The 57432-nt window shown below is 63.8% G+C and carries 48 protein-coding genes, 2 tRNA genes and 1 pseudogene (1 of these 51 running past the window's edge); 27 read left to right on the top strand and 24 right to left on the bottom strand.

Annotated features, from left to right (window positions below):
- From rpoB to WH265_RS19875, 8 genes are all read left to right on the top strand, one after another.
- Positions 1-2354, top strand: partial view of a DNA-directed RNA polymerase subunit beta gene (gene rpoB, locus WH265_RS19840; RefSeq protein WP_312990044.1) — the 3' portion only. The gene continues 1759 nt to the left of window position 1, outside the view; 2354 of the gene's 4113 nt are visible here — the last part of the coding sequence; the start codon falls outside the window, past its left edge; its stop codon occupies positions 2352-2354.
- Positions 2355-2373: 19 nt separating this feature from the next.
- Positions 2374-6603 carry a DNA-directed RNA polymerase subunit beta' gene (gene rpoC / locus WH265_RS19845; protein WP_021025384.1) on the top strand — a complete coding sequence of 1410 codons (4230 nt, stop codon included), beginning with the start codon at positions 2374-2376 and terminating at the stop codon, positions 6601-6603.
- A 270-nt stretch (positions 6604-6873) separates the two neighbouring features.
- Entirely contained in the window at positions 6874-8283 is a 1410-nt protein-coding gene (rsmB, locus tag WH265_RS19850; RefSeq protein WP_339559405.1) for a 16S rRNA (cytosine(967)-C(5))-methyltransferase RsmB, read from the top strand.
- A 10-nt stretch (positions 8284-8293) separates the two neighbouring features.
- Complete coding sequence (locus tag WH265_RS19855; RefSeq protein ID WP_158400413.1) at positions 8294-8890, top strand: DUF4390 domain-containing protein; 597 nt, start codon at positions 8294-8296, stop codon at positions 8888-8890.
- Positions 8891-8910: 20 nt separating this feature from the next.
- The gene (locus WH265_RS19860; protein WP_339521085.1) at positions 8911-11178 is read left to right on the top strand and encodes a sensor histidine kinase; all 2268 of its coding nucleotides are present in this window, start codon (positions 8911-8913) and stop codon (positions 11176-11178) included.
- A gap of 39 nt (positions 11179-11217) precedes the next feature.
- A complete protein-coding gene (locus tag WH265_RS19865; protein WP_021024637.1) occupies positions 11218-11910 on the top strand; it encodes a response regulator in 693 nt (230 codons plus the stop codon).
- A 52-nt stretch (positions 11911-11962) separates the two neighbouring features.
- Positions 11963-12038 (top strand) — tRNA-Phe (locus tag WH265_RS19870).
- 128 nt (positions 12039-12166) lie between these two features.
- A tRNA-Phe gene (locus tag WH265_RS19875) sits at positions 12167-12242 on the top strand.
- 54 nt (positions 12243-12296) lie between these two features.
- Here WH265_RS19875 and WH265_RS19880 read toward each other — a convergent pair.
- The 3 genes from WH265_RS19880 to WH265_RS19890 all read right to left on the bottom strand — a co-directional run bounded on the left by WH265_RS19880 (position 12297) and on the right by WH265_RS19890 (position 13756).
- Positions 12297-12785, bottom strand: coding sequence for an NUDIX hydrolase (locus tag WH265_RS19880; protein WP_339559406.1), 489 nt, complete (start codon positions 12783-12785; stop codon positions 12297-12299).
- A gap of 24 nt (positions 12786-12809) precedes the next feature.
- The gene (locus tag WH265_RS19885) at positions 12810-13166 is read right to left on the bottom strand and encodes a helix-turn-helix domain-containing protein (protein WP_339559407.1); all 357 of its coding nucleotides are present in this window, start codon (positions 13164-13166) and stop codon (positions 12810-12812) included.
- Between the two features lie 230 nt (positions 13167-13396).
- Entirely contained in the window at positions 13397-13756 is a 360-nt protein-coding gene (locus tag WH265_RS19890) for a helix-turn-helix domain-containing protein (protein ID WP_339559408.1), read from the bottom strand.
- A 186-nt stretch (positions 13757-13942) separates the two neighbouring features.
- Between WH265_RS19890 and WH265_RS19895 the strand changes: the two genes are divergently transcribed.
- The 4 genes from WH265_RS19895 to WH265_RS19910 all read left to right on the top strand — a co-directional run bounded on the left by WH265_RS19895 (position 13943) and on the right by WH265_RS19910 (position 17338).
- Entirely contained in the window at positions 13943-14239 is a 297-nt protein-coding gene (locus tag WH265_RS19895; protein WP_339559409.1) for a hypothetical protein, read from the top strand.
- A gap of 107 nt (positions 14240-14346) precedes the next feature.
- Positions 14347-14898: a DNA-directed RNA polymerase subunit alpha C-terminal domain-containing protein gene (locus WH265_RS19900; protein ID WP_312989957.1), complete on the top strand. Its 552-nt coding sequence runs from the start codon at positions 14347-14349 to the stop codon at positions 14896-14898.
- A gap of 91 nt (positions 14899-14989) precedes the next feature.
- Positions 14990-15364: a hypothetical protein gene (locus WH265_RS19905; RefSeq protein WP_339536040.1), complete on the top strand. Its 375-nt coding sequence runs from the start codon at positions 14990-14992 to the stop codon at positions 15362-15364.
- A gap of 1011 nt (positions 15365-16375) precedes the next feature.
- Positions 16376-17338, top strand: coding sequence for a DUF7933 domain-containing protein (locus WH265_RS19910; RefSeq protein ID WP_339521038.1), 963 nt, complete (start codon positions 16376-16378; stop codon positions 17336-17338).
- 140 nt (positions 17339-17478) lie between these two features.
- On the opposite strand, the gene WH265_RS19915 is transcribed toward WH265_RS19910, so the two are convergent.
- Together WH265_RS19915 and panC are read right to left on the bottom strand one after the other, a co-directional pair.
- Positions 17479-19488 (bottom strand): DUF5979 domain-containing protein, encoded by a 2010-nt coding sequence (locus WH265_RS19915; RefSeq protein WP_339559410.1) that lies wholly within the window; start codon positions 19486-19488, stop codon positions 17479-17481.
- A 443-nt stretch (positions 19489-19931) separates the two neighbouring features.
- Positions 19932-20780 (bottom strand): pantoate--beta-alanine ligase, encoded by an 849-nt coding sequence (gene panC / locus WH265_RS19920; RefSeq protein ID WP_339559411.1) that lies wholly within the window; start codon positions 20778-20780, stop codon positions 19932-19934.
- Positions 20781-21110: 330 nt separating this feature from the next.
- On the opposite strand from panC, the gene WH265_RS19925 reads away from it, so the two are divergent.
- On the top strand, positions 21111-22376 hold the full coding sequence (locus WH265_RS19925; RefSeq protein WP_312989951.1) for an Hsp70 family protein: 1266 nt from the start codon (positions 21111-21113) through the stop codon (positions 22374-22376).
- Between the two features lie 21 nt (positions 22377-22397).
- On the opposite strand, the gene rsmI is transcribed toward WH265_RS19925, so the two are convergent.
- Entirely contained in the window at positions 22398-23330 is a 933-nt protein-coding gene (gene rsmI / locus WH265_RS19930) for a 16S rRNA (cytidine(1402)-2'-O)-methyltransferase (protein ID WP_339559412.1), read from the bottom strand.
- On the opposite strand from rsmI, the gene WH265_RS19935 reads away from it, so the two are divergent.
- From WH265_RS19935 to WH265_RS19945, 3 genes and pseudogenes are all read left to right on the top strand, one after another.
- Complete coding sequence (locus WH265_RS19935) at positions 23321-23767, top strand: YraN family protein (RefSeq protein WP_116927666.1); 447 nt, start codon at positions 23321-23323, stop codon at positions 23765-23767. The two genes, rsmI and WH265_RS19935, sit on opposite strands and share 10 nt — an antisense overlap.
- Before the next feature lie 188 nt (positions 23768-23955).
- On the top strand, positions 23956-24555 hold the full coding sequence (locus tag WH265_RS19940) for an SIS domain-containing protein (protein WP_021027358.1): 600 nt from the start codon (positions 23956-23958) through the stop codon (positions 24553-24555).
- Positions 24555-25214 (top strand): annotated as a pseudogene (locus WH265_RS19945) (BON domain-containing protein); the annotation flags it as partial. The gene WH265_RS19940 and the pseudogene WH265_RS19945, both read left to right, overlap by 1 nt.
- Before the next feature lie 218 nt (positions 25215-25432).
- On the opposite strand, the gene WH265_RS19950 reads toward WH265_RS19945, so the two are convergent.
- The 4 genes from WH265_RS19950 to WH265_RS19965 form a co-directional block, all read right to left on the bottom strand.
- Entirely contained in the window at positions 25433-26359 is a 927-nt protein-coding gene (locus WH265_RS19950) for an NAD(P)-dependent oxidoreductase (protein ID WP_339536052.1), read from the bottom strand.
- Between the two features lie 76 nt (positions 26360-26435).
- Positions 26436-27572, bottom strand: coding sequence for a PilT/PilU family type 4a pilus ATPase (locus WH265_RS19955; protein ID WP_021027361.1), 1137 nt, complete (start codon positions 27570-27572; stop codon positions 26436-26438).
- Between the two features lie 73 nt (positions 27573-27645).
- On the bottom strand, positions 27646-28254 hold the full coding sequence (locus tag WH265_RS19960) for a cyclic nucleotide-binding domain-containing protein (protein ID WP_339559413.1): 609 nt from the start codon (positions 28252-28254) through the stop codon (positions 27646-27648).
- A gap of 107 nt (positions 28255-28361) precedes the next feature.
- Positions 28362-29405 carry a type IV pilus twitching motility protein PilT gene (locus tag WH265_RS19965; RefSeq protein WP_021027363.1) on the bottom strand — a complete coding sequence of 348 codons (1044 nt, stop codon included), beginning with the start codon at positions 29403-29405 and terminating at the stop codon, positions 28362-28364.
- An 83-nt stretch (positions 29406-29488) separates the two neighbouring features.
- On the opposite strand from WH265_RS19965, the gene WH265_RS19970 reads away from it, so the two are divergent.
- The 3 genes from WH265_RS19970 to WH265_RS19980 all read left to right on the top strand — a co-directional run bounded on the left by WH265_RS19970 (position 29489) and on the right by WH265_RS19980 (position 31958).
- Positions 29489-30217 carry a YggS family pyridoxal phosphate-dependent enzyme gene (locus WH265_RS19970; protein WP_339559414.1) on the top strand — a complete coding sequence of 243 codons (729 nt, stop codon included), beginning with the start codon at positions 29489-29491 and terminating at the stop codon, positions 30215-30217.
- Positions 30218-30322: 105 nt separating this feature from the next.
- Positions 30323-31459 carry a pyridoxal-phosphate-dependent aminotransferase family protein gene (locus WH265_RS19975; protein ID WP_312989947.1) on the top strand — a complete coding sequence of 379 codons (1137 nt, stop codon included), beginning with the start codon at positions 30323-30325 and terminating at the stop codon, positions 31457-31459.
- 82 nt (positions 31460-31541) lie between these two features.
- Positions 31542-31958, top strand: a complete 417-nt coding sequence (locus tag WH265_RS19980) for an FKBP-type peptidyl-prolyl cis-trans isomerase (protein WP_339559415.1) — start codon at positions 31542-31544, stop codon at positions 31956-31958.
- 85 nt (positions 31959-32043) lie between these two features.
- Here the strand turns inward: WH265_RS19980 and norR are convergent, their stop codons facing one another.
- Complete coding sequence (norR, locus tag WH265_RS19985) at positions 32044-33660, bottom strand: nitric oxide reductase transcriptional regulator NorR (RefSeq protein ID WP_339559416.1); 1617 nt, start codon at positions 33658-33660, stop codon at positions 32044-32046.
- A 141-nt stretch (positions 33661-33801) separates the two neighbouring features.
- Here norR and hmpA point away from each other — a divergent pair, with 141 nt between their 5' ends.
- Complete coding sequence (gene hmpA, locus WH265_RS19990) at positions 33802-34977, top strand: NO-inducible flavohemoprotein (protein WP_339559417.1); 1176 nt, start codon at positions 33802-33804, stop codon at positions 34975-34977.
- A 134-nt stretch (positions 34978-35111) separates the two neighbouring features.
- On the opposite strand, the gene WH265_RS19995 is transcribed toward hmpA, so the two are convergent.
- Positions 35112-35363 (bottom strand): DUF3297 family protein, encoded by a 252-nt coding sequence (locus WH265_RS19995; RefSeq protein ID WP_133858265.1) that lies wholly within the window; start codon positions 35361-35363, stop codon positions 35112-35114.
- Positions 35364-35534: 171 nt separating this feature from the next.
- Between WH265_RS19995 and WH265_RS20000 the strand changes: the two genes are divergently transcribed.
- The 4 genes from WH265_RS20000 (at position 35535) to WH265_RS20015 (ending at position 42775) form a co-directional block, all read left to right on the top strand.
- Entirely contained in the window at positions 35535-36860 is a 1326-nt protein-coding gene (locus tag WH265_RS20000; RefSeq protein WP_339559418.1) for a DUF445 domain-containing protein, read from the top strand.
- A 344-nt stretch (positions 36861-37204) separates the two neighbouring features.
- A complete protein-coding gene (locus WH265_RS20005) occupies positions 37205-39274 on the top strand; it encodes a ligand-gated channel protein (RefSeq protein ID WP_339559419.1) in 2070 nt (689 codons plus the stop codon).
- A gap of 395 nt (positions 39275-39669) precedes the next feature.
- Positions 39670-41724, top strand: a complete 2055-nt coding sequence (locus tag WH265_RS20010; RefSeq protein WP_339559420.1) for a ligand-gated channel protein — start codon at positions 39670-39672, stop codon at positions 41722-41724.
- Between the two features lie 70 nt (positions 41725-41794).
- Positions 41795-42775: a siderophore ABC transporter substrate-binding protein gene (locus tag WH265_RS20015; RefSeq protein WP_339559421.1), complete on the top strand. Its 981-nt coding sequence runs from the start codon at positions 41795-41797 to the stop codon at positions 42773-42775.
- Between the two features lie 123 nt (positions 42776-42898).
- Here the strand turns inward: WH265_RS20015 and WH265_RS20020 are convergent, their stop codons facing one another.
- Positions 42899-43297, bottom strand: a complete 399-nt coding sequence (locus WH265_RS20020) for a rhodanese-like domain-containing protein (protein WP_312989871.1) — start codon at positions 43295-43297, stop codon at positions 42899-42901.
- A gap of 92 nt (positions 43298-43389) precedes the next feature.
- Here WH265_RS20020 and ftrA point away from each other — a divergent pair, with 92 nt between their 5' ends.
- Positions 43390-44355, top strand: coding sequence for a transcriptional regulator FtrA (ftrA, locus tag WH265_RS20025; protein ID WP_339559422.1), 966 nt, complete (start codon positions 43390-43392; stop codon positions 44353-44355).
- 43 nt (positions 44356-44398) lie between these two features.
- Here the strand turns inward: ftrA and WH265_RS20030 are convergent, their stop codons facing one another.
- The 8 genes from WH265_RS20030 to WH265_RS20065 all read right to left on the bottom strand — a co-directional run bounded on the left by WH265_RS20030 (position 44399) and on the right by WH265_RS20065 (position 51746).
- Entirely contained in the window at positions 44399-45625 is a 1227-nt protein-coding gene (locus WH265_RS20030; protein ID WP_339559423.1) for a CaiB/BaiF CoA transferase family protein, read from the bottom strand.
- A gap of 8 nt (positions 45626-45633) precedes the next feature.
- On the bottom strand, positions 45634-46413 hold the full coding sequence (locus WH265_RS20035) for an enoyl-CoA hydratase-related protein (protein ID WP_339559424.1): 780 nt from the start codon (positions 46411-46413) through the stop codon (positions 45634-45636).
- 192 nt (positions 46414-46605) lie between these two features.
- The gene (locus WH265_RS20040; protein WP_021025977.1) at positions 46606-47400 is read right to left on the bottom strand and encodes a MetQ/NlpA family ABC transporter substrate-binding protein; all 795 of its coding nucleotides are present in this window, start codon (positions 47398-47400) and stop codon (positions 46606-46608) included.
- 109 nt (positions 47401-47509) lie between these two features.
- Entirely contained in the window at positions 47510-47947 is a 438-nt protein-coding gene (locus WH265_RS20045) for a hypothetical protein (RefSeq protein WP_339536072.1), read from the bottom strand.
- A gap of 69 nt (positions 47948-48016) precedes the next feature.
- Complete coding sequence (locus WH265_RS20050) at positions 48017-48601, bottom strand: DJ-1/PfpI family protein (RefSeq protein WP_339559425.1); 585 nt, start codon at positions 48599-48601, stop codon at positions 48017-48019.
- Positions 48602-48815: 214 nt separating this feature from the next.
- On the bottom strand, positions 48816-49541 hold the full coding sequence (locus WH265_RS20055) for an OmpW/AlkL family protein (protein ID WP_027010678.1): 726 nt from the start codon (positions 49539-49541) through the stop codon (positions 48816-48818).
- Between the two features lie 323 nt (positions 49542-49864).
- Complete coding sequence (locus WH265_RS20060) at positions 49865-50767, bottom strand: tripartite tricarboxylate transporter substrate binding protein (RefSeq protein ID WP_339559426.1); 903 nt, start codon at positions 50765-50767, stop codon at positions 49865-49867.
- Between the two features lie 94 nt (positions 50768-50861).
- A complete protein-coding gene (locus tag WH265_RS20065; protein ID WP_339559449.1) occupies positions 50862-51746 on the bottom strand; it encodes a LysR family transcriptional regulator in 885 nt (294 codons plus the stop codon).
- On the opposite strand from WH265_RS20065, the gene WH265_RS20070 reads away from it, so the two are divergent.
- Together WH265_RS20070 and WH265_RS20075 are read left to right on the top strand one after the other, a co-directional pair.
- Positions 51627-51905: a hypothetical protein gene (locus tag WH265_RS20070; RefSeq protein ID WP_339559452.1), complete on the top strand. Its 279-nt coding sequence runs from the start codon at positions 51627-51629 to the stop codon at positions 51903-51905. The two genes, WH265_RS20065 and WH265_RS20070, sit on opposite strands and share 120 nt — an antisense overlap.
- Before the next feature lie 24 nt (positions 51906-51929).
- Positions 51930-53300: a hypothetical protein gene (locus tag WH265_RS20075; protein WP_339559427.1), complete on the top strand. Its 1371-nt coding sequence runs from the start codon at positions 51930-51932 to the stop codon at positions 53298-53300.
- 241 nt (positions 53301-53541) lie between these two features.
- Here WH265_RS20075 and WH265_RS20080 read toward each other — a convergent pair whose 3' ends face one another.
- The 3 genes from WH265_RS20080 to WH265_RS20090 all read right to left on the bottom strand — a co-directional run bounded on the left by WH265_RS20080 (position 53542) and on the right by WH265_RS20090 (position 57396).
- On the bottom strand, positions 53542-54048 hold the full coding sequence (locus WH265_RS20080) for a hypothetical protein (protein ID WP_339559428.1): 507 nt from the start codon (positions 54046-54048) through the stop codon (positions 53542-53544).
- Between the two features lie 90 nt (positions 54049-54138).
- Positions 54139-54822: a TetR family transcriptional regulator gene (locus tag WH265_RS20085; RefSeq protein ID WP_339559429.1), complete on the bottom strand. Its 684-nt coding sequence runs from the start codon at positions 54820-54822 to the stop codon at positions 54139-54141.
- A 135-nt stretch (positions 54823-54957) separates the two neighbouring features.
- The gene (locus WH265_RS20090) at positions 54958-57396 is read right to left on the bottom strand and encodes a membrane-bound PQQ-dependent dehydrogenase, glucose/quinate/shikimate family (RefSeq protein ID WP_339559430.1); all 2439 of its coding nucleotides are present in this window, start codon (positions 57394-57396) and stop codon (positions 54958-54960) included.
- Positions 57397-57432: the final 36 nt, after the last annotated feature.

The raw sequence follows: 57432 nt of genomic DNA on the forward strand, positions 1-57432 counted from the left end.
CGCGTCTGAACGAGTACGGTTTCATCGAAACCCCTTACCGTCGCGTGATCGATGGCAAGGTGACCGACCAGATGGACTACCTCTCGGCCATCGAAGAAGGCAAGTACGTGATCGCGCAGGCCAATGCCGAGCTCGACGCCGAAGGCCGCCTGACCGGTGACCTGGTCTCTGCCCGTGAAAACGGTGAATCGACCCTGCTGTCCGCCGAGCGCGTGCAGTACATGGACGTGTCGCCCGCACAGATCGTGTCGGTGGCTGCGTCGCTGATTCCGTTCCTCGAGCACGATGACGCGAACCGCGCATTGATGGGTGCCAACATGTCGCGCCAGGCCGTGCCTGTGCTGCGCCCTGAAAAGCCCATGGTCGGTACCGGTATCGAGCGCGTTGCTGCGGTCGACTCGGGCACCGTCGTGACGGCTACCCGTGGCGGTATCGTCGATTACGTGGACGCGACCCGTATCGTGATCCGTGTGAACGACGAAGAAGCCGTGGCCGGTGAAGTGGGTGTGGACATCTACAACCTCATCAAGTACCAGCGTTCCAACCAGAACACCAACATCCACCAGCGTCCTGTGGTTCGCCGCGGCGACAAGCTGGCCAAGGGTGACGTGATTGCCGACGGTGCATCGACCGACCTGGGCGAAATCGCCATTGGTCAGAACATGCTGATCGCCTTCATGACCTGGAACGGCTACAACTTCGAAGACTCGATCCTGATCTCCGAACGCGTGGTCGCGGAAGACCGCTACACCTCGATCCACATCGAGGAGCTGGTGGTGATGGCCCGTGACACCAAGCTGGGTGCCGAGGAAATCACGCGCGACATCCCGAACCTGTCCGAGCAGCAACTCAACCGTCTGGACGAGTCCGGCATCATCTACGTGGGTGCAGAAGTGCAGCCCGGCGATGTGCTGGTGGGCAAGGTCACGCCAAAGGGCGAGACCACGCTGACCCCAGAAGAGAAGCTGCTGCGCGCCATCTTCGGTGAGAAGGCGTCCGACGTGAAGGACACCTCGCTGCGCGTGGACCAGGGCTCGCAAGGTACCGTGATCGATGTGCAGGTCTTCACCCGTGAAGGCATCACGCGCGACAAGCGCGCCCAGCAGATCATCGACGACGAACTCAAGCGTTTCCGTCTGGACCTGAACGACCAGCTGCGTATTGTGGAAGCCGATGCGTTCGACCGTATCGCCAAGCTGCTCAACGGCCGCGTGGCCAATGGCGGCCCACAAAAGCTGGCCAAGGGCACCAAGATCGACAAGGCCTATCTGGACGGCGTGGAGAAGTTCCACTGGTTCGATATCCGCCCTGCCGAAGACGACGTCGCCGCCCAGCTGGAGTCCATCAAGAACTCCATCGAGCAGCAGCGCCACAACTTTGACCTGGCTTTTGAAGAAAAGCGCAAGAAGTTGACCCAAGGCGACGAGCTGCCCGCTGGCGTGCTCAAGATGGTCAAGGTCTACCTGGCTGTCAAGCGCCGTCTGCAGCCTGGCGACAAGATGGCCGGCCGTCACGGTAACAAGGGTGTGGTCTCCAAGATCGTGCCGGTGGAAGACATGCCTTTCATGGCTGATGGCACCACCGCCGACATCGTGCTGAACCCGCTGGGCGTGCCTTCGCGCATGAACATCGGTCAGGTGCTCGAAGTCCACCTGGGCTGGGCCGGCAAGGGCCTGGGCCAGCGTATCGGTGACATGCTGCAGGCCGAAGCCCGTGCCGCTGAAGTGCGCTCCTTCCTCGAAGAGGTGTACAACAGCCGCGGTCGCAAGGAAGACCTCAAGCAACTGTCCGATGACCAGATCATGTTCATGGCGGAGAACCTGAAGAACGGCGTGCCTTTCGCAACGCCGGTGTTCGACGGTGCTTCCGAGCAGGAAATCAAGGACATGCTCAAGCTGGCGTACCCGGATGACATCCAGGCACGCAAGGGTCTGACCGAGCCACGCACGCAGGCCTACCTGTATGACGGCCGCACCGGTGAGCGCTTCGAGCGTCCCACCACCATCGGCTACATGCACTACCTCAAGCTGCACCACTTGGTCGATGACAAGATGCACGCCCGCTCCACCGGTCCTTACTCGCTGGTGACGCAACAACCTCTGGGCGGTAAGGCCCAGTTCGGTGGTCAGCGTTTCGGTGAAATGGAAGTGTGGGCGCTGGAAGCCTATGGCGCCGCTTATGTGCTGCAGGAAATGCTGACCGTGAAGTCCGATGACGTGGTGGGCCGTACCAAGGTGTACGAATCCATCGTCAAGGGCGAACACGCTATCGAAGCCGGCATGCCGGAGTCGTTCAATGTGCTGGTCAAGGAAATCCGTTCCCTGGGCCTGGACATCGAACTGGAACGTTCTTAATTGAAGGGGGAAAGAGTCTATGAAATCGCTACTCGACCTGTTCAAACAATTCACGCCTGATGAGCATTTCGATGCCATCAAAATCGGCCTGGCTTCGCCCGAAAAGATCCGTTCGTGGTCTTTCGGCGAAGTGAAGAAGCCCGAGACCATCAACTACCGTACCTTCAAGCCCGAGCGCGATGGTCTGTTCTGCGCCAAGATCTTTGGCCCGATCAAGGACTACGAATGCCTGTGCGGCAAGTACAAGCGCTTGAAGCACCGCGGTGTGATCTGCGAGAAGTGCGGCGTTGAAGTCACGCAGACCAAGGTGCGCCGCGAGCGCATGGGTCACATCGACCTGGCCGCGCCTTGCGCCCATATCTGGTTCCTCAAGTCCCTGCCTTCGCGCCTGGGCCTGGTGCTGGACATGACCCTGCGCGACATCGAGCGCGTGCTGTACTTCGAAGCCTATGTGGTGACCGACCCCGGCATGACCCCGCTGAAGAAGTTCAGCATCATGTCGGAAGACGAGTACGACAAGAACGTCGAAGAGTACGGTGATGAATTCGTGGCCAAGATGGGCGCCGAAGGCATCAAGGACCTGCTCGAAGGCATCGAGATCGACTCGGAAATCGAGCGCCTGCGCAACGACCTGACCGGCTCCGAAGTCAAGGTCAAGAAGAACGCCAAGCGCCTGAAGTTGCTCGAAGCGTTCAAGAAGTCCGGCATCAAGCCCGGTTGGATGGTGATGGAAGTGCTGCCCGTGCTGCCTCCCGATCTGCGTCCTCTGGTGCCGCTGGACGGCGGCCGCTTTGCGACCTCCGACCTGAACGACCTGTACCGCCGCGTCATCAACCGTAACTCGCGTCTGCGCCGCCTGCTGGAGCTCAAGGCCCCAGAGATCATTGCCCGCAATGAAAAGCGCATGCTGCAAGAAGCGGTCGACTCGCTGCTGGACAACGGCCGCCGTGGCAAGGCCATGACCGGCGCGAACAAGCGTGCCCTCAAGTCGCTGGCCGACATGATCAAGGGTAAGAGCGGTCGTTTCCGTCAGAACTTGCTGGGTAAGCGCGTCGACTACTCCGGTCGTTCCGTGATTACCGTGGGCCCAACGCTCAAGCTGCACCAGTGCGGTCTGCCCAAGCTGATGGCGCTGGAGCTGTTCAAGCCTTTCATCTTCGCGCAGCTCGAAGCGCGTGGCATCGCCACGACCATCAAGGCCGCCAAGAAGGAAGTCGAAACCGGCACCCCCGTGGTGTGGGACATCCTGGAAGAGGTGATCCGCGAGCATCCGATCATGCTCAACCGTGCGCCTACGCTGCACCGTCTGGGTATCCAGGCGTTCGAGCCTATCCTGATCGAAGGCAAGGCCCTGCAACTGCACCCGCTGGTTTGCGCGGCATTCAACGCTGACTTCGACGGTGACCAGATGGCTGTTCACGTGCCGCTGTCGGTGGAAGCACAGATGGAAGCCCGCACCTTGATGCTGGCCTCCAACAACGTGCTGTTCCCCGCTTCGGGCGAACCCTCGATCGTTCCTTCTCAGGACGTGGTGCTGGGCTTGTACCAGGCCACCCGCGAGCGGATCAACGGCAAGGGCGAAGGCATGGTGTTCTCCGACATCGGCGAAGTGCAACGCGCACTGGATGCCGAGCAGGTCGAGCGCGCCACCAAGATCAGCGTGCGTCTGACCGAGTGGAACAAGAACAAGGCCTCGGGTGAGTTCGAGCCTACGACCAAGCTGGTGGAAACCACCGTGGGCCGCGCGCTGCTGTCCGAGATTCTGCCCAAGGGTATGCCTTTCTCTTCGATCAACAAGACGTTGAAGAAGAAGGAAATCTCCAAGCTGATCAACATCTCGTTCCGCAAGTGTGGCTTGAAGGAAACCGTGGTGTTCGCCGACAAGCTGCTGCAAAACGGCTTCCGTCTGGCAACCCGCTCCGGTATCTCGATCGCCATTGGCGACATGCTGGTGCCACCGCAAAAGGCCGAGATCATTGCCCGCTCCGAATCCGAAGTGAAGGAAATCGAGCAGCAGTACGTCTCCGGTCTGGTCACGGCTGGCGAGCGCTACAACAAGGTGGTGGACATCTGGGGCAAGGCCGGTGACGAAGTCTCCAAGGTCATGATGGCCCAGCTGGCCAAGGAAAAGGTCATTGACCGCCATGGCAACGAAGTCGATCAGGAATCGTTCAACGCGATTTACATGATGGCCGACTCCGGCGCCCGTGGCTCGGCCGCGCAGATCCGCCAGCTGGCAGGTATGCGTGGTCTGATGGCCAAGCCTGACGGCTCGATCATTGAGACGCCTATTACCGCGAACTTCCGCGAAGGCCTCAACGTGTTGCAGTACTTCATCTCCACCCACGGCGCCCGTAAGGGTCTGGCCGACACGGCGCTGAAGACGGCTAACTCCGGTTACCTGACGCGTCGTCTGGTGGACGTGACGCAGGACTTGGTGATCACCGAGCTCGACTGCGGCACGCACAACGGCACCCTGATGCGCGCTGTGGTCGAAGGTGGTGAAGTGATCGAATCGCTGCGCGACCGTATCCTCGGCCGTACCGCTGCGGACGAAGTGCTGCACCCTGAGACCCGCGCTGTGCTGGCCAAGGCCGGCGACCTGCTGGACGAAGACCTGATCGAAGATCTGGAAGCGGCTGGCGTGGACGAAGTAAAGGTGCGCACGGCACTGACCTGCGAAACCCGCTTTGGTCTGTGCGCTACCTGCTACGGCCGCGACCTGGGCCGTGGCGGCATGATCAACCTCGGCGAAGCCGTCGGTGTGATCGCTGCACAGTCGATCGGTGAGCCTGGCACGCAGCTGACCATGCGTACGTTCCACATCGGTGGTGCGGCTTCGCGTGCGGCTGTGGCCTCCAGCGTGGAAGCCAAGTCCAACGGTATCGTGGGCTTCAACCCACAGATGCGCTATGTGACCAACAACAAGGGCGAACTGGTCGTGATTTCCCGCTCCGGCGAAATCGTGATCCAGGACGAGTACGGCCGCGAGCGCGAGCGTCACAAGATGCCTTACGGCGCTATCTTGTCGATCAAGCCTGATCAACAGATCAAGGCAGGTACCGTGCTGGCCAACTGGGATCCGCTGACCCGACCCATCATTACCGAATACGCCGGTCAGGTGAAGTTCGAGAATGTGGAAGAAGGTCTGACCGTGGCCAAGCAGGTCGACGAAGTGACCGGTCTGTCCACCCTGGTGGTGATCGATCCGAAGCACCGTGGCTCTGCCAAGGTCGTGCGTCCGCAGGTCAAGCTGGCAGATGCCAACGGCCAGGAAGTCAAGATTCCTGGTACCGACCACGCGGTGACGATCGGCTTCCAGGTCGGCGCTCTGCTGCAGGTGCGTGATGGCCAGGAAGTGGGCCCCGGCGAAGTGCTGGCCCGTATTCCAATGGAAGGCCAGAAGACCCGCGACATTACCGGTGGTCTGCCACGTGTGGCCGAACTGTTCGAAGCCCGTACGCCGAAGGACAAGGGTGCGCTGGCCGAGATGACCGGTACCGTGTCCTACGGTAAGGAAACCAAGGGCAAGGTGCGCCTGCAGATCACCGATCTGGAAGGCAAGGTCTGGGAAGAGCTGGTTCCAAAGGAACGCAACATCCTGGTGCACGAAGGCCAGGTGGTCAACAAGGGCGAGCTGATCGTCGACGGCCCAGCCGATCCGCAGGACATCCTGCGCCTGCTGGGTATCGAAGAGCTGTCGCGCTACATCGTCGACGAAGTGCAGGACGTGTACCGCTTGCAAGGCGTGAAGATCAACGACAAGCACATCGAGGTGATCGTTCGCCAGATGCTGCGCCGCGTGGTCATCGAAGCCCCAGGTGATACCTCCTACATCCAGGGTGAGCAGGTCGAGCGCTCCGAAGTGCTCAACACCAACGAAGCTGCACAGCGCGATGGCAAGATCCCAGCGGTCTACTCCAACGTGTTGCTGGGTATTACCAAGGCTTCGCTGTCCACCGACTCCTTCATCTCGGCCGCTTCCTTCCAGGAAACGACCCGCGTGCTGACCGAGGCTGCCATCATGGGCAAGCGCGACGAGCTGCGTGGCCTGAAGGAAAACGTCATCGTGGGTCGTCTGATCCCCGCGGGTACCGGTCTGGCTTACCACCAGGCACGCAAGGCCAAGGACGAGATGGACGAGGCCGAGCGCCGCGCCATCGCCGATGCAGAAGCGGCCGATCTGGCCGGTGTGTCGGAAGAAGCGGTGGCCGCTGCCGATAGCGCTGCAGACCCTGCTGCTGACTAAGCCGCCAATCCCTGACCGGTGCAAGCCGGTCAGGTTGGGATGAGCAAGACCCGTAATTTCGCGCCGCGGAATTACGGGTTTTTTAATGTCCCGCAGGATGGAGATGGCTCTGTGCCAAGCTTCCTTCCGGTTCCACCTTTGGAGCCGGGCAGGGCGCTTTGCACAGCGTCTTTACCAGGCAGGCTCTGCACGCGCAGAGGCCTCCTGGGGCATATCGATTAGTATTCCTTTTGATCCGCAGAGGCCCCCAGGCCTTTGCACTCCTTTGGCATGAACCTCCCTTCCCGTCCACGACAACCCTCCCGGGCCGCCACAGCGCCCACCACCAACCAGGGCCCCAGCCTGTCCGCCCAGCTGCTGGCGGTGGCGCGCGCCTTGCAGGACGTGCGCCAGGGCCAATCTGCCCGCGCCGTGTTGGGCGGGGTGGAGCCCGCGCTGCGCGCCGGCGTGCAGGCCCTGTTGATGGATGTGCTGCGCGTGCTGGGCACCGCAGAGGCGCTGCGTGCCGAGCTGGCCCCGCGCAAGCCCGCCAGCGCGGTCGATGCCTTGCTGTGCACGGCGCTGGCCTTGCTGCTGCCCGAGGTGCCGCGCTACGACGCCTTCACCGTGGTGAACCAGGCGGTGGATGCGGCCAAGAAGCGCTCGGCCACCAAGTCGCAATCGGCCTTCATCAACGGCTGCCTGCGCAGCTTTTTGCGTGAGCGCGATGACCTGCTGCGCGCTGTGGCCCAGGAGCCGGTGGCGCAGTACAACCACCCGCAGTGGTGGCTGGGGCGCCTGCAGCAGGACTATCCGCAGGATTGGCAAGCCATTGTGGCGGCCAACAATGCGCAGGCGCCGATGGCCTTGCGCGTGAACCTGCAGCGCTGCAGCCGCGCCGATTATTTGGCGCTGCTGGATGAAGCGGGCATCGAGGCCGTCGTCGGCGTGGGCGAGGCCGGCCTGGTGCTGACGCGTGGCGTGCCGGTGGACCAGCTGCCGCAGTTTGCGCAGGGCTGGGTCTCGGTGCAGGACAGCGCCGCGCAGATGGCCGCGCCGCTGCTGCTCGATGGCTTGCAGCCGCACGATGGCCGCGCGCTGCATGTGCTCGATGCCTGCGCCGCGCCCGGCGGCAAGACCGCGCATCTGTTGGAAGCCGCCACGCCCCAGCGCCCCATCGACATGGTGGCGCTGGAGATCGATGCCAAGCGTGCCGAACGCATTGGCGATACCTTGGCGCGGCTGTCGCTGCAGGCCGATGTGGTGGTGGCCAGCGGCAGCGAAGTGGCCAGCTGGCTGCCGGCGGTGCAAGCGCGCCACGGAATGCAGCAATTTGATGCAATTTTGTTGGATGCGCCTTGCTCGGCCTCGGGCATCGTGCGCCGCCAGCCCGATGTGCGCTGGCTGCGCCGCGCCACCGACATCGCGCAGCTCGCCGCCATCCAGCGCCAGCTGCTCGAAGCCCTGTGGCCCCTGGTCGTGCCCGGTGGCCGGCTGCTGTACTGCACCTGTTCGGTCTTCCATGAGGAGGGCGAGGGCCAGGTGGCGCAGTTCCTCAGCCGCCACGCCGATGCCCAACGCCTGCCTGCGCCAGGGCATTTGTTGCCACAGTTGCGCGAGGCCGGTCACAATAGCCTGGGCAGCCTGGCGTGCGACCATGACGGTTTTTACTACGCGCTGCTGCACAAGCCGCTTCGTTGAGCCCGTCCGTATGCGATTGATCCACCATTTCCTCCTTGCGCTGATGCTGTGCTGTGCCGCAGCGGCACCGGCCATGGCGTCGGAGAATGAGAAAAAGGTCGAGCTGCAGCTGGTGCGCAATGCCGATGGTGCCTTTGCCACGGTGGCGCTGCAGTTTGCGCTGCCCGACCAGATCGAAGATGCCCTCAATAAAGGCGTGGCGCTGTACTTTGTGCAGGAGGCCGAGATCATCTCCGAGCGCTGGTACTGGCGCGACAAGACCGTCAAGAAAACCGCCCGCTACCTGCGCGTGAGCTACCAGCCGCTGACCCGGCGCTGGCGCCTGCATGTCTCGAGCATGCCGCTGACCGATGCCGGTGCGGTGACTTCGCTGGGCCAGAGCTTTGACAGCCTCGAAGAAGTGATGCTCGTGGTCAAGCGCGTGCGCAACTGGAAGATCGCCAGCGCCGATGAGCTCGCAAGCGATGGGGACTACCTGGTCAAGTTCAGCTTCCGGCTCGATAGCAGCCAGCTGCCGCGCATCTTCCAGTTCGCGCCGTTCAGCAATGGCGGCCTGAACCTGCAGCTCAGAAGCCAGCTGCCGCTGCCCGAGGCGAGTGCGCAGTGAAAATCGAAAAATCATCGTCGATGCGCGTGGCCTACACGCCCAGCCGTGCGCGCTGGTCGGTGATCGTGGGCCTGTCGGCGATGATCGGCATCGGCCTGGTGCTGCTCTTCCTGCTGTCTTTCGCCACCAACAACCGCGTGCTCTACGAGCGCTACTACGGCGTGCTGCTGGGCGTGAACATCGGCGTGGCCTGTGTGCTCAGCATGGTGGTGCTGTGGGGTGTAGCCATCCTGGTGCGGCGCCTTGTGGCCCGGCGCTTTGGCAGCAAGCTGCTGCTCAAGCTGGCCGCCACCTTTGCGCTGGTGGGCGTGCTGCCCGGCGTGGTGATCTATTTCGTCTCCTACCAGTTCGTCTCGCGCTCGATCGAGAGCTGGTTCGATGTCAAGGTCGAAGGCGCGCTGGACGCCGGGGTCAACCTTGCGCGCATCACGCTCGATACCACCTCCACGGCGATGGCCGAGCGCACCCGCACGGCCAGCAGCCAGCTGTCCCAGATATCGGATGCCGCATCCGGCCTCGTGCTCGAACGCATCAAGGACCAGCTCGGCGCCGATGACGTGGTGCTGTGGTCGGCCAGCTCCCAGGCCATTGCCAGCACCGGCCAGTCGCGCTTTGTGCTCAACCCCGACAAGCCCTCGGCCGCCTTGCTGCGCACCGCCACCCAGCAGCAGCGCGCCTATCAGATCGATGGCCTCGAAGAGGTGTCCGACATCAACGGCGCCATCACCGGCGACCCGTCCAAGGTGCGCGTCAAAACCCTGGTGCAGGTCGCCAATGGCGATGTGGGGGTGATCCCCGATGGCCGCTTTTTGCAGGCCACCATGCCGCTGCCAGCGGCCTTGGTGGTCAACGCCCTCAAGGTGCAGGAGGCCAACCGCGAATACCAGGAGCGCGCGCTGGCACGGGACGGCCTGCGCCGCATGTACATCGGCACGCTCACCTTGAGCCTGTTCCTGGCCGTCTTTGGCGCCGTGGTGCTGGCCGCCTTGCTGGGCAACCAGCTGGTGCGCCCGCTTTTGGTGCTGGCCGAGGGCGTGCGCGAGGTGGCATCGGGCAATCTGCGACCCAAACCGGTGCTGCCCAGCAAGGACGAGTTAAGCGGCCTGACCCGCTCCTTTGCCGAGATGACCCAGCAGTTGCTCGACGCGCGCCGTGCCGTCGAGCGCGGCATGCGCCAGACCGATGAGGCGCGCCAGAGCCTGCAGACCATTCTGGACAACCTCACCGCCGGCGTCATCGTGCTTGATGGAGAGGGCGTCATCCACTCCAGCAACCCCGGGGCCACCCGCATTCTGCGTGCGCCGCTGGCCGCGTTTGAAGGCCGCCCGCTGCGCGATCTGCCCGGGCTGCAGGCCTTTGCGCAAGAGGTGGACCGCCAGTTTGCCCGCCTGCACGATGTGACCGACGAGCACTACCTGGACCACTGGCAGCAGCCCTATGAGCTCCATGGCGACAGCCAGCTGCCCAACCAGAACAGCATCAACCTGGTGGCGCGCGGCGCCACCTTGCCCGACAACCGCCGCCTGCTGGTGTTCGACGACATCTCCGAGATCGTCTCGGCGCAGCGCGCCCAGGCCTGGGGCGAGGTGGCCAGGCGCCTGGCCCATGAGATCAAGAACCCGCTGACACCGATCCAGCTGTCGGCCGAGCGGCTGGAGATCAAGCTGGGAAACAAGCTCGAAGGCCAGGACCAGGCGATTTTGAAAAAGTCTGTCACCACCATCGTCGACCAGGTCGATGCGATGAAACGCCTGGTCAACGAGTTCCGCGACTATGCCCGCCTGCCGGCCGCCGAGCTGCAGGCCGTGGACCTCAATGCACTGGTGATGGACGTGCTGCATTTATATGGCGCGGAAAATGCTGTGATACCGGTGGAGGCAGAGCTGGACAGTGCGGCCCCACGTATCATGGGCGATGCGCAGCAGTTGCGGCAGGTCATCCATAACTTGCTGCAAAATGCGCAGGATGCAACGCAACAGGCCTGGGTGGGCCAGGAGGCATCAGCACCGGCGGTGCGGATCTCCACCCGGTTCAGTGGCAACAGCAAACGCGTGCGTTTGACAATTGCTGACTGCGGTTGCGGTTTTCCAGAACATATATTACAAAAGGCATTTGAGCCCTACGTGACGACCAAGCCCCGAGGTACCGGCTTGGGCTTGGCCGTCGTCAAGAAAATTGCGGACGAGCATGGCGCTCGCGTAGAAATCTCTAATCGAGTCGAGGGGGAAAAAATCTTAGGTGCCCAAGTGTCGTTATCATTCTCTATCGAAAAAGAGTTGATGATTTGAAATAACTCTCACACCTGCTGCACTGGATTTTCAAAAAATATGGCAAATATTCTGGTTGTCGATGACGAATTGGGAATTCGGGATCTCCTGTCGGAGATCTTGAACGATGAAGGCCACAGCGTGGACGTTGCGGAGAACGCCACACAGGCGCGCTTGGCCCGCAACGAAAGCGGCTACGACCTGGTGCTGCTCGACATCTGGATGCCCGACACCGATGGTGTGTCGCTGCTCAAAGAGTGGTCGATGACCGGCCTGCTCACGATGCCCGTGATCATGATGAGTGGCCACGCCACCATTGATACCGCCGTCGAAGCAACGCGCATTGGCGCGTTCTCTTTTTTGGAAAAGCCCATCACGATGCAAAAGCTGCTCAAGGCAGTCGAGCAGGGCTTGCAGCGCAATGTGCCCGCACCCGCTGCAGCGCCAGCGGCTGCCGTACCGGGCAAGGCAGTGCCATCCTTCAGCCCCAGCGGCTACAGCGCCCCGGTGGTTGCCACGGTTGCCACCGCAGCTGCAGCGGACGCCGCGCCCAATGCCCACCAGGGCTTTGACCTGGACCGGCCGCTGCGCGAGGCACGGGACGGCTTCGAGAAGGCCTACTTCGAGTTTCACCTGGCGCGCGAAGGCGGCTCGATGACCCGCGTGGCCGAGAAGACCGGCCTGGAGCGCACCCACCTCTACCGCAAGCTGCGCCAGCTGGGCGTGGACCTGAGCCGCAATAAAAAGAACTGATTTCAGTTTTTTGAAAAAGCGCCCTTTTTTTCGGGCTATAATTCAACTCGTGGGCCCGGTAGCTCAGTTGGTAGAGCAGCGGATTGAAAATCCGCGTGTCCGTGGTTCGATTCCGCGCCAGGCCACCAAAACAACAAGCCTCTGCATCAGTGATGGTGCAGAGGCTTTCTTGTATCTGCCCCTGCATCGCATGTGCGGCAATTCCCCCAAATTTCCGAACGGGCGCGCGGCACAGGCTATAATGCTAGCTTGTGTTGGCCCGGTAGCTCAGTTGGTAGAGCAGCGGATTGAAAATCCGCGTGTCCGTGGTTCGATTCCGCGCCAGGCCACCAAACGCATTCCCAAGCCCATCCTCAGTGATGGGCTTTTTTGCGTCTGGCGCGGGCTCAGCGGTTGGGCGGCGCCGCGCCGGCAGCCCTGTCAAGCAGCAGCTGCTTGAGCCCTGCCGGGAAGAGCGCCGGGCCACCCGGCATGTCCAGCGCCGCCACATCAAACCAACGCGCCGTGCACAGGGTGCCGTTGTTTTCGCGAAAGCGGATCTGGTCCAGGTGCGCAAAGGGCGCTGCATCAAACACGACATTGGCGATAAACAGCACCTCATGGCCTACCGCCCCGTGGTGCGTGTAGAGGTTCTCCATCACGATGGGCGGTCCCTGGACCTGCACCGCCACGCCCAGCTCCTCGTGGAACTCGCGTTGCAGCGCTGCCTGCCAGCGCTCGCCAAACTCGACGCCGCCGCCAAGGGGGCGCACCCCTGTCAGGCGGCCCGCATCATCCAAGACCTCGGTCGCCAGCAATTGGCCATTGCGCCAGTGCAGGCCAATGGCTTTGACTTTGATGTGCTGGGGTGGGCGCCATGGGGTGGTTGCCGTCATGCTTGCTTCTATAAAAGTAGGGTGTTAGTGGTGGCCGCTGCGTGCGCGCATACGCTCACACAGTTGCTGTATGACTCCAGTCACCAGCGCGTGGTCGGCTGGCTCCAACTCAGCAAGCCATGCACTGATCTGCATGGCTTGCTGATCAGGGGTGGCTGCGTGTTCGCTGACCAAGTCACTGATATGCACCTGCAGCGCTGCCGCGAGGCTCTCTAGCGTTTGCAGCGAGGGCGTTGATTTTCCGCATTCGAGGCGGTCAATGGCCTCGGGCTCGACCTGCAGGCGGTATGCCAAATCTGCTTGCGACCAGTTGCGTGATTGTCTGAGTTCTGCAATGCGATTTCCAACTCGCTTGCCGATGGGCTCTCTCTTTTTCGCCATATTCGTTCAACTCCCATTCGCCCCACCTTCAAGCGCAAGAAGAGAAGGGCAGGGCACGAGTTTCAGGAGTTCTTCAAATGCTGTCGTCACGAAATACGTGACAACAAACAGGCGCGTTGGTGGCACAGTCCGGTGGAGTCAATGGGCGCTGCGTTCTGCTGCTGAACTCAGGTTTTTGTCTACTGCGCAATGCGAGGGGGCCGCGATGTCGATGATGGATACGCCCTCCATCAACCACCAGGTGAACGCAGCCGCTCACAAAGCTGCTGCATGATGCCGGTGACAAAGGCGCGGTCCGCCGGTTCCAGCTCGGACAGCCAGGCGCTGATCCGCATGGCCTGGTCATCGGGGGCGGTGGAGCTGTGGGCGAGCAGATCGGCGATGCCCACGCGCAGTACCGAGGCAAGGCTTTCGAGCGTATGCAGTGAGGGCACCGAGGCCCCGCGTTCAAAGCGGCTGATGGTCTCGGGCTCCACCTGCAGACGCTCTGCCAGCTGCGCCTGCGTCCATTGGCGCGACTTGCGCAGCTGGGCAATGCGCTGGCCCAGCAGTTGGGCCAAGGGCTTCTCGGCAAGCTTCTTATTGATCATATCTGTCTAGTTCAAATCCAACAGTTATGGTTGTGTGCCGGTGCGGAATGGGCCAGAATGCAATATGTGGAATCCAATGCAATTTCGCTATATGTGTTGCCGTCCCCGAGCGCTGCCAGGGGATGGGCAGGCACGGTTTCAGAGCATCCTGGCATGCACATCACCTAATGAAAGGAACTTCGCGCCATGGAGCAGGCACAACCGCACAAGCGCCACCGCCCAGCGAGCGACAAGACGGCTGGGCGCAAGGCCGTGATGCAGACCAGCTTCACCGCAGCAAGGCCGGCTGCCAAGCCAGCGGCCGCGGCGCAGCGCCGGTTTGGCGCGATACAGATTGGCATTTGCGTGCTGTTCTTTGTGGAAGGTCTTTGGGGCCTGTACCTGGTGGGCTGGCCGGCGCTGAGCCTGTGCGTTCTGGGGGCGATATACATGGTCAAGGTGGCCAGGCGCCGTAGGGCGCCGCAAGGCAGCGGTAAGCGCTAAGCCCACCACGCCTTCCGAATGAGGCTGTTGTTGGCGCTGGGCATCGCCAACAACAGCGATGGCGGCAGGAAAAAAAGCATGCGGACATGCTGCTCTGTGTATAAGACATGTCAACAAATCTAATTTCAGCCGCCCATGTAATATTTTGCAAGGCCAAGGGGCTACGATGGTTACAGATGACTACATCACCATCCCCACCGTCTGCCCATGCCGATAAGTCGCTCCAGGGTCTGCTGCCGCCGGATCTATGGAAGCTGCTGGCCAGGCACGACATCACCACGCTGGCCCAGGTTGAAGCGCTGTATCCGGCCAAGCTGTTGAAAATCCATTACCTGGGGCCGGTGCGTTTTCGGCAGATCGAGGCGCTGCTTTTTCCCGGGCGGCGCTATGAGGTGCCTGTGCTGGCACCGATCGAGACAGAAGATCTGGATGGGACCTCGCTCGAAGGCCTGGTGTCCCGGCGTGTATTGATCACCCTGCGCCGGCATGGCATCAAGACCGTGCAGCAACTGGTGGCCGCCTATCCCCGGCGCCTGGTGGAGATAACGGGCTTTGGTATCAAGGCGCTGCGTGAAGTGGAGGCCACGTTTTTTGATGGGCAGCGCTTTGAGCCGATGAAATCAAGAAAAACCATAAGTAACACGATTAAGCAAAGATGATTATGATTTCATCAATATGGCAAATGGTTCCGCGTCACACCCTGGCACTTCACTAGAAGGGAAGCTGCCTGCGCCATTGGTACGGATTCTTGTGCACCACGGCATCGATAGCGTCGAGGCGGTGCGCAAGGCTTACCCGCTGGGGCTGCTCGCCATCAAGGGCATCGGCCTGCTGCGCCTGCGCAAGATTGAAAAGGCCTTTTTGCCCGGCCAGTCCTATGTTCCCATGCATGCGATGCCCGAGTTGCCCTTTGTCTCCGGCTCTTGTCTCAATGGCTCGCTGCCCGTGGCCATCGTGCGTGCACTGGCGCGCGGCGATATCACCACCCCCGAGCAACTGCGCCAGGCCTACCCCCATGAACTGCTGAAGATCCGCTCGCTGGGCGAGGGCTCGCTGCGCGAGATTGAGCGCGTCTACTTTCCAGGCCAGCGCTACGTGCCGCCAGGCAACGGAAAAATCCGCTAATCGGGACAGTTGTCTTTGTTGTCCTATTTGCAGCAGCGCTGCCGACTACGGTTGCGCTGACCGGTGCGTCTGCGTCTGCGCTGACCTCTATCCTCTGCACCCCCCACACCTCACTCTGGACAAGCAGCGTTGCTGAGCCCGCCTCGGGTATGGCGCTGCTGGCTTCCCCTGCTTAGCTCCCCTCCCATCCCGCCCCATGTGCTTGTTGTGCTACGGCATGCCAGCGGTGTGCAGCGCTATCTGCGCGCTGGTCCCGGTGACGCGGACAGGAATCCTGGCGCAATAAATGCGCTAAAAGTCCATTCCTCGACAGGCATGATTAAGTGCAGCCGATGCCCTATCGATGATTAATTTATAAATTCAATAAAATGACCTTTGCAATAAAACAAAGGAAATTGATATTTACCAAATAATGGTCGCATCCGACTGTGGCAAATTTGAACAAGCAGCTCTGGAAATGGACAGCAATCGCTATAGCGCTTGACCATTTTTGTAGTTGTATGGCAATGTAAGCAGTGCGAAATAGTAATGAAGAGGCGGCATAGGAATTGGCTATTTGCTCTCTTGCAGCGATCTCCCCTGGCAGGTGACTGTGAGCGCTTCTGCTCTGTATTTGTTTGGTAATTTCAATTTCAAAGGATGCGCATGATTAAATCTAGCACGCAGTCCGCTGGTATTGCCGGCGTTGCTTTTCCTGGCATCCCATCGCGCCTGGCTTCTTATTTAAGCCTGTGCGCATTAGGTGGATCGGCATTGCTGGCATCGGGTGCTGCTAATGCAGTGCCGGGGGTGCCGCAGGCACCGTCTGTGATATTCACAGAAGACTTTCAGAATATCGAGCCAGCCACCAGCGGGGATATTCTGACGGATTATGTGGGTGTAACGGGCCAAACCTATACGGCAGCCCCGTCTTGGCTCACAGGCTGCAACGGGCTGATGTCATCGGCAGACCAGCCGGTTGCGGGAGCGGATGGTCAGGCAGCCAGCTGTGGCGGCCAAGAGCCATGGAATGTGACCCAGCAGCTGGCACAGGCGATTGGCACCTTCAAGGGCCAGGCGACCCCCGCGACCAATTTCGCCGTGTCGGCCTATACCTCCAACAATCCTGGCGCGGGCAATGTGGAGTTTGAAACAGTGACACCGCTGACGCTGCCGATCCCCAGCCGCTTCATCGCCGTGGGTATCGATGTGGCAGCCGCCAACTGCTACCGGGCCAGCGCACCACAGTTGCAGTTCGCTTTGCTCGATGATGGCACCCCAGTTGCTGCCGGTGGTCAGATCAATGGATGTGGCGGCACGTTGCAGGACATGCCGGCGCTGGGCGCTGCTGGCGCCGCGACGGCGGGGCAAGGTGCGCGGGTGGGCACCTATACCAGTGGCGGTGTACTGGTCAACAGCGCCTCCGTCGGCATCCGCATGACCAATGCCAATGGCAGTGGCGGTGGCAATGACCATGCCTTTGACAATATCCAGTTGCTGGATGTCAGCCCGACCCTGGACAAATCGTTCAGCCCGGCAACCCAGCCAGTAGGCGGCGTGAGTGTGCTGACCTTCACGATCACCAATACGACGGAGCTGGGTGCCAAGGCCGGCTGGTCGTTTACCGACAACCTGCCCGCCGGCCTGGTGGTGGCGCCCACACCGGCAACCGCCACGACCTGCCCCAGCGGCGTCGTGACGGCAGCAGCTGGTGCCACCAGCATCGATGTGACCGGCAATCTGGCCGATGCGATGGAGTCCTGCACGGTGTCCGTCAGCGTCACATCCGCCACGGCCGGCGCCTATGCCAATGGCCCGGACAACATTGAATCGGCGGGCTTGAACCCACCGCAGGTGTCCACCGTGACCTTCACTGCGCCCAGCACGCCATCCAACCCAACACCGGTTCCCGCCAATGCGCCTTGGGGCGTGCTGCTGCTGTCGGCCTTGGTCGCAGGCTTTGCCAGCTTGCGGGCCGCTCGCAACCGCGCCTGATCTGGCGCGCTGCGCCAGCGCAGCACCGGGTTAGCTCCCTCCACCAAGGCACAAGGCCTGGGTTCAGCACCATGCCGAACCCAGGCCTTTTTTTATCGGCGGACGCTGTACCACTACCAGCGGCTCGCGCCGCCAGCCTCTCAGCGGCGCTGCGCGCGTCGCAGCACCAGCATGCCCAACAGCGCCATGGCGGCCACCATCAGCAGCAGCTTGATGGTATCCAGCGCAGGCACTGCAGCGGGCACAGCAGGCGCCGTGCGCACCAGCGTGTTGACGAAGGAGGCCGTGTTGCCATTGGCTGCGGTGACCAGCGTCACTGGCGCGGGCAGGCTGGTGCTCCAGGTGTAGCCTGCCGGCGCCTCGGGCATGGTGGGCGCTTCGCTCACGGTGCAGCTGGCGCCCTGGGGCACGTTGGTGATGGCGATGGCCCCTGCGTTGCTGCCGCTCAAGCTCACTGCCGTAGTAAAGCTGCCGTCTGCACCGCAGTTGGCGCTAAAGCTGAAGCTGCCGCTGATGCCCGCTGCCGGGCCGCCGGCCACGGCCTTGCTGATCGTGATATCGGTGTTGGCGCGCGCCAAGGTGTTGACCAGCTGCGCGCTATTGGCCGCTGGGGGCGCTGCCATCGTGACGGAGACGATGGGCGCGGGGTCTTCCACCCAGAGATGGTTGGCGGGCGGCGTGGGGCGCGTGCCCTCGGTCACCACGCAGCTGCCGCTGGCGATCACCGGCGTGGTGGAGACGCTGCCGGTGGTGGCCGTGTCCAGCGTGATCGAGGTGTTGATCGCTGGCGCGACCACGCCGTCGCTGCCGGTGCAGACCACCGAGACGGGGAAGCTGCTGCCCGTCAGATCCACGGGCGTGACGTTGGCGGGCCAGACCACCTGCTTGGAGATGGCAAGCTGCGCGGCATGGCAGGCGAGGCTTGCGGTCGCTGGCGTATTGACCTGGCCGGTGGGCGAGACAAAGTCGGTACCTGGCGTGATGGTGTTGGTCACCGACGGGGTGCTGATGCATGCCTGGCGGCCGGCATCGGTGTTGGGCCATTGCACGGGCACGGTGATGGTGCAACCGCCACCAGGAATGGTCATGCCACTATCGCTGATGATGTCCGAGCCTGGCACGGCACTGAACGTGCCAGCGGTGCAGGAGTTGCTCACGGCGCCCGGTGCCACCACCAGGGGGGCAGGCAGTTTGTCGCTCAGCGTCACGTTGCTGATGTCCTGCGATGTGCTGTTGGACAGCGTGATCGTCAGCAGCGTGGTGTTGTCACTGCCACCCAGATAGAGGTCCGTTTTGTCAAAGCGCTTGCTGACCTTGGGCAGGCCGCAGGCGCCGCTTTCCGAGGTAGCGGCATTGAGGAAGGCGGGCGCGACCTTGCCTTGGTTGGTGGTCCAGGGTGGGCCGTAGAAAATCGAGATATCGACCACGGCAAACACGCAAGCGCCTCGGCCGGCATTGGATTGCACGGTGGGAATCAACAGCCCATAGACATTATTGGTTGGCGTTGTGCCTGCCGGTGGCAGCGCTCCGGCTACGTACAGTGCGTTGTTGGCGGGCACGTTATTGATGTAGGTGATGTAGCCGCCCTGCAAGGGGTTCAGTGCCGTGAACGAGCCCGCATAGGGCGAGTTGGTGTTCAACGGGAAAGCGGCATATGCATTGACGGTGGTGCCCAAGCTAAACGTGGACTGGGTGCCGGCATTGAGCGTATCCACCATTCGCTGGGCATTTTGGGCGTTTCGGTTCTCGCAACAGCCATCGACAAAGAAGACGATGGAGTTGGCCCAGCGATTGGCCACCGCCGTCTGCAGCACGGCCCAGTTGCTCGGGTCGACCGCCCGGTAGGTGCTCGCCACAATCACGATGTCATAGGCTGAGCCAGACGCGGCGGTAAAGGTTGCCGCGGAGATCGCATTGGCATTGCCCAGCACGGACCTGCGTGTCAGTTGGCCAGAGCTGGGCAGTGCATTGGTAAATTCGTTCTCAAGATTTTGGTAGGCCGCGATGGCATCGGCGTCTTCAGGATTGGGCCCTGCGGGATCCGAGTTGGTGGTCAGCAGCAAAACCTGTTGTGCCAGCGCATGCTGCGCGCCGAAGCTCAACAAAAAAGCTGCCAGCAGCAGCCTGAAAAACATCAATGGATTGGTCATGTCTCTTCCCATGGAATCTGCTCAGCGATAAAGCGCAGCACATAGTCTCATTCAGTAATGTAACTATTAGATGATATTTGTATCAATATGAATCATAAACCAGACGTGTGATGGCCGATGCAGGCGCTCGACAAAGCCATGCATGGACCTTCAATCCAGGTCATGTATTGATTAATTAAATGGGAATGTACTGTCTATTGATGATTGGGCGTGTATGTTTTTGCCCGCCTGCAGCGCGAATGCAGCAAACAATTGTCAGCCCAGAGGCAGCCTTCACTGCCGCCTGCCTGCTTTCTTGATTGCTATCAGAAGTGGAGCGTTTTAAGGTTGGAAATGTCTGCCCTGCCCGCCGCAGGTCCTTGGTGCGCCATCACACTCTGGCTGCCCAGACCCCGGCCGGGCTGCTGGCCCATCGGCCACCGCGCTGGGGCTGGCGCAGCGCCTTAAAACTCCAGGTTATCGATCAGCCGCGTACTGCCCAGGCGTGCCGCGCCCAGCGCCACCAGCGGCGCGCTGGCCAGCTCGCCGTCGGCCGGTGCCAGCAGGTTGTGGCGCTGGCGCACGGTCAGGTAATCGGGCTCCCAGCCCAGGGCCCGCAGCGACTGCATGGCCTGGGCTTCGAGCGCAGGCAGGTTGGCGGGCGCGTTGCGGGCGGCGGCGGCCAGCACCTTCAATGCTTGGGACAGGGCCATGGCCTGCTGGCGCTCGGCCGCGCTCAGGTAGCCATTGCGCGAGCTCAGTGCCAGGCCGTCGTCGGCGCGCGCGGTGGGGCAGCCGATGATCTCGATGGGCAGCGCAAACTGCGCCACCATGCGGCGGATGACCATCAGCTGCTGGTAGTCCTTCCAGCCAAAAATGGCCGCGCCCCCGCCGGTGCTGGCAAATACGCAGCTGAACAGCTTCATCACGACGGTGCAGACCCCCGTGAAAAAGCCGGGGCGGAACTCGCCCTCCAGAATGTCGGCCAGCGCCGGGTCCGGCTGCACCTTGAACAGCTGGGGCTCGGGGTACAGGTCCTTCTCACGCGGGGCAAACAGGATGTCGCAGCCGGCCGCCTGCAGCTGGGCGCAGTCGCCCTCCCAGGTGCGGGGATAGCTGTCGAAATCTTCGGTCGGCAGGAACTGCAGGCGGTTGACGAAGATGCTCGCCACTGTCACCGCGCCATGGCGTTTGGCCTCATGCACCAGCGAGATATGGCCTGCATGCAGATTGCCCATGGTGGGCACAAAGGCGGGCCGGCCGCGCTCGGCCAGGGCTTGTCGGAGTTCTGCGATGGTATGGGTAACTTGCATGGTGGGCATGGGCGTTGCCAGCGGTGGTGCAGGGAGCGCCGAGCATAGCAGCACACCCATGGGTTTTGTATAGGGCTATTAGAGGGGTCTATGGTTTGCCTGCGGTCGCCGCATGCGCTTGCCCTATAATTTTCCGGTCGCGGCGCGCAAACACTGTTCTTGCAGCGCACGCCTGGGTCAACCGACTCCGTGTCAGGCCAGTCGCATTTGGGCCTCTGCATCCGCTAGGGTACAGAGGCTTTTCCCTTTTTATACCGGCACCGGATCTGCATTTTTGCAACCGGCATGCCTTGATTTTTTCGTCCGATTCCCGTGTCGGACCTGGTCTTTATGTCATCTGCATCCGCCATCTTGGGCATTGATTTCGGCACTTCCAATTCGGCCATGGCGTTCAAGGCCGACCTGGCTGCGCCCGGGCCTTCCACGCTGTTGCAGGCCGAGGGCGCTTCGCAAGCGATGCCAACGGCCGTGTTCTTCAACACCGAGGACCACAGCACCCACTACGGGCGCGATGCCGTCTCGCGCTATCTGGAAGGCACCGAAGGCCGGCTGATGCGCTCGCTCAAAAGCCTGCTGGGCAGCGCGCTGATGCAGGAGAAAACGGTGGTGCACGGCAAGCTGGTGGCCTACCAGGACATCGTGGCGCTGTTTGTGCAGCAGCTGGCGGCCACGGCCGAGCGCCAGATGGGCCACCTGCCAAGCACCGTCGTCATGGGCCGGCCGGTGCATTTTGTCGATGAGGACGCGGGGCGTGACCAAGCGGCGCAAACGGCCCTGCAGCATGCCGCGCAGGCAGCAGGCTTCAAGGATGTGCGCTTTCAGCTGGAGCCCATTGCCGCAGCACTGGACTATGAGCAGCGCATTGCCAACGAGGCGCTGGTGCTGGTGGTCGACATTGGCGGCGGTACCTCGGACTTCACCGTGGTGCGCCTGGGCCCCGAGCGCCGCAACAAGCCCGAGCGCAGCAGCGACATTCTGGCCACCACCGGCGTGCACATTGGCGGCACCGATTTTGACCGGCGCCTGAGCCTGATGGCGGCCATGCCGCTTCTGGGCCTGCAGCATGTGGGGCCCAGCGGGCGCGAGGTGCCCAGCGCGGTCTTCCATGACTTGTCGACCTGGCACCTGATCCAGTGGCTGTACAGCCCGCAGCGCCAGCGCGAGGTGCAGGCGCTGCGCAGCAGCTACAGCGATACGGCACTGCATGACCGGCTGGTGCGGCTCTTGCAAGAGCACTGGGGCCACCGCCTGGCCAATGCGGTCGAAGAGACCAAGATCGGCCTGTCCAACCACCAGCGCGTGCAAAAGCTGGAAGTCGATTGGCTGGAGCCGGGCCTGAGCCCCGAGGTCTGGCCCGACGATCTGCAGCAATGCCTGCAGGCCTTGCTGGCCCAGGTGGCGCAGTGCGCGCTCGATTGCGTGCAGGCCGCCGGCCTGCAGCAAGGGCAGATCGATGCGATCTACCTGACCGGCGGTTCGTCGGCATTGCAGCCGCTGCGCGCAGCGCTGGCGCAGGCTTTTCCGGATACCCCACAGGTCGAGGGCGATCTGTTTGGCGGTGTGGCGGCGGGCCTGGTGCACGGCCAGGCGCTTTAAACCTCAGCGCAGCAGCGGCGATCAGTCGTCGCCTTGCTCGGCATCGCGCTTCCAGGCCAGTGCCGTGTCATACAGCGCATTGCGCGGCGCGCCCGTGATATCGGCGGCCAGCTTGACGGCGGTCTTGGTCGGCAGCTCGGCCAGCAGCAGCGCCAGCACGCGGTGGGCATCGGCCAGGCCATCGGTTTGCACTGCCTGCGGGTGCAGCAGCAGTGCAAACTCGCCCTTGCTGCGGTGCGGGTCGGCCGCCAGCCAGCCGGGCACATCGGCCGCAGGCATGGTGGCAATGTCTTCAAACTGCTTGGTCAGCTCGCGGCCCAAGGTCACGGGCCGGTCCTGCAGCACGGCCAGCGCCTGGGCCAGGTCGGCAATGCGGTGGGGCGCCTCCAGCAGCACGAGGGTGCGCGGGTCCTGCGCCAGTTGGGCGACGGCCTGCTGGCGCTCCTGCGCCTTGGTGGGCAGAAAACCGATAAACGCAAAGCCGCTGCTGGCGCCTTCGCCGGCCACTGCACCGGCAGCGCTGACCAATGCGGTCACGCTGCTGGCGCCGGGCAGGGGGCTCACGCGCAGGCCCGCGCGTGCAACAGCCGCCGCCAGGCGTGCGCCCGGGTCGCTGACGCCGGGCGTGCCGGCATCGCTCACATAGGCAATGCGCTGGCCTTGCTGCAGGCGGTGGATGACCTGCTCGGCCGCCTCGGCCTCGTTGTGCTGGTGCAGCGCAATCAGCTGGCCGCCCGACTTGCCAACGCCATAGGCGCGTAGCATGCTGTGGGTGTGGCGGGTGTCCTCGCAGGCGACGGCATCGGCCAGCTCCAGCACATGCAGCGCGCGCAGGGTGATGTCGGCCAGGTTGCCGATGGGCGTGGCCACCACATACAGGGTGGAGGCAGGGTAGTGCTGGGTGCCGGCGGCAGCCTGGGCTGCTTGCAAAGCGGAGGTGAAAGATGCAGACACCGTGGAAGATCCTTGAAAAATGGCGCGGCCAGGGCCCGTCTGCTGCATCGCCCGGCGCCACCAGCGAAGGGGCAGACAACAGCAAGCTGCGTGGCCAGCAGGCAGAAGATGCCGCGCTCCATTATCTCCAACAACAGGGGCTGCGCCTTTTGGCGCGCAATTACCGCACGCCCGGGCGCGGCGGCGGCGAGATCGATCTGGTGATGCAGGAGCGCGATGGTACCGTCGTGTTTGTCGAGGTGCGCCAGCGCCAGCACAGCGGCTTTGGCGGTGCGGGCGGCAGCATTGGCAGCAGCAAGCAGCGGCGCATCATCCTGGCCGCCCGCCACTACCTGGCCAGCCTGCGCCAGCAGCCGGCCTGCCGTTTCGATGCGGTGCTGGTCGAGCAGGAGATCGTCTGGCTGCGGGCCGCCTTTGATGTGCCCGAAGGGGGCTAGGGCCCTCTGCGAAATTCGCTGCTGGATCTGAACGCGGGCTCGGGTGATCCGCGCCCATCCCATGTGGCGAGGGTGGTGCAAAGGGCCCTGAAGCGCGCAGTTGCTGGGCTTTGCATGCGTATGGGGACTGAGAAAAGTCATCATCCCGACCCCAGGGGGAAACCGGCCAAGGTTATCATCGGGCCTCCATGCTTGAGCAACACATCCAACAGCACTTTATCGATAGCGCCGATCTCCACTACCAGGTGTCACAGGAGATGAGCGAAAGCGTCGCCAGCGCGGTCTACGCGCTGCTCGCCTGTGTGACCAGCGGCAACAAGGTGATGTGCTGCGGCAATGGCCTGTCCTGGGCGCAGGCGGCGCAATTTGCCGCCATGTGCGTCAGCGGCATGGAGCGCGAGCGCCCCGAGCTGGCGGCCCTGGTGCTCGACAACGATGCACTGGCGCAGGCCCAGCTGGGCAGCAGCCTCACGCCCGAAGGCCTGCCGCAGGCGCTGGCGCGCCAGGTGCGAACTTTGGGCCAGCCTGGCGATCTACTGCTGGTCATCAGTGCCGATGGCCATGACAGGGCCCTGTTGGCTGCGATCGAGGCGGCGCATGAGCGCGACATGTCGGCCGTGGTGCTGACCGGTCGCAGCGGTGGCCTGCTGGCCAATGCCTTGAGCGAAACCGATGTACTGATGCGCGTGCCGCATGACCGCAGCACCCGCGTGCGCGAGGTGCACCAGCTGGTGCTGCACTGTCTGATTGACGGAATCGATACCCAATTGTTAGGAGAAGAGGAATGATGCCTGTGTCTTGGAAGCGATTGACCCTGTGTCTGGTGGCGGCTGGCGCCGTCGCTGGGGCCGTGTCCGGCTGCGTTCCGCTGGTGATCGGCGGCGCTGCCGTCGGCGGCACGGTGATGGCGATCGACCGCCGCACCGCCGGCATCCAGGTGGAGGACGAGAGCATTGAGATGCGCGTGGCCAGCGCCATCCGCGAGCGTGCCGGCAATGACGGGCATATCAATGTCACCAGCTACAACCGCCAGGTGCTGCTGACCGGTGAGGCGCCCAACGAGGCCTTCAAGCAAAAGGCCGAAGAGGCCGCCAAGACCGCGCAGAATGTGCGCTCCGTCGTCAACGACGTGGGTGTGATGTTCAACTCCAGCCTGTCGCAGCGCTCGACCGATACGCTGATCACCGGCAAGGTGCGCGCGAGCATCATCGATGCCAAGGACCTGAGCTCCAGCGCCATCAAGGTGGTGACCGAGCGCAATGTGGTCTACCTGATGGGCCGCGTGACCGAGCGCGAATCCAAGCGCGCGGCCGAAATCGCCCGGGGCGTGGCCAATGTGCAAAAGGTGGTGCGCGTGTTCGAGGTGATCAGCGAGGAAGAGCTCAAGTCCCTCAGCAACAACCGCAGCACCGGCAATGCCGCCCCGGTCGTCAACGACAGCAGCGCATCGGCCATCACCACCCAGCCCGCGACCGTGGTGCCCGCGCCTGCCGCCGCACCGGCAGCGCCTGCGGCAGCACCCGTGTCGACGGGCGTGACCACCTCGCCGGTCAACACCACGCCGGTGCAACCGCTCAACGATGGTTTCACGACCAAGCCCTGATCTGCACAGATCCTCCAGCAAAAAGGCCGCATCAGCGGCCTTTTTGCATGGGGTGATCCGTTTCAGGCCTTCTTGCCCAGGCGGGTGATCAGGCTCGACGTATCCCAGCGGTTGCCGCCCGATTGCTGCACATCGGCATAGAACTGGTCGACCAGGGCCGTGAGCGGCAGGCGCGAGCCATTGCGCTTGGCCTCGTCGAGCACCAGGCCCAGGTCCTTGCGCATCCAGTCCACGGCAAAACCGAAGTCGAACTTGCCCTCGACCATGGTCTTGCCCCGGTTTTCCATCTGCCAGCTTTGCGCCGCACCCTTGCTCACCACATCCAGCACCTGGGGCATGTCCAGGCCGGCATTCATGCCAAAGGCAATCGCCTCGGACAGGCCTTGCACGACACCGGCGATGCAGATCTGGTTGACCATCTTGGCCAGCTGGCCCGCGCCGCTGCTGCCCAGCAAGGTGAAGGCGCGCGAGAAGGCCATGGCCACCGGCTTGACGGTGTTGAACACCGCGTCATCGCCGCCGCACATGACGGTGAGCTGGCCGTTGACGGCCCCGGCCTGGCCGCCGGAGACGGGTGCATCGATAAAGTGCAGGCCCTGGGCCTGGGCGGCGGCATACAGCTCGCGGGCCACATTGGCCGAGGCGGTGGTGTGGTCGACAAAGATGGCGCCAGGCTTCATGCCGGCCAGCGCGCCATCGGCGCCCAGTACGACCGAGCGCAGGTCATCGTCATTGCCCACGCAGCAGAACACGATATCGGCGCCGGCAACGGCCTCGCGCGGCGTGGCTGCATGGCGGGGTGCCTTAGAGCTGGCAAATTCGTCGCACCAGCCTTGCGCCTTTTGCGCGGTGCGGTTGTAGACGGTGACCGCGTGCCCGGCCTGGGCCAGGTGGCCTGCCATGGGGTAGCCCATGACGCCCAGGCCCAAAAAGGCGACGTTCAGGGAAGGGGTGCTGTCATAGCTGCGTGCTTGAATACTCGATGCCATTGCGGTGACTCCAAAAAGAGCGGCACCCAAGGCGGGCCTGGGTGCCGTGTAGCTGAAAACCCAAAACGCTGACAGCTTAAACGATTGTCAGGTGCTCCGTGCCCTCGGCCAGGTCACTGCGCTTGGCGCGCTGGCTGCCCAGCTTGATCTGCAGGCGCAGGTCGTTGACCGAGTCGGCGTTGCGCAGCGCGTCTTCGTAGGTGATCATGTTGGCCTCGTAAAGGTCAAACAGCGCCTGGTCAAAGGTCTGCATGCCCAGGTTGCGGCTTTTCTTCATGATCTCCTTGATCTCGCCCACCTCGCCCTTGAAGATCATGTCGGAGATCAGCGGCGAGTTGAGCATTACCTCCACCGCAGCCACCCGGCCCTTGCTGTCCTGCTTGCTCAAAAGGCGCTGCGACACCAGGCCGCGCAGGTTGAGCGACAGGTCCATCAGCAGCTGCGCGCGGCGCTCTTCGGGGAAGAAGTTGATGATCCGGTCAAGCGCCTGGTTGGCGCTGTTGGCGTGCAGGGTGGCCAGGCACAGGTGACCGGTTTCGGCAAAGGCCACCGCGTGCTCCATGGTTTCGCGGTCGCGGATTTCGCCCATCAGGATGACGTCGGGCGCCTGGCGCAAGGTGTTTTTCAGCGCCGCCTCCCAGTTGTCGGTGTCCAGGCCCACTTCGCGCTGGGTCACGATGCAGTTCTTGTGCGGGTGGACAAATTCCACCGGGTCTTCGACGGTGATGATGTGGCCGTGGGAGTTCTCGTTGCGCCAGTCGACCATCGCCGCCAAGGTGGTGGACTTGCCCGAGCCGGTGGCGCCCACCATGATGCACAGGCCGCGCTTGGTCATCGCCAGGTCCTTGAGCACCTGGGGCACGCCCAGGCCGTCAATCGTTGGCAGGGTCAATGGAATGGTCCGCAGCACGAGACCCACATGGCCTTGCTGCATGAAGGCATTGACCCGGAAGCGCCCGATGCCCGAGGGCGAGATCGCGAAATTGCATTCCTTGGTCTTTTCGAACTCGGCGACCTGCTTGTCGCTCATGATCGAGCGGGCCAGCGTCAGCGAGTGGGTGGGCGACAGCGGCTGGCTGGAGACCTTGGTGACCTTGCCATCGATCTTGATGGCCGGCGGAAAGTCAGCGGTGATGAACAAATCGCTGCCATTGCGCTGCACCATCAGCTTCAACAGGTCGTTGATGAACTTACTGGCCTGATCCCGTTCCATGACAATCCTCTCTGCGCTCCGTTATTGTTGCGGATGCAGCAGAAGCGCCCTGGGAACGGCCGCCCTGAGGGGCTCAGGGCTCGATCCGGGCGCTGGTCTGCCGCAGCCGCGTGGAGAGTTTGCGCGTGAACAAGGCCAGCAAATAGGCGGCCGTGGACGCGTCCAACTCCATCATGGCATCCAGTGTATCGGCCTTCAGCACGGCCAGTGCACAGTCGGTGGTGGTGGTACACGAAGAAAAACGCGGACTGCTGTCAAACAGAGACATTTCGCCCAGCACTTCGCCGGGGTGGGTGTCGGCCAGATGCACGCTCTGGCCATTGCCGAGTTGCCGATCGACCCCCACCTGGCCGCTCAGCACGATCAGCAGGTAGTCGCCCAGCTCGCCTTGCTGGATCAGGGTTTGCCCGGCCGGCACCTGGTAGAACTCCAGGTACTGCACCATCTGGTCGATAAAGGGCGATTGCAGCAAGGACAGCGCCGCATCCTGGGCCCAGACCATGCGCAGCGCCGTGGCCGGGTCGGCCGGGGCCAGCAGCTGGGCGTGGATGGCCTTGCGGCGCTGGCTCCAGAGCACATAGGGGACCTCCGACGTGCTGGCCTGCTGGAAACCATGGAGGAAGAAGCCGGTGTCTGCCTCGGCGGCATCGTCTGCCGGGGATGCGGAATGCAAGCGGTTCATGGCCCAGGGTCTCCTTTGATCCCGCAAAGCATAAAGGGCACCTGCGGTACTGGCAATGACCGCTGGTGCCCTTCGTGCAACCGTTTGTCAGTTGGTCACTGTGGCGATTAGCCCGGGAAGTTCTCCGGCGTCTTCGCCTTGGCGCGGGCCTCGGCCGGGCTGATCACATTGCGGCGCACCAGGTCGGTCAGGTTCTGGTCCAGCGTCTGCATGCCCATGCTGTTGCTGGTCTGGATGGTGGAATACATCTGCGCAACCTTGGCCTCGCGGATCAGGTTGCGGATGGCGGGCGTGCCCAGCATGATCTCGTGGGCGGCCACGCGGCCCTGGCCGTCCTTGGTCTTGCACAGGGTCTGGGAGATCACGGCCTGCAGCGATTCGGACAGCATCGCGCGGACCATTTCCTTTTCTTCGGCGGGGAAGACGTCGATGATCCGGTCAATGGTCTTGGCGGCGCTGGAGGTGTGCAGGGTGCCGAACACCAAGTGGCCGGTTTCCGCGGCCGTCATCGCCAGGCGGATGGTTTCCAGGTCACGCATTTCGCCCACCAGGATCGCGTCCGGGTCTTCACGCAGCGCAGAGCGGAGCGCTGCGCTGAACGACAGCGTCTGCGGGCCCACTTCGCGCTGGTTGATCAGGCATTTCTTGGACTCGTGCACGAATTCGATCGGGTCTTCCACCGTCAGGATGTGGCCGTACTCGTTTTCGTTGAGGTAGTTGACCATGGCCGCCAAGGTGGTGGACTTGCCCGAGCCGGTCGGCCCGGTCACCAGCACCAGGCCGCGCGGCTTGAGCGACAGGTCGGCAAAGATCTTGGGAGCGTTGAGCTGCTCCAGGGTCAGGATCTTGCTCGGAATGGTCCGGAACACGGCGCCCGAGCCGCGGTTCTGGTTGAAGGCATTGACACGGAAACGGGCCAGGCCTTCGATCTCGAACGAGAAGTCGACTTCGAGAAACTCTTCATACTGCTTGCGCTGGGCATCGCTCATGATGTCGTAGACCATCGCATGGACCTGTTTGTGGTCCAGCGGATCGACATTGATGCGGCGCACATCGCCATGGACCCGGATCATCGGCGGCAGGCCTGCAGACAGGTGCAAGTCCGACGCTTTATTTTTGACACTGAATGCCAGCAATTGGGTGATATCCACTGCAGTTCCCTCGTTGTTTTGGTACGCTTTGCGTGCAAGGCCTCGTTGTCAACCAGTTCCAAGGCCGTGCATATTTTTACATTATGAGCACGATTCCCGAAAAAATTCAGCAGGTTCGCCTGCAAATCGACAACGCCTGTCGTGCCAGCGGCCGGCCCGAGGGCAGCGTGCAGCTGCTGGCCGTCTCCAAGACCTTTGGCGTGGACGCCATTGCCGAGGCGGCCGAAACCGGCCAGCGCGCCTTTGGCGAAAACTACATCCAGGAAGCGGTCGAGAAGATCCGCTACTTTGCCGAGCATGACAGCTGGAAGGACCAGGGCCTCATCTGGCACTGCATTGGCCCGATCCAGAGCAACAAGACGCGCCTGGTGGCCGAGCACTTTGACTGGGTGCATACGGTGGACCGGCTCAAGACGGCCGAGCGCCTCTCCGCCCAGCGGCCCGCGCAGCTGGCACCGCTGCAGATCTGCATCCAGCTCAATGTCGATGGCGGCATCACCAAGTCTGGCGTCGCGCCGGCCGAAGCCGCGGCGCTGGTGCAGCAGATTGCGCAGTTGCCCCAGCTGCAGCTGCGCGGCGTGATGAGCATCCCCGATGTGCTGCCTGACTTTGCCGCCCAGCTGGCCGTGCACCAGCGCGTCAAGGCCGTGTTCGATGACATCGCCGCACTGGGCCTGCCGCAGCTGGCGCAGTGGGACACCATCTCGCTGGGCATGACGGCCGATCTGCAGGCCGCCGTTGAGGCCGGCTCGACGATGGTGCGTGTGGGCAGCGGCATCTTTGGCCAGCGCGACTACGGCAGCGCCCACTGAAGGGTCCCCTCTGCCAACCCGCCAGCCCGCAGCAGCGCTTGAAGCTGCGTGCTAAGCTGGCCCCCGATTGTTCTGTGTACCCCCTCAAATAGACAGGAGACCCCCATGCCAGGATTGCTACCCGACGTTGACCCCGATGGTCTGTTGGAGTTTTCGGTGGTCTACACCGACCGCGCGCTCAACCACATGTCGCACCGCTTCATCGGTGTGATGGGCGAGGTGCTGCGCATCCTCAAGACCACCTACCACGCACACACGGCCGTGATCGTGCCGGGCAGCGGCACCTTTGGTATGGAGGCCGTCGCCCGCCAGTTTGCCAACCGCGCCAAGGTGCTGATTGTGCGCAATGGCTGGTTCAGCTACCGCTGGACGCAGATTTTCGACGAAGGCGGCCTGGGCGGCAGTGCTGTCATTTGCAAGGCCCGCCCCCAGGGCACGGGCCCGCAAGATGCCTGGGCCCCATGCCCGGCCGAAGAAGTAGCCGCCGCGATCCGCAAGGAAAAGCCCCAGGTGGTGTTTGCCCCGCATGTCGAGACGGCCAGCGGCATTGTGCTGCCCGACGACTACATCCAGACCATCAGCGCCGCCGCGCATGAGGTCGGCGCGCTGATGGTGCTCGACTGCGTGGCCAGCGGCGCCATCTGGGTGGACATGCAAAAGACCGGTGTCGATGTGCTGATCACCGCGCCGCAAAAGGGCTGGAGCGGCCCGCCTTGCTGCGCGATGGTGATGCTGTCCGAGCGCGCGCGCAAGGCCATCGAAGATACCAAGAGCAGCAGCTTCTCTTGCGACCTGAAGAAGTGGATGCAGATTGCCGAGGGCTACGAAAAGGGCCAGCATGCCTACCACGCGACCATGCCCACCGATTCGCTGGTGCAACTGAGCAAGGTGATGCAGGAGGCCGAGGCCTATGGCCTGGACAAGCTGCGCGAGGAGCAGACCCAGCTGGGCAAGGAAGTGCGCGCACTGCTCAAGGCGCGCGGCTTTCCGAGCGTGGCGGCGCCAGGTTTTGAGGCGCCCGGCGTGGTCGTCAGCTTCACCACCGACCCGGAGATCCAGAACAGCAAGAAGTTCGCCAGCGTCGGCCTGCAGACCGCCGCTGGCGTGCCGCTGATGTGCGATGAAGGGCCGGAGTTCAAGACCTTCCGCATCGGCCTGTTTGGCCTGGACAAATGGCACAACGTCGATCGCACCGTGGGCCATCTGCGCCAGGCGCTCGATGGTTTGGGTATCAAGGGTTAACTTGTGTTTTTAACGCGTTCTGCGCCTGCTATCCGGGTGCAGAATGCTGGTTTTTCTGAAGAACATTGGATTGGATTTCGCCATGAAAGCATTGACCGCCAGCGCCCTGTTCGCTGCCATCGCCCTGACCGCCGGCTTTGCCCAGGCACAAAGCAAGCCTGTGACGACCAAGAGTGGCCTGGTGTTTGAAAGCATCAAGGACGGCTCCGGCGTCAGCCCCAAGAAGGAAGATACCGTCAAGGTGCACTACAAGGGCACCTTCCCCGACAGCGGCAAGGAGTTCGACAGCTCCTACAAGCGCGGTGAGCCGATCGAGTTCTCGCTGGGTGGCGTGATCCCCTGCTGGACCGAAGGTCTGCAGCTGATGAAGGTCGGCGGCAAGGCCAAGCTGACCTGCCCGGCCTCCATCGCCTATGGCGCCCGTGGCGCGGGCGGCGTGATCCCGCCGAACGCCACCTTGAACTTTGAAGTGGAACTGCTGGGCGTCAAGGGCCAGTAAACGACACTACTCACAAGCTAAAAAGCCTCCGCGTCTTGCTGGCGCGGAGGCTTTTTGTTGTTTAGGCGATGGGTGCATTGACGGCTCAGCGCTCCACCCCCAGTCGCTTGGCCAGTCGCTGCAGGTTGGCGCGGTCCAGTTGCAGCTCGCGCGCTGCTGCCGCCCAGTTGCCGTTATGGCGGGCCAGGCTGGCGCTGAGCAATTGGCGCTCGTAGCGCTCCACCTGGGCGCGCAGGCCCAAGGTCTCGGCGCTGGCTGTTAGCCCTTCGGCCACTTCGGCCATTTCGGACGCGCGCAGGGGCGCGATAAGGCCGGCTGCCTGCTGGCCGGGCGGCAGCGGCGCGGCGGCGGCGCCGTCCCACAGGTCTTCCTCACCAATGCTCAGCATGCGCGGCTTGCTGCTGTCCTTGCGCTGGCCCAGGGTGCGGCTGAGCGCCTTGAGCACCGCGCGGCTGATGCAGTGCTCCAGCTCGCGCACATTGCCCGGCCAGGGGTAGCGCAGCAGGGCCGCCTGGGCGGCGGCATCGAGCCGCAGGCCGCCCAGCTGCAGGCGGGCGCGGTTCTCTTCCAGAAAGCAGCCGGCGAGCACCAGGGTGTCGCTGTCCCGCGCACGCAGCGGCGGCACCACGACCGGGTAGACGCAGAGGCGGTGGTAGAAGTCGGCGCGCATGCGGCCGGCCTGCACTTCGGCGGCCAGGTCGCGGTTGGTGGCGGCGATCACGCGCACATCGACCTGGTGCTCGCGGTCCGAGCCCAGGCGCTGCAGCTGGCCGCTTTGCAGCACGCGCAGCAGCTTGGCCTGCACCGACAGTGACAGCTCGCCGACCTCGTCAAGGAAAAGAGTTCCATGCTGGGCCTGCTCGAACTTGCCGCGCCGCTCGCTCAACGCGCCGGTGAAGGCGCCGCGCACATGGCCGAACAGCTCGCTCTCGACCAGGTTGTCCGGCAGGGCGGCGCAGTTGATGCTGACCAGCGGTTGTGCCGCGCGCGGCGACTGCGCATGCACGGCCTGGGCCACCAGCTCCTTGCCGGTGCCGGTCTCGCCGGTGATCAGAACGCACAGGTCGCTGGCGGCGACCAGCGCAATGCTGCTTTGCAGTTGGCGGATGGCCGGACTGGTGCCCAGGATCTGGCGGCTGCGATCCGCACCTGCATTGCGCGGTGTGGGCGCCGTGGCGCTGCGCGCGGCCTGGGACAGCTGCTGCACCCGCTCGGCCGTGGCCACGGTGGCGGCAGCCAGGTTGCTGAAGGCCTGCAGCAGTTCGAGCGCATTGCCATCGGCAAAACGGTCGGGCTCCAGCGCATCCAGGGTCAACAGGCCCCAGGCGAGGCCCCCGGTCTGCAGCACGCAGCCCATGCAGTCATGCACATGCAGCTCGCCGGGGGTGGTGATCAGGCCGTCATAGGGGTCGGGCAGGGGGCTGTCGGGCGCAAAGCGCATGGCCTGGCCAGCGGCCAGCAGCTGGGCCAGGCGCGGGTGCTCGGCCACCTTGAAGCGCCGGCCCAGGGTATCGGGCACCAGGCCATCGATGGCCACCGGCTCCAGCCACTCGCCGTTGAGGCGCAGCAGCGCCACCGCATCGGCGGGCAACAAGGTGCGCAAGGCCGCGAGCAGGCGGCGCAGGCGCTCGCGCTCGGGCAGCTCCTGGGCCAGATCGGCCACCAGCGGAATCACGGCGTTGAGGATTTTGGAGGATGTCAAAACGACTCGGGGTGTCAAAAACACAGCATTTAGATGATGTCAGTATGACTGCATGCATTGTGCAATGTATTGATATTCCACAAACACGGTGTTGGCACGCTGCATGCATTGTCAAGACCAACCACATGCAAGGAGAGTTAGATGCTGAGCGATAGCCAAAAACAGATCATCCAGGCCACCGTCCCGCTGCTGGAGACCGGCGGCGAGGCGCTGACCACGCACTTCTACCAGATGATGCTGAGCGAGTACCCCGAGGTGCGCCCGCTCTTCAACCAGGCCCACCAGCAAAGCGGTGCCCAGCCCCGCGCACTGGCCCACAGCGTGCTGATGTATGCGAAGCACATCGACAAGCTGGAGAACCTGGGCGACCTGCCCGCGCAGATCATCAACAAGCATGTGGCGCTGCAGGTGCAGCCGGACCAGTACCAGATCGTTGGCAGCTGCCTGCTGCGCGCGATCCGCGAGGTGCTGGGCGCCGAGATCGCCACCGATGCGGTGATCGATGCCTGGGCCGCTGCCTACACCCAGCTGGCCGACATCCTGATCGCTGCCGAGGCCAAGGCCTATGACGACATTGCCCATGCCGAAGGCGGCTGGCGCGGTGCGCGTACTTTCAAGCTGGTGCAAAAGGTGGCCGAGAGCGCCGAGATCAGCTCCTTCTACCTGGAGCCGGTCGACGGCAAGGCGGTAATCGCCCACCAGCCGGGCCAGTACATCGGCCTGCGCGCCATCGTGGGTGGCACCGAGCAGCGCCGCAACTACTCGCTGTCGGCCCCGAGCAATGGCCGCAGCTACCGCATCAGCGTCAAGCGCGAGCCCGGTGGCAAGGTCTCCAACTACCTGCATGACCTGCAAGTGGGCGACACCCTGGAGCTGTTTGCACCGGCCGGCCATTTCACCTTGCAGGCGAGCGAGCGCCCGCTGGTGCTGATCAGCGGTGGCGTGGGCATCACCCCCACCTTGCCGATGCTCGAAGCCGCGCTGCAGACCGAGCGCCCCATCACCTTTATCCACTGCGCCCGGGACAGCGCCGTGCATGCCTTCCGCCCGCAAATCGATGCGCTGGCCCAGGCGCACCGCCAGCTGCAGCCGCTCTATGTGTACGACAAGGTGGCCGACGGCGAGGCGGTGGCTGCCCAGGGCCATCTGACCGAGGACCTGCTGGGCCAGTGGCTGCCGGCCTCGCGCGATGCCGATGTCTACTTTCTTGGCCCCAAGCCCTTTATGCGCTCGGTCAAGGCCTCGCTGCGCAAGCTCGGCGTGCCCGATGCCCAGGTGCGCTATGAGTTCTTTGGCCCGGCCGAGGCGCTGGCCTGATCGCAAGCTTCTGAAGCGCTGAGGCGCGCGGCATCGACCGCGCCACATACAAAAACCCGAGCCATGCTCGCCTTGAAAGGCCCGCCTGGGTCGGGTTTTCGTTTTACGGGGCCGCATTCTATGCAGCCCAGGACTCAGTCCTTGTAATAGGCCTCGACCTTGCCCTTGAGCTTGATCAGCAGGGGCTTGCCCTTGCGGTCCACGGTCTTGCCGGCGGGCACCTTGACCCAGCCTTCGCTCACGCAGTATTCCTCGACGTCCACGCGCTCGGTGCCGTTGAAGCGGATGCCGATGTCGTGGTTGAAGACCTCGCGCACAAAGTGCGGGCTCTTGGGATCGATAGACAGGTGGTCGGGCAGTTCGGGGCGGGCAGTGGTATCGGTCATGGTTGGTGCAGAAGAGAACGCGGCCCTGGGCCGCACAGGCCGCCATTGTCCACACTTTGGCGGCACCTCGCATGGTGGAGGGAAACGAGGGGAGATGGCAGGCAAGAGGCAGGCAAACCGCGCAGTTGGCTGACTTGGCAAGCCCCGCTGCTTGCCGCTACAGTGGTCGCCATGCCTTTGCTACTGACCGACGAGCAGCAGCGTTTGCTGCGCCGCGCCAAGCTCACCCCCTTGCTGCTGCTGCTGCTGGTGGCCTTGCTGTTCATCGTGGCCAGCTGGTGCCTGGGCCAGCCCTTCGCGCAGTCACGCCACTGGCAGCTGGCGCTGCGCTGTCTGCGCGCGATGACCGAAGCGGGCATGGTTGGTGCGCTGGCCGACTGGTTTGCGGTGGCCGCGCTCTTCAAGCACATCCCGATACCGTGGATCTCGCGGCACACGGCCATCATTCCGCGCAACAAGGACCGCATTGGCGAAAACCTGGCTGTCTTTGTGCGCGAGCGCTTTCTCGATGGCGACTCGCTGGTGCAACTGGTGCGCACGCACCAGCCGGCCGACAAACTGGCGCAGTGGCTCAAGTCGTCGGCTAACGCCGAGCTACTGGGCCACCAGGTGGCGCGCCTGGCCGCCGCTGCGCTGGCCACCGTGCAGGATGCGCAGGTCGAGCGCTTTATCAAGCTGGCGCTGCGCACCTTGCTCGGCCAGATCGATCTGTCGCAGTCGCTGTCCAAGGTGCTGGCGGTGCTGACGCACAACGGCCGCCACCAGGTGCTGCTGGCGCAGGTGCTGGACAAGCTCGTTGAGCTGCTGCACGAGGCCGAGACCCGCGCCCTGATCGCGCAGACCATTGCCCACTGGCTCAAGACCGAGCACCCGCTCAAGGAAAAAATGCTGCCCACCGGCTGGCTCAGTGACAAGGGCTCGGCGATGATTGCCAGCAGCCTGGAGCACCTGCTCGACGCGATTGCCGACAACCCCAGCCATGTGCTGCGCGCCAAGTTTGACCAGACCATGCAGGAATGGGTGGAGCGCCTCGCCCAGGACCCCGCCTGGCATGCGAAGGGCGAGGAAGTGCGCCGCTACCTGCAGCACGACCCTGCCGTGGGCCAGTATGTGCAGGAGCTGTGGCAAAGCCTGCGCGCCAGCCTGCAGGCCGACCTGGCCAACGAGCACTCGGCGATGGCGCGCAATGTGCGCGGCATGGGACTGTGGCTGGGCAAGTCGCTGGCGGGCGACGCGGCGCTGCGCACCGCGCTCAATACGCGCATGGAGCTGTGGGTGCGGGAGCTGGCGCCCGAGATTTCGCAGTTCTTCGGCACCCATATTGCCGACACCGTCAAGCGCTGGGATGCGCGCGAGCTGGGCGAGCTGATCGAGTGGAACATTGGCCGCGACCTGCAGTACATCCGCATCAATGGCACCTTGGTGGGCGGGCTCATCGGCTTTGCGCTGTTCTGGCTGGGCTGGCTCGTGAACCACCTGGGCGCGGGCTCCGTGTAGGCAAAACCGCAACAGTGGGGGGCATCTATGCTTCACGCCGGCTTCACATTAGTCAACACTTCTTTATCGTTCTATATAATAAGAAGCATTCGCATTTGCTAAGCGTCAATCCACGTTCTTCGTTGCCCAGCCAGGTGGCGCCAGCCATCTCCATGCCGCACAGCCCGGCATGCACGCCAGGGCGGCCCAGGCTCAGCCCGTTCTGACCCTGCCGCGCCGCGACTGACAGCGCCAACCCCCCGCGAATAACCGCTGGCCCTGCGCCTGCGCCTTTGCCTGCTCGTCACGAGCGAGCAGGTGGCGCCGCCGCATGCCATACCTTGATCTGAACCGGAGTTTTTTCCATGACCGCCCGCCCCCTCTGTGCAGCCCTTGCTGCCCGCCATTCCTTGCTGTTGCACGCCAGCCCATCGCCGCGCAGTGCCGTGCCCCATGCATGGCGCGCCACGGCGCTGGTGGCCGCTGCCCTGCTGGCTGCGGGCCCTGCGCTGGCGCAGACCGAGGCGGAGGCCGACAAGACCTTGTCGACCGTGGTGGTGACGGCCTCGGGCTTTGAGCAGGCGGTGGAAGATGCGCCGGCCTCGATCACGGTGATTCCGCGCCAGGAGCTCGAGAAAAAAGCCTACCGCGATGTGACCGATGCGCTGCGCGATGTGCCCGGCGTGGTGATCACCGGTGGCGGCAGCTCCAGCGACATCAGCATCCGGGGCATGGCCTCGAACTACACGATGATCCTGGTGGATGGCAAGCCGCAGAACTCGCGCGAGACCCGCCCCAACAGCGATGGCGCCGGCATCGAGCAAGGCTGGTTGCCACCGCTCAGCGCCATCGAGCGCATCGAGGTGGTGCGCGGCCCCATGTCCTCGCTCTACGGCTCGGACGCGATGGGCGGTGTGGTCAACATCATCACGCGCAAGGTGGCTAAGCAGTGGACGGGTACCTTGAGCGCCGAGACCACGCAGCAGGAGTCTTCATCGTCGGGCGATATCTACCAGAGCAACTTCTACCTGGCCGGCCCGATCAAGAGCGAGGTGCTGGGCCTGCAGATCTACGGCCAGAAATCGCGCCGCCTCGAAGACAAGTTTGTTGGCGGCTTCAATGAGCAGGACAGCAGCTCGGGCACCGCCAAGCTCACGCTCACCCCCAACAAGGACCACGACCTGGCGCTCGAAGTGGGCCGCACCCTGCAGGACCGCTATGCAACGGCCGGCAAGAGCGCGAGCCGCGCCTCCAGCTACTCGGACTATGCGCGCAACCACATTGCCCTCTCGCACACCGGGCGCTGGGGCTTTGGCACCTCGACCACCTACCTGCAGCACGAGGAGATCGACAACCCCGGCCGCCAGATGAACCTCAAGAACACCGAGTTCAACAGCCAGATCGTGCTGCCGATCGGCGAGCGCAACCTGACCACCTTGGGCCTGAGCTACAAGCATGAAAAGCTGATGGACAACGGCAACCAGATGAAGGTGGACAACCCGATCAACACGCTCAAGCGCTACCAGTGGGCGCTGTTTGCCGAGAACGAATGGAAGGTGACCGATGCGATTGCGCTGACCACCGGCCTGCGCATGAACCATGACCAGAACTACGGCACCGATTGGACGCCGCGCGTCTATGGCGTCTGGCATGCAACGCCCGAGTGGAGCGTCAAGGGCGGTATCTCGACCGGCTTCAAATCGCCCAGCCTGCGCGCTGCGGTGGCCGATTGGGGCCAGATCACCGGCGGCGGTGGCGACCCGGCCATCATCCGAGGCAACCCCAACCTCAAGCCCGAGAAAAGCACCAGCCAGGAGCTGGGCGTGATCTGGGACAACCGCCGCGATTTCACCGGCAGCCTGACCCTGTTCAACACCGACTTCAAGGACAAGATCACCGAGGTGCGCAGCTGTGAGGACACCGAGGGCGGCGGCCGCGCCATCGTCACTGGCAACTGCACGGTGCTGGGCACGCCCTACAAGTTCATCAGCGACCGCACCAATGTCGACAAGGCCACCATGCGCGGCGTGGAGGCAACCGCCACCTGGAAGGCCAGCGAGGCGCTGCGCCTGGCGGCCAACTACACCTTCACCCGCTCGGAGCAAAAAAGCGGCAACTTTGCCGGCCAGCCGCTCAACAAGATGCCCAAGCACATGCTCAACGCCACCCTGGACTGGCAGGGCACGGACAAGCTGGGCGTCTGGAGCCGCCTCAACTTCCGGGGCAAGAGCTCGGACTACCTGAGCCGCACCTCGATGGCCAAGGGCACGCCGTCCTTCAGCTTCATGGACCTGGGCCTGAACTATGCCTACAGCAAGGATGTGCGTTTCAGCACCGGCATCTACAACCTGTTTGACAAGCGGGTCGATAGCGCCACCTATGACGCGGTCTATGACGGCCGCCGTTACTGGGCCAAGGTGACGGTGGGTTTCTAAGCTTGTAGCTTTTAAACCATAGCCAAGCGCTGGTGCCGCAGGATGGCGCCAGTGCTTGCAAACCCGCGCCATCCCTGGCTTTCACACAGCAGTCAGGCGGCGCGGCATGGTTGCGCCCGAAATAACTTTACAGTTGCGAAACTTCGCAAACCGTAACAATTCTTCATCAATCTCTATAATGAGAACTATTCGCATATAAACGTCTCGCGTCCCTCTTGCTGCCTATCGCGCGATAGCGCAGCCATGCCTTCCCGGGACGGTGCCCTGACAAGCGCCGTGACCGCAGACCTGCACAACAAGCGAAGCATCGCTGGCCCGCCGCCAGTGCCTGCGGGTGGTCTCCATCTGCTGGCGCCTGGGGCGCGCTGTTGTCTACCTGATTACCGATTTTTCCCATGTCCTCCTCTGCCCCGTTGGCAGCGGGTCGCGCGCCAGCACGGCCTCTGCGTCTTGATTTCCACCCACTGCCATCGGCGCCCCAGCGCCATGCACTGCGCGCCATCGCGGGCGTGGTGGCCGGCATGCTGGTCCATGGCGCAGCGGCCGCGCAGGCGGCCGATGCCACCGATGTTGCCGAGCAAGCTGCCAGCGACAAAACGCTGGGCACCGTGGTGGTGACAGCCGCAGGCTTTGAGCAGGAAGTGACCCAGGCGCCGGCCTCGATCACCGTGATTCCGCGCGAGAAGCTCGAGCAGGGCGCGTACAGCAATCTGCACGATGCGCTGCGCGATGTGCCCGGCGTCATCATGACGCCGTCGGACAACAACTCCAACGACATCAGCCTGCGCGGCATGGGTGCCAACTACACCTTGATCCTGGTGGACGGCAAGCGCATGAGCACGCGCGAGACCCAGACCAATGGCTCGACGGGGACCGACCAAAGCTGGGTGCCGCCGCTCGAGGCCATCGAACGCATCGAGGTGGTGCGCGGGCCCATGTCCTCGCTCTACGGCTCGGACGCGATGGGCGGCGTGGTCAACATCATCACGCGCAAGGTGGCCAAAAAGTGGCACGGCTCGCTGCGTGCCGACGCGACCTTGCAGGAGCGCTCCGCATCCGGTAATGCCTACCAGAGCAACTTCTACCTCTCGGGCCCGATCAAGGAAGAGCTGCTGGGCATCAGCCTCTACGGCAACTACAGCAAGCGCGACGAAGACCGCATCTACCAGGGCTATAACGACAGCGACACCAAGGCGTTCAACGCCCGCATTGCGCTCACGCCCAACAAGGACCACGACATCATTGCCGAAGTGGGCTCGGCCAGGCAGCACTTCATCTCCACCCCGGGCAAGACCTTGCTGGAGACCGGTGCGCTGTCCGACCGCAAGTTCGAGCGCGAGAACTACTCGCTGCAGCACAAGGGCCGCTGGGGCTGGGCGTCGTCCGATACCTATGTGCAGCATGAGAAGACGCGCAATATCTCGCGCGAGATGACCATCAAGAACACGGTGGCCAACAGCAGCTGGGTGATTCCGGTGGGCGACGCCCACATCGTCAGCACCGGCCTGTACTACAACCAGCAGGACCTGACCGACACCACCACCAACACCTTGCCCGGCAGCAACCGCACCACCGCCGACCGCACCCAGTACGCCTGGTTTGCCGAAGACGAATGGCGCCTGCGCGAGGACTTTGCGCTGACTGGCGGCCTGCGCTATGACCACGACAGCAAGGGCGGCTCGCAATGGAGCCCGCGCCTCTATGGCGTGTGGAACCTGAGCCCGCGCTGGACCGTCAAGGGCGGTGTCTCCACCGGCTTCCGCGCGCCATCGCTGCGCCAGACCCTGGGCGACTGGGGCCAGGCCAGCCGGGGCGGCAATATCTACGGCAACCCGGATCTGAAGCCGGAAAAATCGCTGTCCAAGGAAGTGGGCGTGCTCTACAACGATGGCGCCGGCCTGTCGGCAGGCCTGACGGTGTTTGACAACGACTTCCGCGACAAGATCACCCGCATTGCCTGCCCCGAATGTGGGCCGCTGAATTCGTCCGGCAACACGCCCACCACCAATATCAATATCGACAAGGCGGTGACGCGCGGCATCGAGGCAACGCTGACCACGCCGCTGGCGCGCAACCTGGACCTGAACTCCAGCTACACCTTCACCAAGTCCGAGCAAAAGAGCGGTGAGTTTGCCGGCCAGCCGCTGTCGCAGCTGCCGCGCCACATGCTCAATGTTGCGCTCGACTGGAAGCCGTCTGACCGCTGGAACGGCTGGACCAAGCTGTCGTACCGGGGCAAGGAAAGCCAGCCCACCGGCGGCCGCTCGGCCCGTACCTGGGTTGCTGGCAGCTATGCCATGTTCGATGTGGGTGGCTCCTTCCACTACAACAAGAACACCACCTTCTTCGCCGGTATCTACAACCTGTTCGACAAGGATGTGTACTACGAAGACTACGCCACCGTGCAGGACGGGCGCCGTTACTGGGTCGGCATGAACCTGAAGTTCTAAACCCACCGCGCGGCGTCCCGCATGCCTGCGGGCGCCGCCTCAACTTGATTGACATGCATTGGAGAAAGACATGACCCAGCCATTGACCACGGCCTGCTGGCGCGCCAGCGCCGCTGCCGCCCTCGCCACGTCGCTGTTTGCCGCACCCGCCGCCTTTGCGCAAGCCCCCAGCCCCAAGGCCCCCGCAACGATCACCGTGCAACATGCCAAGGGCAGCACCGTGGTGCCCTTGGCGCCCAAGCGAGTGGTGGTCTACGACCTGGCATCGCTCGACACGATGCAGGCACTGAACCTGCCAGTGACCGCCTTGGCCAAGGCCAACTTCCCCAGCTATATGCAGGCCTATGCCGATGCGCGCTACCTGCCAGCGGGCAGCCTGTTCGAGCCCGATTTTGATGCGCTCAGCCAGATCCGCCCGGACCTGATCGTTGTGGCGGGCCGCAGCGCCGGCAAGTACGACATCCTGAGCAAGATTGCGCCTACGCTGGACCTGAGCGTCAACAACCAGCAGCTGCTGGCCGATATGCAGCGCAATGTGGTGGCGCTCGCATCGCTGTGGGGCAAGCAGGCCCAGGGCGAGCAGCTGATGCAGCGGGTGCGCGCCGAGGTGGACAGCACCCGCGCACTGGCCCAGCAGCAGGCACCCGGCCTCTTGGTGCTGGCCATCAGCACCACGCTCAATGCCCAGCCTCCCGGCGCACGCTTTGGCCTGCTGCACGATGTGCTGGGTGTCAAACCTGCCCTGCCCGCCGACGCCAGCAAGCCGCGCGGCGTGCCGATGAAGATGGAAGAGATCCGCCAGCTCAACCCCGCCTGGCTCTATGTGATCGACCGCAATGCCGGTACCGGCAGCACCACTGGCCGTGATGGCAAGCCCGTCGTCGCCAGCACCGAGCTGTTCAACAACGAGGCCATCCGCAACAGCGCTGCGGGCCAGCAGGGCCGGGTGGTGTTCCTGGATCCGCAGGTTTGGTACCTGCTGGGGGTGGCCGGCCCGCAGGCGATGCTGCAGACGACGGCGCAGCTCAAGCGCGTGTGGGGCCAACGCTGAGGAAGCGCGCATCCCGGGTGTCTGCCCCCGGCGGCTGACCCAGCGCCAGCGCGATGGGGCACGGGGGGCATGGAAGCATGCGCAACAAGGGATGCCATTGCATGCATCCCTTGTTGCGCGCTGTCAGGGTGCCGTTGCCAGCGCAAACCCCTCATCCAGCCAACCGGTGATGCCGCCGGCCATGATCTTGACGGGCCTGCCCAGCTGCGCCAGGCGCAAGGCGCCCCGGGCCGCGCCATTGCAGTGCGGGCCGGCGCAATAGGTCACAAACAGCGTATCGGCAGGCCAGGCCGCCAGCTTGCTCGCAACGATCTTGCCGTGCGGCAGATGCAGCGCGCCAGGGACATGGCCTTGTGCATACAGCGCGGCGCTGCGCACATCGAGCAGCACAAAGTCGGGCTGGCCTTGGCCTAGGGCATCGTGCACATCCCAGCAGTCGGTCTCGAACGTGAAGGAGCGGGAGAAATGCGCCACGGCATCGGCACTGGCGGCGGCGGGAATCTGGCTGACATAGCGGCTCATGAAGTACTCCTGGTAAACATGCCAGCGATTTTGCGGATCGACCCTTCTGTCTACAATTGGCGCAGAAGACATAAAGGGAAGGATTTGCGCCAATGTCTGCACGCTTGCTGGGCCCGCTGGTCGTTGCACCGGTCTACAACGGTCTTTGCACCTTTGAGTTCTCGATGGTGGCCGAGGTGTTTGGCCTGGAGCGGCCCGAGATGGGTGAGGGCTGGTACCGTTTTGCGAGTGTGGCCGTGGAGCCAGGTCCGCTGCGGGCCCAGGGGGGCTTGCTGGTGCAGGCCAGTGCAGATATGGCCTTGCTGGAGCAGGCGGACCTGATCGTGGTGCCCGGCTGGCGCGGCCTGGACGAGCCGGTCCCGCCCGCGCTTCAACAAGCCCTGCGTCGCGCGGTGCAGCGCGGGGCCACCTTGGCGTCGATATGCTCCGGCGCCTTTGTGCTGGCCGCCGCCGGCTTGCTCGACGGGCGCCGTGCCGCCACCCACTGGCGCTACGCCCAGGCGCTGGCGCAGCGCTACCCGGCCATCGACGTGGATGCCCAGGTGCTGTACGTGCAGGATGGGCGCATTTTTACCTCGGCGGGCAGTGCGGCGGGCCTCGACCTGATGCTGCATCTGGTGCGCTGCGATTTTGGCGTGCAGGCGGCCAACAGCGTTGCGCGGCGCCTGGTGGTTGCTGCGCACCGCAGCGGTGGGCAGGCGCAGTTCATCGAGCAGCCGCTCGTGGCCGATACATCGGGCAAGCTGGCGCAGCTGCTGGACCAGGTACGCGCCGATCTGCGGCGGGACTGGACGGTGGCCGCGATGGCCGAGGTGCTGGCAATGAGCCGGCGCACCTTTTTGCGCCGTTTCACGGCAGGCACCGGCATGGCGCCCAGCGCCTGGCTGGCGCAGGCGCGGATGGAGGAAGTGCGGCGTTTGCTGGAGAGCACCAGCCTGCGTGTGGAGCAGATTGCCGACCAGGCAGGCTACCGCAGCGTGCAGGTGCTGCGCGACCAGTTCAAGCGCAGCCTGGGGGTGTCCCCCAGGGCATACCGCGCATCATTCACCGCGCCCTAGCGCCCCAGCCCGCCGCTACAGCGAGCCGGGCAGGGAGCAGGTCTCAGCGGCCGTGCAGCTGCACCGCCTGGCTGGCGGCCAGTGCGGCGATGTCCTCGCTGCTGTAGCCCAGCTCCTGCAGCACCTCGGCGGTGTGCTCGCCATACTGCGGCGCGCCGCGCCGCGTGACGCCATTGCCGTGCGAGAACTTGATCGGCAGGCCCAGCGCCTGCACCTGGCCGGCGACGGGGTGGTCGACCTCGATGACCATGTCGCGCGCCAGGGTCTGCGGGTCTTCCAGCATGTCCTTGATCTTGCGCACCGGGCCGGCAGGCACGCCGGCCTGCTCGAACTTCTCGACCCAGTAGTCAGTCGTGTTGCTGCGCATGGCCTCGGTGATGATGGATATCAGCAGATCGCGGTGGGCCATGCGCTCGCGGTTGCTGGCAAAGCGCTCGTCTTCGAGCAGGTGCTCGAGCTGCAGCACGCGCGTCATGCCGACCCAGGTGGCCTGGCTCACCGCGCCGATGTTGATCCAGCCGTCCTGCGTCGGTATCGCCTGGTAGGGCGCGGCCACCGGGTGGGCCGAGCCCATGGGGCCGGCCGATTCGCCGGTGGCAAAGGCCATCGCCACTTGCCAGTAGGTGTGGACCAGCGAGGCCTCGTACAGCGAGGTGTCGACATACTGGCCTTCGCCGGTGCGCAGCCGCTCGATGTAGGCGGCCAGCACGCCGGTCGAGGCCAGGATGCCGGCGGTCACATCACCAATCGGCACGCCGACCTTGACGGGCGGGCGGCCCGGGCCTTCGCCCGTCAGGCTCATGATGCCGGACATGCCCTGCGCAATCAGGTCGTAGCCTGCGCGCTTGGCATAGGGGCCGTTGAGGCCAAAGCCGGTGATCTTGCAGTAGATCAGGCCGGGGTTGCTGGCGCGCAGCACGTCATAGCCCAGGCCGAGTTTTTCCATCGTGCCGGGGCGGAAGTTCTCGATCACTACATCGGCCTTGTCGATGAGGCGGCGCACCACCTGCAGGCCATCGGGGTGCTTGAGGTCGACCGCAATACCGCGCTTGTTGCGGTTGACAATCATGAAGGTGGCGGACTCGCCCTGGATCTCGGGCGGGATCGCGCGGCGGGTGTCGTCGCCGCCGGGCAGGCGCTCGACCTTGACCACCTCGGCGCCCATGTCGGCCAGCAGCAAGCCGCCAACAGGCCCTGCCATGACATTGGTGAGCTCAACAACAACGAGGCCCGACAGCGGGCCTTTGCGCGGGGAAGGGGAGGGCTGCATGAACGCTGTTACTTTCCTGTAAATACCGGCTTGCGCTTGTCCAAAAAGGCGCGGTAGCCTTCGATGAAATCCTGCGTGTCAAAGCAGGCGTAGCCCTCTTGCTGGTCGGCATCCGTCAATGGCGTGCCGCTTTGCAGCCGGGCGATGAATTTTTTGTGCCAGCGTGCTGACAGCGGCGCCAGATTGCTGATGCGGGCGATGGTCTGGGCCAGCTCCTCGTCCCAGGCAGCTTGGGGCACCACGCGGGTCACCAGGCCTTTGCTGAGGGCCTCTTGGGCATCGAGCAGGCGGCCTTCAAGCAGCAGCTCCAGCGCCACCTGCGGGCCTGCGACATGCAGCAGTGCCTCGAGCTCCGGGTAGGCGAGCACACCACCGAGGCGGCCGATGGGGATGCCAAAGCGGGCGTCGTCACTGGCCAGGCGCAGGTCGCAGCAGGCCGCCAGCTCCAGCCCACCGCCAACGCAGGCGCCACGGATCGCTGCCAGGGTGGGAATGGGGCAGTGGCGCAGCAAGGCCATGGCCCGGTGCGCCTGCTGGGCAAACGCAATGCCCTTTTCCTTGGACGAGCGCAGCGATTCGAACTCGTCGATATCGGCGCCGCTACCAAAGGCCTGGGTGCCTGCGCCGCGCAGCACGATGCAGCGCAGATCGCTGTCTTGCACCAGCACCTCCAGCTGCTCGGCCAGGCTGATCCACATCTGGTGGCTGATCGCGTTGCGTTTGGCCACGTTGTCGATCAACAAGGTGGCGACATGGCCGTCGCGGCTAAGGGTGATCTGTCCACTCATGGGCTGGCTTTGTCAAAGGGTGATGGAAAAAGGCGCGGCAGTCTGCGCGCCGCTGGCGTTGAACGGGTGTTGAGGGTCTAAGACGGCCCAGCAAACCAAAGGTTTGCGGTTGAGACGAGGCGCGATGCCGAAGGCAGTACAAGGGTACGGCAAGGCATCGCAACGACGTATCAAGGCTCGTGTCAGCCCTTGTCAGAATGCGGGGACGATGGAGCCCTGGAACTCCTTGTCAATGAACTGGCGCACCTCGTCCGAATGGTAGGCCTTGACCAGGCGTGCCACCCAGGGCTTGTCCTTGTCAGCCTGGCGCACGGCAATCAGGTTGGTGTAGGGCGACTTGGCCGACTCGCGGGCAATGGCGTCCTTGGTGGGGTTGAGCTTGGCGGCAATCGCATAGCTGGTGTTGATGACGGCGGCATCGAGGTCATTGAGCGCATGCACCAGCTGGGCGGCATCGAGCTCGCGCAGGCGCAGCTTCTTGGGGTTATCGACTACATCCAGCGGCGTGGCCTTGATGCCGGCAGAGGCGCGCAGCTTGATGAGGCCGTGCTCCTGCAGCAGCAGCAGCGCGCGGCCACCATTGGTGGGGTCATTGGGCAGACCGATCTGCGCGCCGGCGGGCAGGTCGGCCAGCGACTTCACCTTCTTGGAGTACAGCGCAATCGGCAGCACCACGGTGTTGGCAGCTGCCACCAGTTTGTAGCCCCGGTCCTTGACCTGCTGGTCCAGATAGGGGTGGTGCTGGTAGGCATTGGCATCGAGATCGCCAGCGACCAGTGCGGCATTGGGCTGGATGAAGTCGCTGAACTCGATCACCTGGATGCTGAGGCCCTCTTTGGCGGCCGCTTGTTTGACGGCCTCGGCAATCTGCGCATGGGGGCCCGCCGTTACGCCCAGCTTGAGGGGCTTGTCCTGCGCAAAGGCAGGCGCGGCAAAGGCGGCAGAAACCGCCAGCAGGGCGGCGAGGGTGAAATGGCGCTTGAGCATGGAAGGCAGTCAGGGACAAGTAGACGGGCCCACATGCTACGTTCGATCGCTCAGATTAAAAAATAATATTATCGAATAACCAAAGACGCCATTCGCTATATGGAGCGGCTTAGTCGTCTGTCGGATCCGCAGGTTCTGGAGCCTGATCGCCGCCCGATGCCAGGTGCTGGCCGATCTGCATCCAGGCCTGGGCCGCTTCGGCATCGCCGGCAAAGTGGTGGCAACTGGCCGCAGCCATCGCGATGCGGGCATTGCGCGGGTCCAGGTCAAAGGCCAGCTCGTTCTGGGCGGCCGCGTTTTGCCACATCACCGTGGCATTGGGCGAGCCTTCCTTGTGCAAGGCATGGGCCTCGGCCATCCAGGCCTGGGCCAGGCGCAGCGCGGCTTCGGGCTGGTTGCGGTCGGCCTGGTGGGCGCGGTAAAAGGCCTGGCCCGCCTGCTGCCACAGCGCGCGGGCGGCAGCGAAATCGGTGGTGGCAATCTTTTGTGCCTCGGCAACGAACTGGTTGCCGGTGGCGAGGTGGTGGCTGTAGCTGTCTGCGGTCATGGGGCTGCGATGGTAGCAGCGATGGCAAGGGCTTGCAGGCGGCCCAGCACTTGCCACCGCGCGGACGGTTTAGCTGTGCGAAATACGCGTTCCGAGCAAGGCCAGGAACTGCGCCAGCCACTGCGGGTGGGCAGGCCAGGCGGGGGCGCTCACCAGATTGCCGTCGGTATGGGCCTGGTCCACCGCAATATCGGCATAGCTGCCGCCGGCCAGCACCACCTCGGCCTTGCAGGCCGGGTAGGCCGAGCAGGTGCGGCCTTGGAGCACACCGGCGCCCGCCAGCAGCTGCGCACCATGGCATACCGCTGCAACGGGCTTGTTGGCCGTGAAGAAATGGCGCACGGCGGCCAGCACCGCTTCGTTGTTGCGCAGGTATTCGGGGCCACGGCCGCCGGGGATCACCAGCGCGTCGTAGTCCTCTGCCTTGACGTCGGCAAAGCTTGCGTTCAGCGTGAAGTTGTGGCCGGGCTTTTCGCTGTAGGTCTGCGCACCTTCAAAGTCATGGATCGCCGTCTTGATCTGGTCGCCGGCTTTTTTGTCCGGGCAGACCGCATGCACCTGGTGGCCCACGGCCAGCAAGGTCTGGAAGGGCACCATGGTTTCGTAGTCCTCGCAGTAGTCACCACAGATCATCAGGATTTTCTTGGCCGGCATAGGGTCTCCAAAGGTTGGGTTCAGGCGGGTCTGCCTGCGCCATTGTGGGCCGGGTGGGCCCGGATGCCAAGGGCGGCGCGCGGGCAAAAAAAACCCTGCTCGTGGAGCAGGGTGGCAAAAGATGGCTTGGAGCCATCGCATGCTGTGGCGTTCATGGATACAGGCCACATCTTGGGCGCAGCGCAGGCGCTACGGGCTTCTCCTCTCGGAAAAATCAGAACTTGTAGGTGACGTAGAGGAACGGGATGATCGGGTCCAGCGTCAGGCGGGTCTGCGATACCGCCACCTTGTTGCCATTGACCGTCGTGGTCAGCTTGGCATCGGTCTTCATCGGCACATAGGACACCGAGAAGGTAATGCCCCAGTTCTTGTCGATCGCGTAGTTGGCACCGATGTTGAAGACCGGCGCCCACTGGCTGTCGATCTTGGCGGTGGTCTTGGCAACCCCTGGAGGCGCGCCGATCACACTGCCCAGCGTGTTTTGCAAGCCGCTGGTCAGCCGCACATTGCGGAACTGCGAATAGGTGACACCCAGGCCCAGCGAGACGCGGAACTTGTCATCGGCATTGCCAAAGAAGTACTTGCCCAGCAACGAAGGTGCATACAGACGCGCATTACCCAGCTCACCAATGGGCTCCAGGGTGCCGGCGCCATGGAGCTTGAGACGTGGCGGAATGCCCAGCACGCCTTCGACTGCCCAGTTGTCGGTCAGGAAGTAGTGCACGTTCAGGCCCAAGGTGGTGGCGCTCTTGAGATCGGCGCCCGAGCCAGGGATCTGGCGCTCAAAGGGCTCGACAAAGGTCAGCGGCTTGCTCTTGTCCTGGGGCGAGTAATTGAGCGCCCCGGCCCCTAACACCCAGTCGCCTGCCTTTTGGGCGTAAGCGCTGCTTGCGAGCAAGGCGGTGGCCGCCAGCCACATCCATTTCTTGGCTTGTTTCATTGCTTTGTCTCCTTGGGTTGCTGTTTGAACGATCGTCAAATCTGGCTTGTCTCGAAGACAGAGCATAGGAAGCCTGGCAGGCCATGTCGACAGGGTAAGCGCTGAATTTCAGCAAAAAAAGCACACTCGTTCTAATTTATGCCGACCTGGGGAAAATGCAGATGGGAAAGGGTGGGAGTTTGTTGTAAAAGCACACCTTTCTTACGCAGGCGCCTGCGGATTAGCGGCGCGAATTTTCCAGGCAGATGGAGGGTGAAGCTCGACTGATCGGGATGCGCAACCCCCATGCACCGGCCCCAACATGTCATAGCAACCAGCTTGGATCAACGATCGGTTTCGTGTTCCACCTGCCGTGCAAAGTCCTGCACCGAGCCCTCGTAGGGCTGGTTGTTGGCATCGAGCAGGGTCTGGCGAATGGCAGGCGAGCGAAGGGCTTGCTCGATCAATGCGTGCAGATGCAGCACCACCTGGGAGGGCGTACCCGGTGGGGCGAAGAGCCCAAACAGGGAATCCAGATTTGCGGATGGGTAACCCAGCTCTGCGAGGGTCGGCACCTCGGGGAGCACCGGCAGGCGGCGCGGTGCGCCAACCGCCAAGGCCTTGAAGCGCCCGTCACGCAAGGCGCTGAGCTGGCTCGGTGCGACGTTGGTCGACAGCAGCTCGAAGTGACCACCGAGCGCATCGGTCAATTGCTGCCCGCCGCCCTTGTACGGAATATGGCTGATGCGCACGCCCGCAAGCTGACTCACGCGTTGCAGCACGGTGTGCCCCGTCGTGCCTTCGCCCGTCGTTGCCCAGCGCAGCATACCGGGGTGCTTGCGCGCCTCGTCGACCATGTCGGCGAACGTGGAGGGTGCGAGCGCGGAGGTGCCCACCAGGAGCAGCGGCGTGCGCATGACACCCGCCACGGGCTGCACCGGCAATGGTGCAGCGGCTGCTGACGTTGGGGCACGCCGCGCGGCCGCGTGGCGCAGCAGGCCCACGGCAGCGGCGGCGGTAAAGACCAGCATCTGGCCATCGGGCGGACTGCGTTGCAGGAGTTCCAGCGCCAAGGTTCCACTCGCGCCGGGCCGGTTCTCGACGATCACCGGCGCCTGGCGCTGACCGACCATCTCCTTGGCCAAGGCCCGTGCCACCAGGTCGCTGACACCGCCGGGGGGATAGGCCACCAAAATCTTCAGCGCAGCGCCTGGCCTTTTCTGGGCGGCCAGTCCCTCAGTGGCCACGAGCGACGCGCCCATCAAGCCGCTCAGCAGCATGGCTCTGCGCGACCATCGTGGGGCGTTTGCCGGGCTCAGCTTGGGCGATCTGGACATCGATTCACCGGCTTTTGGCGCCATGGCGTTTGGCCAGCTTCTTGGCCAAGGCGATCACCGTGCCCAGCGGGCCATCGCAGTCATGCGCGCGGTACACCAAGGTCAACGGCGCCCATAGATCCAGGGACGGATCGAGCGAGCGGTACACCACCGCATGGCGATGTGATCCCTTGATCGATGCAGGAACAATGGACAAGCCCACGCCTGCAGCCACCAGGTTCACATTGGTCATCATGCGCTCGACTTCGGCGGCCACCTCCACATGGACATGGCGTTGTGCACACAGCGCCAGCAGATTGGCATACAGGCCCGGCGCACCGGGCCTGCGCACCAACACCAGCTTCTCGCCATCGAGCTCATCCAGCATGACGGGCTGGGCGCTGTTGTGCGCCAACCGGTGGTCCACCGGGATGGCCAGCAGCGCTTCTTCCCGCAGCAGGGGCTCGAATGCCAATCCATCGGGGTGAGCCACCGGCACGCGCAAAAAGCCGCAATGCAGACGTTGGCCAGCGACGGCTTCGGTGATTTCAGCGGCGTTGTTTTCGCTGACGCTCAGCAGGATGTCGGGGTGCGACTTGCGGCAGGTGCGCAGCACTTCCGGGGTGAAGGCATGCGCCGCGGCCGAGCTGGTGAAGCCAATGCGCAGATGGCCCCGCTCACCGCGCGCATACGCCTCGATGCGCTGCTGCATGGCGCCAAAGTCGCCCAGCAGCCGCTCGGCTTCTGCGCGCAGCTCATGGCCCAGATCGGTGAGATCCACGCCTTTGGGATGGCGACGAAACAGCGCGCTGCCCAGCTCGTTTTCCAGCGCCAGAATCTGCTGCGACAACGGCGGCTGCTGGATGCCCAGGCGCTCTGCGGCACGCGTGATATGGCCGCATTCGGCCACCGCAAGAAAATACCGGAGATGACGCAGTTCCATATATTTAAAAAGTATGCAGTTGATATCTTAGAAATCTTTGAAATATTTCGCAAGCCGACCAAGAATAGGAAAGCCCTCGCCAACCAAGCGCTGGTCCGCCAGCCTTGCGGGGAGCCGCACCCATAAAAAACGCTTGATAGGAGACAAACCATGAAATCGCCTCTTCCCCAACTCGGCCTGCCCCTGCTGGCGCTGCTCGCGCTCAGCGGCTGCGGCGACGGCTCCCTGGTGCTGCAAGGGCCGTCCACCTCCAACGAGGCAGCGCCCGTGACGGCCACCTGCCCCGCCGATGTGCCCAGCGACGCGAAATGCCTGTCCGGCCGCGACTCCAAGGGCGCGTTCTACATGATTGCGGTGCCGGCAAAGTGGAATGGCATCCTGGTGATGCATGCGCATGGAGGCCCCGATCTGGCCGCACCCGATCTGGACCGCTCGATGGAAGACCTGACCCGCTGGTCCATCATGGTGAAGTCAGGCTACGCATGGGCGGGCTCCTCCTACCGCCAGGGCGGGGTGGAAGTGCGCGCTGCCGCCGAAGACACGGAACGTCTGCGCGGCATCTTCCGCAAGCATGTGGCGATCCCCAGCAAGACCATCTTGCATGGCCAGTCCTGGGGCGCTGGCGTGGCAGCCAAGGGCGCGGAGATGTTCACGCTAGATACCGTCGGTGAGCGTCCCTACGATGGCGTGTTGCTCACCAGCGGCGTGCTGGGCGGGGGCACCCGTTCCTACGATTTCCGGCTCGATCTGCGTGTGGTCTACCAGTACCTGTGTGGCAACCACCCACGCCCCAGTGAACAGCCTTACGCGCTCAACCTCGGCCTGCCCGCCAATGTCACGATGAAGCAGGCGGATGTGGCGCTGCGCGTCAACGAATGCCTGGCGCTCAACAAGCCCGCTGCCGAGCGCACACCCGAGCAGAAGGCCAAAATCCAGACCATCGTCGATGTGATCAAGATTCCCGAGAGCGCCATCCAGTCGCACATGAACTGGGCGACCATGCACTTCCAGGATATCTCTGCCAAGCGCACCGGCGGCGAGAGCCCGTTCGGCAATGAAGGCGCGGTCTACACCGGCTCTGCCGACGATGCGGCCCTGAACGCCGGCGTGCTGCGCTACAAGGCCAACCCTGCCGCCTACCAGAAGTTCGCCACCGACACCGACCCGGTCGGCAAGATTCCTGTGCCGGTGCTGTCCACCAAATGGATCAGCGACCCGACCGCGTTCGTGGAGCTCGACTCTCGTTTCCGCGAGGTGATGCAAGAAGGCGGCAGTGCTAGTCGTCTGGTGCAGACCTTCACGACAAACGGTACCCACAGTTTTATCAGCGATCCCACCTATCCTGCGCTGATGGACGCGCTGCTGCAGTGGGTGAACAACGGCACCAAGCCCACGCCTTCCGGCATCGCCAGTGCCTGCCTGACGTTGGAAGCGACCTACGGCAAGGGCTGTAGCTTTGATGCGAGCTACACGTCCCCTGCACTGTCCACACGCGTCGCTCCACGCCAACGTCCGCAGTGATCGCTGCTGGCGCTTGCCCGGTGCTTGGGTTCCGTGCGTACTTGGCCCACCGGGATATCGCTAGGAACCACAGCAAGCGACTAATGTTTTTTTGCACTGGCCAACGCTGAGGCCGGTGCAAAGGCCGCGGATGGGGACGCTGACATGGATGTGGCTGCACGTGCTTTGGGAGGGTTTGGCAAACGATGCGATTAGAGCGCCAGTTCTGCCAACAATGAGCGCGGACAAGGCGCTCATGCGGTCAGTCGCTGGGTGTGCCGGATGGGCGCTGCTTGAGCATTCGGTTGATCCGGATGCTCAGCCCCCACGCCATCGCTGCGAATATGGCACTGCCCGTGATAGAGCCCATAGAGCGGCCGGAAAACGAGGGGCTGAAAAGCGACCGCTGAACGGTGCTGGCGAGTGTGCGATCTGCAGGGGCGACCCAGGACATGCCCGCTGTGGATTGGTGGGCTGAACAGAAGACATACAGCATGGCGCAGCAAACCAAGCCACCCAGCGCGCAGCGCTGTGCGACTTTGGCGAGGTGAACAGACTTCCATCCGTAGGCGATCAGCGGTAGCAACCACAGGGCAATGCCCGGCTGCACATAGCGTTTGAGGCTATCCAACCCTGGCTGGTAGGCATCCGAAAGTGATGCGGTGGCAGCATGGAAGTACACACCCGCGGCGTAGGCCAGCATGAAAGAGAAGGTGGCCATGACTTCCCAATGCGGCCATGGCGATAGAGGGGGGTTGTCGGGGTGCATGCGCGGATTATCAAAGCGCGCATGCAGATGAGGATGAAGTCAGTGTGAACTCGAAACACGGCGCATCGGGCCGTGTTTCTGCGTCCGTCCTCAGCCTTGCGCCGCCCGCACACACACCAGCGCATCCACCTGGTCCAGCAGCATCTGCAGATGCCGCGTGCGCAAGGCGTCGCCCAGCAAGTCCACCTGCAGCAGGCTGCGCCAGGTGGCGGCGTGGTCGATGCGAAAACCGCTGAGGGCGGAGATCAGGTAGTGCACATCGGTGGCAGTGACCTCGGGCTTGAACAGGCCCTGGGCCACGCCGCGTTCCAGGATGCGCTCCAGAGGGGTCAGGGCCGCGCGGCGCAGCGATTCGTTGTTGGAGACCTGGCCCAGCATCTCGCCACCCTGGAAGTTCTCCTGCAGCACCAGACGGGTGAAGGCCTGGTTGTTGGCGTGGTAGTCAAAGCTTTTCTGGGCCAGCGCATGCAGCGCTTCCAGCGGCGCCAGCGCGTCCAGGTTCAGGCTTTCTTCGGAGGCGCGGATGTCGGTGTAGCTTTGCTCGATGACGGCCAGGTACACGTCCTTCTTGTTGCCGAAGTAGTAGTACAGCATGCGCTTGGCGCAGCCGGCCTTGGCCGCGATGCGTTCGAGCCGGGCGCCGTCATAGCCATAGTTGGCAAACTCGGTCTTGCCGGCATCGAGCAAGGCTTGGCGCATGCCTGCCGATGCGCCGGGCTCATCTGCCTGGGGGTCTTGAGGGGTTGGCTCTTGCTGGCCTTGCTGCTTGCTCACTGCCGGATCTCCGTGGACACAAGCGGGCAAGCGTAACATGCGCGCTCCCCGCCGAGGCCGGGGTAGAAAAAAGCCATGGCTTGCAGTGCAGGCCATGGCGCTTTTCGGGTTGGGTGCAGGGTGGCCCCTGCGTGCTTACCGGGCCTTGTCAGGCAGGGCGTAGGCGATCACGTAGTCGCCACGGTCGGGCGACTGGCGCGCGCCGCCGGCAGAGATCAGCACATACTGCTTGCCTGTCTTGGGCGATTGGTAGGTCATCGGGCCGCCCTGGCTGCCTACGGGCAGGCGGCTCTTCCAGATCTCCTGGCCGTTGGCGGTGTTCCAGGCGCGCAGGTAGTAATCCTGCGTGCCGGCAAAGAACACCAGGCCGCCCTGGGTGGACAGGCTGCCGCCCAGGGTAGGCAGGCCGACGGGCAAAGGCAGGCGCATCTTGATGCCCATCGGGCCGGTGTCCTGCACGGTGCCCACGGGTACTTGCCAGACCACTTGCTGGGTCTTCATGTCGATGGCCGAGAGCGTGCCAAACGGTGGCTTCTGGCAGGGGATGCCCAGCGGCGACATGAAGCGGTCCTTGATCACCGCATAAGGCGTGCCGCCCAGCGGCACCTGGCCCATGCCGGTGTTGGGTTGCTCGCCGCCGTCGGACAGCGTGGCCTTGGCTTGCTGCGGCATCATCTGCACCCACAGGCCCAGGCGCATGTCGTTCACAAAGATCAGGTGGTTGTTCGGGTCGGCCGAGATACCGCCCCAGTTCATGCCGCCCAGCGATCCGGGGAAGCTGAGCGACACATCGGTGGACGGCGCCGTGAACAGGCCTTCATAGCGCATCGACTTGAACTTGATGCGGCAGACCAGCTGGTCCAGCGGCGTCGCGCCCCACATGTCGGCTTCGGTCAGGGTCTTGGTGCCAATCTGCGGCATGCCGACGGAGACGCGCTGGGTAGCGGCATATTTTTCACCGGCAATGCCTGCGGGCTTGACGGGCACATCGTCCACCTGGGTCAGCGGCTGGCCGCTTTGGCGGTCCAGCACAAAGATCTGGCCGGCCTTGGTGCCCACCACCAGTGCGGGCGTGCTGCTGCCATCCTTTTGGGGGAAGTCGATCAAGGTCGGGGCCATCGGAATATCAAAATCCCAGAGGTCGTTGTGCACGGTCTGGTAGACCCATTTCTCATGGCCGGTGGAGGCATCGAGCGCCAGGATGGAGGCGCCGTACTTCAGATCGGCGGCCGAGCGCGGCACGCCATACAGATCGACCGAGGGCGAGCCCATGGGCAGGTAGACGGTGTTGGAGCTGGGGTCGTAGGTGGTACCGGCCCACACATTGGCGGACGAGCGCGTGTAGGTGGCGCCAGGGGCCAGCACCTCGTTGGGCGTGTTGGAGCCCGCATCAAAGGCCCAGCGCAGCGCGCCGGTCATCACGTCAAAGCCACGGATCACGCCGCCGGGCATATCGACCTGGACGTTGTCGGCCACCCGGCCGCCGACGACGATGGTGGTGCCAGCCACGGTGGGGGCCGATGTGAGCGTGTAGTAGGCCGGGTTGGCGATGGCGCCCAGGCCCTGCTTCAGATCGACAATGCCCTGGTTGCCAAAGCCGGCGCAGAGCTCGCCGTTGTCGGCATTGATCGCAAACAGGCGCGCGTCGATGGTGTTCATCACAATGCGGCGCTGGCACTGGTCGCCTGCGGGCAGCGCAACGGGCTGCACGGGCGACGAACCCGCCACCTGCGGCACCGGCAGCGGCGCATTGGCATCAAAGTAGGCCAGGCCCCGGCAGCGTTCCCAGACACCGCCCACATGCGAGTTGGTGTCGTGGCGCCACAGCTGCTTGCCGGTGTCGGCATCGAGCGCAATCACGTTGTTGCTGGGCGTGCAGACAAAGACCTTGTCACCCACTTGCAGCGGCGTGGTCTGGTCCTCGGCTCCGGCGCCGGTGGATTGGGGCACATCGCCGGTGTGGAAGGTCCAGGCCACCTGCAGCTGGTTGACGTTGTCCACATTGATCTGGTCCAGCGCCGCAAAGCGGTCGTTGTTCGTGCCGTTGCCGTAATGGCTCCAGTCCTTTTGCGCGCTGGCGGCATCCACCGGCTTGCGGCTGATGGCCGCCTGGTTCTGCACCTCGGGGTGGATCTGGAACATGGAGGCAAAGCTCACCAGGCCCACGAGCAGCAGCACGCCCGCCAGTGCCAACGGGCCTTTGCTGCTGCGCGCGCGGGGGCTGCCCGCTTGCAGCAGCGGCAGGCAGGCGCTGACCACCGCTGCGCCAAAGGTCATCGCCAGCAGGCGCGAGACCAGGCTCCAGTAGTCCAGGCCCACTTCGGCCAAGGCCCAGAGCACCGTGGCGGCAAAGGTCGCCAGGTACAGCCAGCCGCCCGAGCGGCGGCCGCGCAGCACCTGCACGCCCGACAGCAGCAGGCCCAGGCCTGCCAGCAAAAAGTACCAGCTGCCGCCCAGGCTGATGAGCTTGCCGCCGCCGACCAGAAAGGCCAGGCCGGCGATGGCCAGCACTGCGCCCAGCACGCCGAGCAGCAGGCGCACGGCCAGTGACGGTACACGCGCTTGTTGTGTCATATCGATCCTCGAATCTGTCTTGGGCCTGGCAGGCGC

This window comes from Comamonas sp. MYb396 (assembly GCF_037479555.1).
GTDB lineage: Bacteria > Pseudomonadota > Gammaproteobacteria > Burkholderiales > Burkholderiaceae_C > Comamonas.

Excerpts from the sequence above, each read along its gene's own strand:
- rpoC (WP_021025384.1), top strand. The coding sequence starts at position 2,374 with ATGAAATCGCTACTCGACCTGTTCAAACAATTCACGCCTGATGAGCAT.
- rsmB (WP_339559405.1), top strand. The coding sequence starts at position 6,874 with ATGAACCTCCCTTCCCGTCCACGACAACCCTCCCGGGCCGCCACAGCG.
- WH265_RS19855 (WP_158400413.1), top strand. The coding sequence starts at position 8,294 with ATGCGATTGATCCACCATTTCCTCCTTGCGCTGATGCTGTGCTGTGCC.
- WH265_RS19860 (WP_339521085.1), top strand. The coding sequence starts at position 8,911 with ATGCGCGTGGCCTACACGCCCAGCCGTGCGCGCTGGTCGGTGATCGTG.
- WH265_RS19865 (WP_021024637.1), top strand. The coding sequence starts at position 11,218 with ATGGCAAATATTCTGGTTGTCGATGACGAATTGGGAATTCGGGATCTC.
- WH265_RS19880 (WP_339559406.1), bottom strand. The coding sequence starts at position 12,785 with ATGACGGCAACCACCCCATGGCGCCCACCCCAGCACATCAAAGTCAAA.
- WH265_RS19885 (WP_339559407.1), bottom strand. The coding sequence starts at position 13,166 with ATGGCGAAAAAGAGAGAGCCCATCGGCAAGCGAGTTGGAAATCGCATT.
- WH265_RS19890 (WP_339559408.1), bottom strand. The coding sequence starts at position 13,756 with ATGATCAATAAGAAGCTTGCCGAGAAGCCCTTGGCCCAACTGCTGGGC.
- WH265_RS19895 (WP_339559409.1), top strand. The coding sequence starts at position 13,943 with ATGGAGCAGGCACAACCGCACAAGCGCCACCGCCCAGCGAGCGACAAG.
- WH265_RS19900 (WP_312989957.1), top strand. The coding sequence starts at position 14,347 with ATGTCAACAAATCTAATTTCAGCCGCCCATGTAATATTTTGCAAGGCC.
- WH265_RS19915 (WP_339559410.1), bottom strand. The coding sequence starts at position 19,488 with ATGACCAATCCATTGATGTTTTTCAGGCTGCTGCTGGCAGCTTTTTTG.
- panC (WP_339559411.1), bottom strand. The coding sequence starts at position 20,780 with ATGCAAGTTACCCATACCATCGCAGAACTCCGACAAGCCCTGGCCGAG.
- WH265_RS19925 (WP_312989951.1), top strand. The coding sequence starts at position 21,111 with ATGTCATCTGCATCCGCCATCTTGGGCATTGATTTCGGCACTTCCAAT.
- WH265_RS19935 (WP_116927666.1), top strand. The coding sequence starts at position 23,321 with ATGCAGACACCGTGGAAGATCCTTGAAAAATGGCGCGGCCAGGGCCCG.
- WH265_RS19940 (WP_021027358.1), top strand. The coding sequence starts at position 23,956 with ATGCTTGAGCAACACATCCAACAGCACTTTATCGATAGCGCCGATCTC.
- WH265_RS19950 (WP_339536052.1), bottom strand. The coding sequence starts at position 26,359 with ATGGCATCGAGTATTCAAGCACGCAGCTATGACAGCACCCCTTCCCTG.
- WH265_RS19955 (WP_021027361.1), bottom strand. The coding sequence starts at position 27,572 with ATGGAACGGGATCAGGCCAGTAAGTTCATCAACGACCTGTTGAAGCTG.
- WH265_RS19960 (WP_339559413.1), bottom strand. The coding sequence starts at position 28,254 with ATGAACCGCTTGCATTCCGCATCCCCGGCAGACGATGCCGCCGAGGCA.
- WH265_RS19970 (WP_339559414.1), top strand. The coding sequence starts at position 29,489 with ATGAGCACGATTCCCGAAAAAATTCAGCAGGTTCGCCTGCAAATCGAC.
- WH265_RS19975 (WP_312989947.1), top strand. The coding sequence starts at position 30,323 with ATGCCAGGATTGCTACCCGACGTTGACCCCGATGGTCTGTTGGAGTTT.
- WH265_RS19980 (WP_339559415.1), top strand. The coding sequence starts at position 31,542 with ATGAAAGCATTGACCGCCAGCGCCCTGTTCGCTGCCATCGCCCTGACC.
- hmpA (WP_339559417.1), top strand. The coding sequence starts at position 33,802 with ATGCTGAGCGATAGCCAAAAACAGATCATCCAGGCCACCGTCCCGCTG.
- WH265_RS19995 (WP_133858265.1), bottom strand. The coding sequence starts at position 35,363 with ATGACCGATACCACTGCCCGCCCCGAACTGCCCGACCACCTGTCTATC.
- WH265_RS20000 (WP_339559418.1), top strand. The coding sequence starts at position 35,535 with ATGCCTTTGCTACTGACCGACGAGCAGCAGCGTTTGCTGCGCCGCGCC.
- WH265_RS20005 (WP_339559419.1), top strand. The coding sequence starts at position 37,205 with ATGACCGCCCGCCCCCTCTGTGCAGCCCTTGCTGCCCGCCATTCCTTG.
- WH265_RS20010 (WP_339559420.1), top strand. The coding sequence starts at position 39,670 with ATGTCCTCCTCTGCCCCGTTGGCAGCGGGTCGCGCGCCAGCACGGCCT.
- WH265_RS20015 (WP_339559421.1), top strand. The coding sequence starts at position 41,795 with ATGACCCAGCCATTGACCACGGCCTGCTGGCGCGCCAGCGCCGCTGCC.
- WH265_RS20020 (WP_312989871.1), bottom strand. The coding sequence starts at position 43,297 with ATGAGCCGCTATGTCAGCCAGATTCCCGCCGCCGCCAGTGCCGATGCC.
- ftrA (WP_339559422.1), top strand. The coding sequence starts at position 43,390 with ATGTCTGCACGCTTGCTGGGCCCGCTGGTCGTTGCACCGGTCTACAAC.
- WH265_RS20030 (WP_339559423.1), bottom strand. The coding sequence starts at position 45,625 with ATGCAGCCCTCCCCTTCCCCGCGCAAAGGCCCGCTGTCGGGCCTCGTT.
- WH265_RS20035 (WP_339559424.1), bottom strand. The coding sequence starts at position 46,413 with ATGAGTGGACAGATCACCCTTAGCCGCGACGGCCATGTCGCCACCTTG.
- WH265_RS20040 (WP_021025977.1), bottom strand. The coding sequence starts at position 47,400 with ATGCTCAAGCGCCATTTCACCCTCGCCGCCCTGCTGGCGGTTTCTGCC.
- WH265_RS20045 (WP_339536072.1), bottom strand. The coding sequence starts at position 47,947 with ATGACCGCAGACAGCTACAGCCACCACCTCGCCACCGGCAACCAGTTC.
- WH265_RS20050 (WP_339559425.1), bottom strand. The coding sequence starts at position 48,601 with ATGCCGGCCAAGAAAATCCTGATGATCTGTGGTGACTACTGCGAGGAC.
- WH265_RS20055 (WP_027010678.1), bottom strand. The coding sequence starts at position 49,541 with ATGAAACAAGCCAAGAAATGGATGTGGCTGGCGGCCACCGCCTTGCTC.
- WH265_RS20070 (WP_339559452.1), top strand. The coding sequence starts at position 51,627 with ATGGCGACGAAACAGCGCGCTGCCCAGCTCGTTTTCCAGCGCCAGAAT.
- WH265_RS20075 (WP_339559427.1), top strand. The coding sequence starts at position 51,930 with ATGAAATCGCCTCTTCCCCAACTCGGCCTGCCCCTGCTGGCGCTGCTC.
- WH265_RS20080 (WP_339559428.1), bottom strand. The coding sequence starts at position 54,048 with ATGCACCCCGACAACCCCCCTCTATCGCCATGGCCGCATTGGGAAGTC.
- WH265_RS20090 (WP_339559430.1), bottom strand. The coding sequence starts at position 57,396 with ATGACACAACAAGCGCGTGTACCGTCACTGGCCGTGCGCCTGCTGCTC.